General features: G+C 69.3%; 43 protein-coding genes and 6 pseudogenes (1 of these 49 running past the window's edge). 29 read left to right on the forward strand and 20 right to left on the reverse strand.

What is annotated here, in order from left to right; translation table 11 throughout:
- Positions 1 to 86: 86 nt before the first annotated feature.
- Positions 87 to 1,379, reverse strand: a pseudogene (locus ACFWV2_RS30065) (NF041680 family putative transposase); the annotation flags it as partial.
- 566 nt (positions 1,380 to 1,945) lie between these two features.
- Here ACFWV2_RS30065 and ACFWV2_RS30070 point away from each other — a divergent pair.
- Both ACFWV2_RS30070 and ACFWV2_RS30075 read left to right on the forward strand, forming a co-directional pair.
- Complete coding sequence (locus tag ACFWV2_RS30070) at positions 1,946 to 2,356, forward strand: VOC family protein (protein ID WP_384409719.1); 411 nt, start codon at positions 1,946 to 1,948, stop codon at positions 2,354 to 2,356.
- A gap of 1,589 nt (positions 2,357 to 3,945) precedes the next feature.
- A pseudogene (locus ACFWV2_RS30075) lies at positions 3,946 to 4,734 on the forward strand (FG-GAP repeat domain-containing protein); the annotation flags it as partial.
- Positions 4,735 to 4,914: 180 nt separating this feature from the next.
- Here ACFWV2_RS30075 and ACFWV2_RS30080 read toward each other — a convergent pair.
- The 3 genes from ACFWV2_RS30080 to ACFWV2_RS30090 form a co-directional block, all read right to left on the reverse strand.
- A complete protein-coding gene (locus ACFWV2_RS30080) occupies positions 4,915 to 5,166 on the reverse strand; it encodes a hypothetical protein (RefSeq protein ID WP_384409721.1) in 252 nt (83 codons plus the stop codon).
- Between the two features lie 217 nt (positions 5,167 to 5,383).
- A complete protein-coding gene (locus tag ACFWV2_RS30085) occupies positions 5,384 to 5,626 on the reverse strand; it encodes a DUF6411 family protein (protein WP_073814571.1) in 243 nt (80 codons plus the stop codon).
- 1,074 nt (positions 5,627 to 6,700) lie between these two features.
- On the reverse strand, positions 6,701 to 7,180 hold the full coding sequence (locus tag ACFWV2_RS30090) for an FG-GAP repeat domain-containing protein (RefSeq protein WP_384409723.1): 480 nt from the start codon (positions 7,178 to 7,180) through the stop codon (positions 6,701 to 6,703).
- A gap of 1,029 nt (positions 7,181 to 8,209) precedes the next feature.
- Between ACFWV2_RS30090 and ACFWV2_RS30095 the strand changes: the two genes are divergently transcribed.
- From ACFWV2_RS30095 to ACFWV2_RS30105, 3 genes and pseudogenes are all read left to right on the forward strand, one after another.
- Complete coding sequence (locus tag ACFWV2_RS30095; protein WP_384409725.1) at positions 8,210 to 10,702, forward strand: polysaccharide lyase 8 family protein; 2,493 nt, start codon at positions 8,210 to 8,212, stop codon at positions 10,700 to 10,702.
- 279 nt (positions 10,703 to 10,981) lie between these two features.
- Positions 10,982 to 11,436: pseudogene (locus ACFWV2_RS30100) on the forward strand (transposase family protein); the annotation flags it as partial.
- Positions 11,437 to 11,896: 460 nt separating this feature from the next.
- Positions 11,897 to 12,169: a DUF6296 family protein gene (locus tag ACFWV2_RS30105; RefSeq protein WP_384409727.1), complete on the forward strand. Its 273-nt coding sequence runs from the start codon at positions 11,897 to 11,899 to the stop codon at positions 12,167 to 12,169.
- Between the two features lie 199 nt (positions 12,170 to 12,368).
- On the opposite strand, the gene ACFWV2_RS30110 is transcribed toward ACFWV2_RS30105, so the two are convergent.
- A complete protein-coding gene (locus ACFWV2_RS30110; protein WP_384409729.1) occupies positions 12,369 to 13,109 on the reverse strand; it encodes an FAD-dependent oxidoreductase in 741 nt (246 codons plus the stop codon).
- A gap of 803 nt (positions 13,110 to 13,912) precedes the next feature.
- On the opposite strand from ACFWV2_RS30110, the gene ACFWV2_RS30115 reads away from it, so the two are divergent.
- Positions 13,913 to 14,179 (forward strand): ATP-binding protein, encoded by a 267-nt coding sequence (locus ACFWV2_RS30115; protein ID WP_384409731.1) that lies wholly within the window; start codon positions 13,913 to 13,915, stop codon positions 14,177 to 14,179.
- Positions 14,179 to 14,385: a hypothetical protein gene (locus ACFWV2_RS30120; RefSeq protein WP_384409733.1), complete on the forward strand. Its 207-nt coding sequence runs from the start codon at positions 14,179 to 14,181 to the stop codon at positions 14,383 to 14,385. The genes ACFWV2_RS30115 and ACFWV2_RS30120 overlap by 1 nt, the downstream gene beginning before the upstream one ends.
- A 728-nt stretch (positions 14,386 to 15,113) precedes the next feature.
- On the opposite strand, the gene ACFWV2_RS30125 is transcribed toward ACFWV2_RS30120, so the two are convergent.
- Complete coding sequence (locus ACFWV2_RS30125; RefSeq protein WP_384409735.1) at positions 15,114 to 15,920, reverse strand: hypothetical protein; 807 nt, start codon at positions 15,918 to 15,920, stop codon at positions 15,114 to 15,116.
- 622 nt (positions 15,921 to 16,542) lie between these two features.
- Here ACFWV2_RS30125 and ACFWV2_RS30130 point away from each other — a divergent pair.
- The gene (locus ACFWV2_RS30130) at positions 16,543 to 17,181 is read left to right on the forward strand and encodes a hypothetical protein (RefSeq protein ID WP_384409737.1); all 639 of its coding nucleotides are present in this window, start codon (positions 16,543 to 16,545) and stop codon (positions 17,179 to 17,181) included.
- Here the strand turns inward: ACFWV2_RS30130 and ACFWV2_RS30135 are convergent.
- Positions 17,178 to 17,777 (reverse strand): TetR/AcrR family transcriptional regulator, encoded by a 600-nt coding sequence (locus ACFWV2_RS30135; protein WP_384409739.1) that lies wholly within the window; start codon positions 17,775 to 17,777, stop codon positions 17,178 to 17,180. The two genes, ACFWV2_RS30130 and ACFWV2_RS30135, sit on opposite strands and share 4 nt — an antisense overlap.
- A 118-nt stretch (positions 17,778 to 17,895) precedes the next feature.
- On the opposite strand from ACFWV2_RS30135, the gene ACFWV2_RS30140 reads away from it, so the two are divergent.
- The 5 genes from ACFWV2_RS30140 to ACFWV2_RS30160 all read left to right on the forward strand — a co-directional run bounded on the left by ACFWV2_RS30140 (position 17,896) and on the right by ACFWV2_RS30160 (position 21,056).
- Positions 17,896 to 18,510: an NAD(P)H-dependent oxidoreductase gene (locus ACFWV2_RS30140; protein ID WP_384409741.1), complete on the forward strand. Its 615-nt coding sequence runs from the start codon at positions 17,896 to 17,898 to the stop codon at positions 18,508 to 18,510.
- Positions 18,507 to 19,610, forward strand: a complete 1,104-nt coding sequence (locus ACFWV2_RS30145; protein ID WP_384409743.1) for an NAD(P)H-dependent flavin oxidoreductase — start codon at positions 18,507 to 18,509, stop codon at positions 19,608 to 19,610. The genes ACFWV2_RS30140 and ACFWV2_RS30145 overlap by 4 nt, the downstream gene beginning before the upstream one ends.
- Positions 19,611 to 19,813: 203 nt before the next feature.
- Positions 19,814 to 19,978, forward strand: coding sequence for a hypothetical protein (locus ACFWV2_RS30150; RefSeq protein WP_384409745.1), 165 nt, complete (start codon positions 19,814 to 19,816; stop codon positions 19,976 to 19,978).
- A 283-nt stretch (positions 19,979 to 20,261) separates the two neighbouring features.
- Positions 20,262 to 20,615: a hypothetical protein gene (locus ACFWV2_RS30155; RefSeq protein ID WP_384409747.1), complete on the forward strand. Its 354-nt coding sequence runs from the start codon at positions 20,262 to 20,264 to the stop codon at positions 20,613 to 20,615.
- A 93-nt stretch (positions 20,616 to 20,708) separates the two neighbouring features.
- A complete protein-coding gene (locus ACFWV2_RS30160; RefSeq protein ID WP_384409749.1) occupies positions 20,709 to 21,056 on the forward strand; it encodes a hypothetical protein in 348 nt (115 codons plus the stop codon).
- A 259-nt stretch (positions 21,057 to 21,315) separates the two neighbouring features.
- Here ACFWV2_RS30160 and ACFWV2_RS30165 read toward each other — a convergent pair whose 3' ends face one another.
- Positions 21,316 to 22,116, reverse strand: a complete 801-nt coding sequence (locus ACFWV2_RS30165; protein ID WP_384409751.1) for a transposase family protein — start codon at positions 22,114 to 22,116, stop codon at positions 21,316 to 21,318.
- Positions 22,117 to 22,171: 55 nt separating this feature from the next.
- On the opposite strand from ACFWV2_RS30165, the gene ACFWV2_RS30170 reads away from it, so the two are divergent.
- Positions 22,172 to 22,825, forward strand: coding sequence for an NAD(P)-dependent alcohol dehydrogenase (locus tag ACFWV2_RS30170; protein ID WP_384409753.1), 654 nt, complete (start codon positions 22,172 to 22,174; stop codon positions 22,823 to 22,825).
- 163 nt (positions 22,826 to 22,988) lie between these two features.
- Here ACFWV2_RS30170 and ACFWV2_RS30175 read toward each other — a convergent pair.
- Both ACFWV2_RS30175 and ACFWV2_RS30180 read right to left on the reverse strand, forming a co-directional pair.
- Positions 22,989 to 23,482, reverse strand: a pseudogene (locus ACFWV2_RS30175) (nucleotidyltransferase domain-containing protein).
- 573 nt (positions 23,483 to 24,055) lie between these two features.
- Positions 24,056 to 24,634, reverse strand: a complete 579-nt coding sequence (locus tag ACFWV2_RS30180) for an O-methyltransferase (protein WP_384409755.1) — start codon at positions 24,632 to 24,634, stop codon at positions 24,056 to 24,058.
- A 923-nt stretch (positions 24,635 to 25,557) separates the two neighbouring features.
- Between ACFWV2_RS30180 and ACFWV2_RS30185 the strand changes: the two genes are divergently transcribed.
- Positions 25,558 to 25,878, forward strand: coding sequence for a DUF6191 domain-containing protein (locus ACFWV2_RS30185; RefSeq protein WP_384409757.1), 321 nt, complete (start codon positions 25,558 to 25,560; stop codon positions 25,876 to 25,878).
- A gap of 138 nt (positions 25,879 to 26,016) precedes the next feature.
- Here ACFWV2_RS30185 and ACFWV2_RS30190 read toward each other — a convergent pair whose 3' ends face one another.
- A complete protein-coding gene (locus ACFWV2_RS30190) occupies positions 26,017 to 26,385 on the reverse strand; it encodes a hypothetical protein (protein WP_384409759.1) in 369 nt (122 codons plus the stop codon).
- A 279-nt stretch (positions 26,386 to 26,664) separates the two neighbouring features.
- Here ACFWV2_RS30190 and ACFWV2_RS30195 point away from each other — a divergent pair, with 279 nt between their 5' ends.
- The 4 genes and pseudogenes from ACFWV2_RS30195 (at position 26,665) to ACFWV2_RS30210 (ending at position 30,251) form a co-directional block, all read left to right on the forward strand.
- Positions 26,665 to 27,279: a hypothetical protein gene (locus tag ACFWV2_RS30195; protein ID WP_384409762.1), complete on the forward strand. Its 615-nt coding sequence runs from the start codon at positions 26,665 to 26,667 to the stop codon at positions 27,277 to 27,279.
- A gap of 692 nt (positions 27,280 to 27,971) precedes the next feature.
- Positions 27,972 to 28,199 (forward strand): hypothetical protein, encoded by a 228-nt coding sequence (locus ACFWV2_RS30200; RefSeq protein WP_384409764.1) that lies wholly within the window; start codon positions 27,972 to 27,974, stop codon positions 28,197 to 28,199.
- 987 nt (positions 28,200 to 29,186) lie between these two features.
- Positions 29,187 to 29,474, forward strand: a pseudogene (locus ACFWV2_RS30205) (chaplin).
- A 582-nt stretch (positions 29,475 to 30,056) separates the two neighbouring features.
- Positions 30,057 to 30,251: a hypothetical protein gene (locus ACFWV2_RS30210; RefSeq protein ID WP_384409766.1), complete on the forward strand. Its 195-nt coding sequence runs from the start codon at positions 30,057 to 30,059 to the stop codon at positions 30,249 to 30,251.
- 1,157 nt (positions 30,252 to 31,408) lie between these two features.
- On the opposite strand, the gene ACFWV2_RS30215 is transcribed toward ACFWV2_RS30210, so the two are convergent.
- Positions 31,409 to 32,962, reverse strand: coding sequence for an ABC transporter substrate-binding protein (locus tag ACFWV2_RS30215; protein ID WP_384409768.1), 1,554 nt, complete (start codon positions 32,960 to 32,962; stop codon positions 31,409 to 31,411).
- A gap of 1,378 nt (positions 32,963 to 34,340) precedes the next feature.
- Here ACFWV2_RS30215 and ACFWV2_RS30220 point away from each other — a divergent pair.
- Entirely contained in the window at positions 34,341 to 37,106 is a 2,766-nt protein-coding gene (locus ACFWV2_RS30220; protein ID WP_384409770.1) for a LuxR C-terminal-related transcriptional regulator, read from the forward strand.
- Positions 37,107 to 37,167: 61 nt separating this feature from the next.
- On the opposite strand, the gene ACFWV2_RS30225 is transcribed toward ACFWV2_RS30220, so the two are convergent.
- Entirely contained in the window at positions 37,168 to 37,491 is a 324-nt protein-coding gene (locus tag ACFWV2_RS30225; RefSeq protein WP_384409772.1) for a hypothetical protein, read from the reverse strand.
- A gap of 892 nt (positions 37,492 to 38,383) precedes the next feature.
- Here ACFWV2_RS30225 and ACFWV2_RS30230 point away from each other — a divergent pair.
- Positions 38,384 to 39,589, forward strand: a complete 1,206-nt coding sequence (locus ACFWV2_RS30230; RefSeq protein WP_384409774.1) for a S1 family peptidase — start codon at positions 38,384 to 38,386, stop codon at positions 39,587 to 39,589.
- Positions 39,590 to 39,700: 111 nt separating this feature from the next.
- Complete coding sequence (locus ACFWV2_RS30235; RefSeq protein WP_384409776.1) at positions 39,701 to 40,612, forward strand: hypothetical protein; 912 nt, start codon at positions 39,701 to 39,703, stop codon at positions 40,610 to 40,612.
- A 694-nt stretch (positions 40,613 to 41,306) separates the two neighbouring features.
- Here the strand turns inward: ACFWV2_RS30235 and ACFWV2_RS30240 are convergent.
- Positions 41,307 to 42,263 (reverse strand): helix-turn-helix domain-containing protein, encoded by a 957-nt coding sequence (locus ACFWV2_RS30240; RefSeq protein WP_384409778.1) that lies wholly within the window; start codon positions 42,261 to 42,263, stop codon positions 41,307 to 41,309.
- Positions 42,264 to 42,600: 337 nt separating this feature from the next.
- On the opposite strand from ACFWV2_RS30240, the gene ACFWV2_RS30245 reads away from it, so the two are divergent.
- The 3 genes from ACFWV2_RS30245 to ACFWV2_RS30255 all read left to right on the forward strand — a co-directional run bounded on the left by ACFWV2_RS30245 (position 42,601) and on the right by ACFWV2_RS30255 (position 48,140).
- On the forward strand, positions 42,601 to 44,439 hold the full coding sequence (locus ACFWV2_RS30245) for a S8 family serine peptidase (RefSeq protein WP_384409780.1): 1,839 nt from the start codon (positions 42,601 to 42,603) through the stop codon (positions 44,437 to 44,439).
- A 622-nt stretch (positions 44,440 to 45,061) separates the two neighbouring features.
- Entirely contained in the window at positions 45,062 to 46,261 is a 1,200-nt protein-coding gene (locus tag ACFWV2_RS30250; RefSeq protein WP_384409782.1) for a S8 family peptidase, read from the forward strand.
- A gap of 67 nt (positions 46,262 to 46,328) precedes the next feature.
- A complete protein-coding gene (locus ACFWV2_RS30255) occupies positions 46,329 to 48,140 on the forward strand; it encodes a M14 family zinc carboxypeptidase (protein ID WP_384409784.1) in 1,812 nt (603 codons plus the stop codon).
- Between the two features lie 255 nt (positions 48,141 to 48,395).
- On the opposite strand, the pseudogene ACFWV2_RS30260 reads toward ACFWV2_RS30255, so the two are convergent.
- Both ACFWV2_RS30260 and ACFWV2_RS30265 read right to left on the reverse strand, forming a co-directional pair.
- Positions 48,396 to 48,785: pseudogene (locus tag ACFWV2_RS30260) on the reverse strand (transposase); the annotation flags it as partial.
- Positions 48,786 to 49,215: 430 nt separating this feature from the next.
- Positions 49,216 to 50,091, reverse strand: a complete 876-nt coding sequence (locus ACFWV2_RS30265) for a LysR family transcriptional regulator (RefSeq protein WP_384409786.1) — start codon at positions 50,089 to 50,091, stop codon at positions 49,216 to 49,218.
- A gap of 264 nt (positions 50,092 to 50,355) precedes the next feature.
- Between ACFWV2_RS30265 and ACFWV2_RS30270 the strand changes: the two genes are divergently transcribed.
- Positions 50,356 to 50,997 carry a disulfide bond formation protein DsbA gene (locus ACFWV2_RS30270; RefSeq protein WP_384409788.1) on the forward strand — a complete coding sequence of 214 codons (642 nt, stop codon included), beginning with the start codon at positions 50,356 to 50,358 and terminating at the stop codon, positions 50,995 to 50,997.
- A gap of 54 nt (positions 50,998 to 51,051) precedes the next feature.
- Positions 51,052 to 51,975 carry an EamA family transporter gene (locus ACFWV2_RS30275; protein ID WP_384409791.1) on the forward strand — a complete coding sequence of 308 codons (924 nt, stop codon included), beginning with the start codon at positions 51,052 to 51,054 and terminating at the stop codon, positions 51,973 to 51,975.
- A 655-nt stretch (positions 51,976 to 52,630) separates the two neighbouring features.
- Here the strand turns inward: ACFWV2_RS30275 and ACFWV2_RS30280 are convergent.
- The gene (locus ACFWV2_RS30280; protein ID WP_384409793.1) at positions 52,631 to 53,137 is read right to left on the reverse strand and encodes a MarR family winged helix-turn-helix transcriptional regulator; all 507 of its coding nucleotides are present in this window, start codon (positions 53,135 to 53,137) and stop codon (positions 52,631 to 52,633) included.
- 116 nt (positions 53,138 to 53,253) lie between these two features.
- Here ACFWV2_RS30280 and ACFWV2_RS30285 point away from each other — a divergent pair, with 116 nt between their 5' ends.
- Positions 53,254 to 53,847, forward strand: a complete 594-nt coding sequence (locus ACFWV2_RS30285) for a malonic semialdehyde reductase (protein ID WP_384409795.1) — start codon at positions 53,254 to 53,256, stop codon at positions 53,845 to 53,847.
- Between the two features lie 118 nt (positions 53,848 to 53,965).
- A complete protein-coding gene (locus tag ACFWV2_RS30290; protein ID WP_384409797.1) occupies positions 53,966 to 55,192 on the forward strand; it encodes an MFS transporter in 1,227 nt (408 codons plus the stop codon).
- 119 nt (positions 55,193 to 55,311) lie between these two features.
- On the opposite strand, the gene ACFWV2_RS30295 is transcribed toward ACFWV2_RS30290, so the two are convergent.
- The 3 genes from ACFWV2_RS30295 to ACFWV2_RS30305 form a co-directional block, all read right to left on the reverse strand.
- Entirely contained in the window at positions 55,312 to 55,509 is a 198-nt protein-coding gene (locus tag ACFWV2_RS30295; protein ID WP_384409799.1) for a hypothetical protein, read from the reverse strand.
- A 704-nt stretch (positions 55,510 to 56,213) separates the two neighbouring features.
- Positions 56,214 to 57,134 carry a virginiamycin B lyase gene (locus ACFWV2_RS30300; RefSeq protein ID WP_384409801.1) on the reverse strand — a complete coding sequence of 307 codons (921 nt, stop codon included), beginning with the start codon at positions 57,132 to 57,134 and terminating at the stop codon, positions 56,214 to 56,216.
- Between the two features lie 53 nt (positions 57,135 to 57,187).
- Positions 57,188 to 57,671, reverse strand: partial view of an ABC-F family ATP-binding cassette domain-containing protein gene (locus ACFWV2_RS30305; protein ID WP_384409803.1) — the 3' portion only. 1,196 nt of this gene lie beyond the right edge of the window; only the last 484 of its 1,680 coding nucleotides appear in the window; the start codon falls outside the window, past its right edge; its stop codon occupies positions 57,188 to 57,190.

Below are 57,671 nucleotides of genomic sequence, written 5' to 3' on the forward strand. Positions count from 1 at the left end.
GGCTCAAGCCGGGCCCACTGGCCGTTCGTCAGATCCCCACGCCTCACGAGACGTGATCATTCACGATCAAGATCGACTTTCGCAACAGGCCCTAGCCGGCTGGGAATGGTGGGTTGCTCCCAGGGGCAGCGGAGGTCCGCGGCGAGGGGCCGGGCGAGCCGGAGCTGGGTGTAAGCGACGATCAGGATCCAGGTCCAGCGGTCCGCTGCCTCGGGAGTGCGGAGTTTCGGGGTGGTCCATCCGAGGGTCTGCTTCGCGAAGCGGAAGGTGTGCTCCAGGTCGAAGCGGCGGAGAAATGCCTGCCAGAAGCGGTCCACATCGTCGGGGGTGGCTCCGGTCTTGGAGGACCATAACCACACCGGCGGGGCGTCCCGGTCCATCGATAGATGCTCGACCTTCAACCGCATCAACGTACCTTCGACCAACGGAAGTTCACCATCGTGGTCAAGCCAGGAAGAGCGGTGGGTGAGCCTTGGGTGGACCCGGTCCCATGCCTGGGTTTCGGCCTTTCCGTAGTTGGTGGTGTCAGTGACGGTGGTGATGGCGGGCTCGGGCCAGGTCTCCGGCTTGGTGAAGCGGAATTCCGGGCCGTGCTTGGGCGGCCGGCCGTTGACGCCGTGCATCCTCGGTGGTTTCGGCAGACGCATGACGCGGTCGGAGCGGACCCGGCCGACCAGCTCAACGGGGAGGTCGCGCAGGACCCAGGCCAGGCGGGTGACGTCGTAGCCGGCATCGCTGACGATCACGATATGCGGGTCCCCGGCCTGCCACTGGCCCGCGGCGATGAGCCGCTCAATGACCCCCCTCAACTGGGCGGCGGTGACCGCGGTCGCGTCGTCCGCCGGTCCGAGGCGGACCACGTCCAGGATCGCGGTCCAGGAGGTGGCGCCCGGCTCCAGTACGGCGACGAAGGAGTAGGGCCAGCCCGGAATGAACTGCGACGCCGTTCTCGCACGGCCATAGACGTGGCAGAACAGCCGCTCCGCCGAGCACGGCGCGTCCGAACGCAGCCACGGCGACACATCGACCGCCAGGATCAGGCGCCCGCCGTCGAAACGCGGCAGCGGCAGCCCGGCCAGCACCGTCCGCAGCCGGCCAACGTCGATGCGGCCGCGGTTCAAGCCGCCGTACATCGCTCCGTGCCCGCGACGATGCTCGGGCAACAGCGTCAAGTCCACCGGGGACTTCACCGCACCGTCCGCACACAGCACCGCGTCCGCCAGCTCGAACAACTCGTCGCGCCGAGCGGTCAGGCACTCGTAGAAGTCTCCCCGGAAGCGTGACGCTTCCGCGAACGCTTCCCGCCGGACATTGTGGTGCAGCAGACTCACCCTCGCGGCCTTCGTCGTGGTCACGTGTACTCCTTGGTCGGAGCACATGATCAGACGAAGGCCGCCCCCACGTCCGGCGAATCCCCAGGCGAGCGAACTCGTTCGAGACACCGTTCGACCTTGTGGCACCATGTGCGGCATGACGACCAACCGAAAGGTCCATGCCGCGTAGACGGCCAGGACGCATCCGGGCCGGGAGCCCGGACCGGCGGCAGTCACAGCGCTCAAGGCCGGCCATTGACCGCCTCTCCTCGCGAGCGCTGTCCGAGATCGTGCGCCTTGAACACAGCCGGAACTACCTCCAACCGGGCGACATCAGTGCGGCATTGCGCCTGTGGAAGGACTACGTTCACAGGCCCGCGCGCGAGCTCTGGCACGACGACGAGTTCGGCAACGTGCACTGGTACTGCTGCGGCAACCCTCTCGAAGGCCGTGCCCTACTCGACGGCGTGATCCGAGCAATGTCGCCTCGCGGAGCCCGCGAGCTCCGCAAGATCATCAAAGAGCTCGACGCCTTTATGGGCCCGCCCGATCCAGCCGCAGACCGCCGAAGATAAAGACCAAGCTCAGGGCCTGTCTCGAAGTCGGGCGTGAGCTTGTGACAAGATCGCGGGATGCTGCGACTGACCGATTTCATTATCGACTGCCCGGACACGATGAAGCTGGCGGCTTTCTACTCCGAGGTGACGGGCCGTCCGGTCAAGAAGGGCAGCTCCGAGGACTGGGCTGGCATCCAGTTCGGCGAGATCGAGCTGGCATTCATCCGGGTGGACGACTACCGCGCTCCGCAATGGCCCGACAGCGAGCACCCCAAGCAGTTCCACCTTGACTTCGAAGTGGACGAGATCGAGTCCGAGCAGCGTCGCGTCCTCGACCTCGGCGCGACGCTGAGGCAGGACTTCATCGGCCCCAACGGTTATGGCTGGCAGGTGTACACCGACCCGATCGGCCACCCCTTCTGCCTGTGCCGCAACAAGGGCGTGATCTGGACCGACCAGGGCCCGTCCTGGCCCGAGCGCGACTAATTCAGACATGTCAGACCTGCCCTCGCCGAGGAGGTCGAGGCCTCTCGCACGCCTGCCAGCGGTTGGAAGCGTGACCAACTCGCCACCTGGCCTCCGCCCGAGGGGTGGAAGCGCAAGCAGAACGCCGCCCTCGACGCCCGATGCCCCACCGCCCGGCACACCTGCGCGGTCTGGGCGAGGAGGTCCAGGGTGGGCACGGTGAGGAGGAGTCGGCCGCCCGGGAACCATTCCGGCGCGCAAGCTGCGGCCGGGATGGTCTAGCCCGATCCGGTTGGGAACGGGTACGGCGGTGGCACTGGATGGCGCAGGTCTCACCGACATGGATGCGAGAGAACGGGGTGATTCCACTGTCGCGAGGCTGCATTCGTGCAGGGGGGTGGCGCGCTGGCACGAAACCCGGAGATCGCAGCCAGGACGAACGGCGTACGGTCGTCTCCCGGCCTTCCTTTCGCCCGTGCCTCACTTCACCCACCGGGGCAAATAGACCGGTCGGTAGCAGCTGGGGCACAGTCGCCAGTCCTCGGGCTCATCCCGACGGTGCCGGAGGGACCTCGCCTGGGGCGCGGCGGGCAGGACGGACAGGTCCTCCATGGACAGGGGGCACAGAGGCGAACAGCATTGGGGACCTGCGGCGAGAAGTCTCGCCGCAGCCCCCCACGGCATCATGCGACTTTGCGTCTTGATCGACCGCAGCCGCAGCCGCAGCCGCAGCCGCAGCCGCAGCCGCAGCCGCAGCCGCAGCCGCAGCCGCAGCCGCAGCCGCAGCCGCAGCCGCAGCCGCAGGCGTCGCGCACCTGGTCTGTCCCGCGCCGCCGATTCTCGGCGGCGGCCGGGTCCTAGTACGAGCACACGAGGCGGGCGAGTTGCGGCCGGCTGCCAGGAGGGGGCGGGTGCACAGTCTCACGCACGATCTTCCACTCTGGTGTGCCATCGCGGCCGCCCCATGTGATGCGGTGGGCGGCGGGGCTTTCCGCGCGCCGGCCGGTGCTGGTGGGCAGGGATCGAGGTGGGATCGCCAAGTCGTCCCAGACGAGCCCACCCGCGGCATCAGCCTCGGCCTGCACCTGCTGCAGTAGCCGTTCCCAGTTCGACCGGCCGGCCAGCACCGGTGCGCTCGTAGACGGTTTTCCACGGCCCGTAGCGTTCAGGCACATCACGCCACTGCACCCCGGTTCGCCCCGGTGCAGGATGCCGTGGCCCATCTGGCGGTGATCGCGCCACCGCCCGCAGCGGTACTGCCTGTGGGCCAGTGGTTCCAGACGTCGCCACTCCGCCCTCTGCCAGATCCCCCCGACCAGTCACGCAAGAGCCGACGAACCCATAGGCGACATTGGTACGGATCAGCACCTGCGATGCCACCACGCCAACTCCGGCTCCGCCGTCGCATCGTGGTGCTTCGCCCGAGGAGTACCGCGTCCAGGCGCTCGACCTGCACCCGAAGTTCGCTGGCGGCCCTTGGCGGAAGCATGAACAGGGCATCCTGCAGCTTGTCCCGGGCCCAACCCTCGCCACAGCAGAGGCAGGTGAACTCCGCCTCCCGCGGTCTCCGCCGGCGCCTCGTGCCGTGGACGCGCACGGACCACACCCTCAGCGCCACCGCCACGATGCCCGCCGCAGGCTTCGGCGACATGAACGGCGACCGCAGGGCGGACGTCCTCGTCCGTGACCTGGTCGGACGCCTGTGGTTCCTGCCCGGTGACGGCAGTGGCCGGCTGGTCGGCACGGGTGGCTGGAACGCCTTCAACGTTATAGTCCGGCATGGTGACTTCAGCCGGGACAACCGCGAGGACGTGATCGTCCGCGAGGCGTCCACCGGCAGACTGTGGCTCTACCCCGGCACCGGGACCGGCGGCCTCGGCACACGCAAGCTGATCGGCACCGGCGGCTGGAACGCCATGAGCCGGATCGCCGCGTTCGGCGACCTGACCGGCGACGCGCGGGCCGACCTGCTCGCGGTGGAGAAGTCCACCGGCAGGCTGTGGCTGTACCCGGGCACCTCCACGGGCACCCTGGGTGCACGCAGGCTGATCGGCACCGGCGGCTGGAACGGCATGAATGCCCTGGCGGGCGTCGGTGACATGACCGGCGACGGGCGGGCCGACCTCTACGCCCGCGAGGCGTCGACCGGCAAGCTCTGGCTCTATCCGGGCAAGGCCGGCGCGCTTGCTTCGCGTGTGTTGGTCGGTAGCGGCGGCTGGAATGGCATGCCGACGATCATCGGCAACGGCGACTGGTCGGGCGACGGTCGACCGGACCTCGTCGCGACGAAGGCCGGCGACGGCATGCTGTACCGGTACGCGGGTACGGGCAGCGGCGGCCTCGGAGCCGGTGACTGGCTCGGCGGCGGTAACTGGTGGGACCTGAACGGAGCCTTCTGACCCTCGAAAGGGCCTCCGCTTCTGGGCGGGGCCTTTTCACACACCCGGCAAAGACCTCTGCAGTACTAGGCAGTTCGTTTGGATCATCGGGCAGACCAGAGGAAGATGCCCGCGATGTGGAGTCCGGCCAGGTAAAGGTCGCGGTCTTCTCGTAGCGGGTGGCGATGCCTCGCCACTGCTTCAGGGGTTGATGCAGCGCTCGACGGTGTTGCGCTGCTTGTATGCCTCGCGGTCGAAGGCGGGTGGCCTGGCGCCCGGCTGCCGCGTCGCAGACGGCGGCCGTTGATCGGCCGGAACGGGGATGCCGGCGCGGATCCCGCGCTTGCGCAGGTGCTCGCGGATCGCGCGTGAGGAGTACGCCTTGTCAGTCGGGACCACGTCCGGGCTGGTGCGAGGCCATCCTCGCCGTCGAGGGACGCGAAGGCGGGCCATGACGTGAGCGAAGGCGGGTGCGTCACCGGCCTGTCCGGCGGTGAGCACGAAGCCGGAGGTTGGCGATGTGGTGCCCGATCGGCACGGGGTCTCCGTCGACCGGGTCGCGCGGGCCGCCGTCGGACCACGAATCTGTGAGGAGAGTCCGAGCAACCCCAGACACACCGCGGCCCGGCCGCCGACGGGGGTCGGGGGCCGGGCTGATAGGGGCGCGAGGTCAGAAGGGCATGTGGCCCCGAATGCGGCGGCCAGCGGAGCCACTCTTGCCTACCGCCTTCGAACTGCTGCGGAACGGCTTGCTGAAGAGGCGGCCCAGCGGGCCGGGGGCCTTTCCGCCCGCGCGGGAGCCCAGGCCGAGGGTCTTTTGGGTGCCGCGCTCGGGGTGCTTGGAGAGGCGGGGCAGGAAGAACGCCAGAACGGCGAGTACCACGCAGACGGCGATGATTCCAGCGATCATCATGGTTGAACCCCACTTCTTCGGTGGTGCGGTGACGTTTCGTCGTGTGACCGCGCATACCCAGCGAACCTTCGTTCACGCCCCGGCTGTCACGCGCTTTGCGGCGCGGGCGGCGTCCCCGGGCGTGCCTCATTCCTCATACTCCGGGCCCTGCTCCCCGCTTCTCGGCCTCGCTGCTTTGGAGCGCGGGAACGGGAGATGCGTGATGTGTGAGTCGTACGACGAGTACGGGGCAGGCGGGCCAGCTGAAGATGTCGGTGGCAGCCTGGCGGGGGGCCCTCGCATCGAGCCTGGTCCCGGCGGCCGACGCGGGGCCGGGGGAGTGGTGACACCACCACACCCAAGTCCAGGAAGAATCCGCCGGACTGGTACGAGGAGATCTACGAGCGCCAGCGCAAGGCCCACTCCTCACGCGGCATCCGCGTCGAGCACGGCATCGCACACCTCAAGAGCCGGCGAGCACTCGCCCGCCACCACGGCCGCCGCGAGCACATGACCGACACCATCCAAGCCGTCGCCGGACTCCTTTCACGCCAGCAGAACATGACCCGCGGGGCTGGTCAGCCACGGTGACCACCAGGCCGAGCTGGACTTTCCGACGTCTCACCGCCCACCATGCACGAGCTCGTTAGGCAGGTTGGTTTGCATTGGCTGCTCCACCCGGCGGAGAAGGACGAGCCCGTCCACCGGTGCCCGTGCCGGGACTGATGGAGCTACCCGGCAAGGGCCGCACCGGCTGACCGAGCGAAGGTGGTGGTGCGGCCGACATACTGCCTCGGTGCACTGCGACCTGGTGGCCGGTGTCCTCCTGCGGAGGCCAGCGTCACCGCGCCCCCGCCGTAGCTGGCCCTGCAACACTGCGCTGTGACAGTGCAACCCCTTTTTGCGCCCCTGACCTGCTGATTTAGGCTGAACGCTGCTTCCATGACTTGCGTCGCAGCAACGCGTGGTTCGGTCGGCACGTGTCCCTGGTGTAACCGAACCTGGCGTAGCGTGTGTAATCGCCGGGGGCGTACCGGCAACGTCTACGCTCCCGGGGGGAGTGGGGGCGGAGCGCCTGCTGGTCCCCCCGAGGAATCAGAATGTGGAGAGGCCGTTCCAGCTCCAGCCGATCTTGACGCGGCTCTTCAGGCCGCCTGTGCCGTTGCCGTCGTACCGCCACAGGACACCGGCGGCATCGCGGGCGAGGACGTCGGGAATCCCGTCGCCGGTGAGATCGCCGGCGCCGGTCAGGGTCAGGCCGTTCCACCCCCAGCCGATCTTGGTCCTGGCGGTCATTCCTCGGGTGTAGAGGAAGAGGTCCCCATTGCTCTTCTGCGCGAGGACGCTCGGGCTGCCGTGGTCGTCCAGGGAGCCGATACCCGTCAGCCGGTAGTTCTGGTAGGCGTCTCCCCGCAGGTAGCGGGGCTGGAGCCCGCCCGCGCCGTCACCGTGGTAAATCCACAGGGTGCCGGCGGGGTCGACGGCGGTAACGTCCGGAGAGCCGTCGCCGTTCATGTCGCCGGCGCCTGCGAGACGGAGGTCCTTCCACCCCCAACCGATCTGCACCTTGGGCATGAACCCCCAATAAGATCCGTCGAGCCGCCACAGGTCGCCGGAGGCGTCCTGGGCCAGCGCGTCGGCCCAGCCGTCCGCGTTCAGGTCGCCGACCGCCGTGAAGCGGGCCCGGCGCTGTGCGCCGGGCCCCTCCTTTCGTTCCGGCCGACGGCGGCTGCGACCCCCGCGTCCCTAGTGCCGCATGAGAGAACCTTCACCCTGTTTCCCGGTGAGAGGATCCCTGGCAAGCACTGGGACTGAGGGTCTCGGATCGCACGGGTGGGTAGGCGTCGCGCCCTGCGCCGGGGACAACGGTGTGTGCCCCCGCCTTGCCCAGCCCGACACGGACCTGTGCGCCGTCTGCCTCGGGGGTGAACAGCCGACCTGCGCTGCGGATGCGGGCGCGGCGTGGCTCCGGGCATGCTCAGCCTGGCCTGCGTCCAGCCGCCTGTCACCGTGGACGTCGGCCACTGCCGGGTTTCGACGGCAAGGGGTGCGGGCGGGTCCCGCAGACCGCTGATCTCTGCGGTCGATGCAAGATCGAAGCGGAGCCCGTCGAGGCCGCTGCCGCTGCCGCATGGGAGAGGGTTCGGGACGCCGCCATTGCCGCAGCCCAGGCAGCGGAACCCGACCCCGCGCCCTTCTATGCCGCTGACCAGCGATCTCCCGCCTTTCGCCCCTTCCTGGGCCTCCCTCCGAGCGCCTGTACCGGTGACCGCGCCTCAGATCGCCGGACAGCGACCCGACGGGACGTCTGAGCGCACCGTCTCCAACTTCGCGAGATTTCCGAAGTACCACGGCGACCTGCTCCGGAGGTTCCACGCCGTCTGGCCGACAGCTCCGCCTCGCTCGCGCCCGGCGGGATCACCGTTCCGGTAGATCTGCCCACCGCTCTCGGCGGGCTTGGCCCGCCGCTGGCCGACGGCCCTGGCTCGCTCGCGCCCGGCGGGCCCACCGTTCCCGCCGGTCTGCGGAGCGGCTGGCTCCGATTCGGGTCGCGCGCTGCGGAATCCCTTTGTCAGGGGGTAGCAATCGCTTTCTGTGCCGGGCATGCTGACGGCCACAGCGCCGACCGCCGGGCGCTCTTCCCCGGGAGGTCCGCCCGCCTTGCACTCCTCCGTGCCCGCTTCCCTGCTGTCCCGACGCGGTCTGCTGCGTGCCGCCCTGGGCACCGCCGCTGTCGCACCGCTCGCGGTGCCGCTCGCCGCGACGCCCGCGCGCGCCGCCGACGCGTACAACGCGCTGCGCGTGACGTGGCGGCAGCTGATCCTCGGTACGAACGTCACTCCGACCGCCGAGCCCTTCGCCTCGAAGCTCGCCGCGCTCGGTGACACCGCCCGCGGTCTGCGCTCCTCCATGGCCCGGACGAACGGCTCGCTCTGGCCGGACCTGCCCTACGCGGACCCCGAGCCGGACACGGACGCCGAGTCGTACACGTACTCCGGGAACCTCAACACCAGTTACAACCGGCTGCGCACCCTTGCCGAGGCGTACTCCCAGCCCGGCACGGGTCTCACCGGCGACACGGCCCTGCGGGCCGAGATCCTCGCCGGGCTCGACCACCTCCAGGACCAGGCGTACCACGCTACACAGGCCCGTTACGGCAACTGGTACAACTGGCAGATCGGCATTCCGCAGGCGCTGCTCGACATCGACATCCTGCTGTACGACCACCTCGGTGCGACCCGGATCGCCGAACACTGCGCCGCCGTCGACCACTTCGTCCCCGACAGCGCCGTGGCGAACTACACCGGCACGTCCACCGGCGCCAACCGGGTCGACCTGTGCCGGGTCCTCGCGCTGCGGGGCGTCGTCGGCAGATCCGCCGCGAAGCTGACCCTGGCCCGTGACGCGCTCTCGCCGGTCTTCCCCTACGTCACGAGTGGGGACGGGCTCTTCGCCGACGGGAGCTTCATCCAACACACCTACGTCCCCTACGCGGGTTCGTACGGCGCGGTCATGCTCGGCGGTCTGTCGCTGCTGTTCGCGCTGCTCAAGGGTTCGCCTTGGGAGGTCACCGACGGCGGCCGGCAGGTGGTGTTCGATTCGGTGGAGAGGGCGTACGCGCCCTTCCTCTTCAACGGTCTGGCCATGGACGCCGTATCGGGACGGGCGATCAGCCGGGGGATACAGAAGTCGGACACCCGGGGCGTCCGTCAGGACGACCATCTGCGCGGCCACGCGATCATCGCGTGCGTCGCGCTGCTCGCGCAGAGCGCGTCGGCGGCGGAGAAGGCCCGGTGGGAGGGAATGGTGAAGGGCTGGATCGCCCGCGACTACTACAGTCCGCTGCTCGCCAGCCCCGCGCTGGGCGTCGCCGCGCTCGCCCGCCTCAAGACCGTCGACGACGGCGCGGCCGCGGTGAGCCCCGAACCGTCCGGCCACCGCCTCTTCTCCGGTATGGACCGGGCCGTGCACCGGCGCGCCGGTTGGGCGGCCTCGCTCTCCATGGCGTCGAACCGGATCACGTACTACGAGAACGGCAACGGCGAGAACCTGCGCGCCTGGCATAGCGGCTCGGGAATGCTCTACTGGTGGGGCGACACCTTCGCCAACGGCCAGTACAGCGACCACTTCTGGCCGACGGTCGACCCGTACCGGCTGCCCGGCACCACCGCCTCCCGCAAGCCGCTCGCCGACGGTGAAGGCGGCACCTGGGGCGCGGCCCGGCCCGACGTGCGCTGGGTGGGCGGGACGACCGACGGCACGCACGCGGCCGTGGGCCAGTACCTCAAGGGCCTGTCCTCCACGCTGCTGGCCAAGAAGTCCTGGTTCTTCCTCGACGACGCGATCGTCTGCCTGGGCTCCGGGATCCACGGGCGCGACGGCACGGGCGTCGAGTCGGTCGTGGAGAACCGCAACCTCGGTGAGGCCGGCGTACACGCCTTCACCGTCGACGGCACGCTCCAGCCGACCACGCTCGGCTGGAGCGCCACCCTCACCGGCACGCGGTGGGCGCACCTCGCCGGTCACGCCGGGTACGTCTTCCCCGGCGGCGCCCCGGTGTTGAAGGCCCTGCGCCAGGCCCGGACGGGCACGTGGTCGGACATCAACAAGGGCGCCGTGACCGATCCGGTCACCCGCCGGTACCTCACCCTCTGGTTCGACCACGGCACCGATCCGACCTGGGCCGCGTACTCCTACGTCCTGATGCCCGGCGCGAGCCAAGCACAGACGGCCGCCCGCGCGGCCGACACGAACTGGCTCACCGTCCTCGCCAACACCAAGGAACAGCAGGGCGTACGCGTTCCCGCGCAGGGTTTCACCGGCATCAACTTCTGGCTCGGTGGCACGGTCGGCGACGTCACCGCGGGCGCCCCCGCGTCCGTGCTGATCCGGGAGTCCGGCACCATCGCCACGGTGTGCGTCTCCGGCCCCCTGCGCGACGGCGCGACGATCGACCTCACCTGGAACCGCCCCGTGTCGGCGGTACTGTCCAAGGACGCGACGGTCCAGGTGGTGGCCACGGGTTCCGTGCTCCAGCTCCGGATCACTCCGGGAACGCTCGCCGCCACGCACAAAGCGGTGGTCAGGCTCGCGTGAGACCGGCCGCGACGGACCTGCGTGCGCGCGGGGGAGGGCGGCTCGCTCGGGCTCTACGGTGGGCCGATGCGACCTACTCCCGGGAGGGCCCTCCTCGCGTCGCGGCGCGCGCCCGAGTCCTGAAGCCGGGGGCTGGACGATCGCGGCCGTGTTGGAGGGCCCCGGCTACGACCCGTGACGCAGCCGATCAGCGGCCTGGCGGCCTAGGGAGCGGCGGAGCTGGGTGATGGCCGGGGCGCTGTCCGCCCTGGGCATCTGCCGACCGCGGGGGGACTGCGCCGCCTGGGCGATGGACGCGCCGCTTACTCCCACATGCGCCGGCGCAACGGCGTGAGCGTGCAGGTCGTCACCATCCCGAAGCCCAGCTCCTGTGGATCTGGCAACCTTGCCGGGCCGCGCTCACGATCTGACCGCCGCACGCACCCACCGCATCATCCCAATCTGCGAACGCCAGGGCCCCCATCGTTGCCACCCGCGCCTACATCGGCGCCGGCTCCTGGGTCACCACCGCCATCCGCCGCTCGCCCAACGGCGAACTGTCACCGACCGACGGACGCTGAACCGGGCACTCGTCCAGGCACGCGCTCCTGTCGAACGAGGCATCGCCCGCCTGAACTCCTGGCAGATCTTCCGCCGGAGCCGCTGCGGCCCGAACCGTGTGCCGGAGCCGCTGCGGCCCGAACCGTATGACGGACATCGCCGCCGCGGTCCTCACCATGGAGAGGCAACGCTGAAGGGGCTCAGTGAGCCAGCGCGGCACTGGCGGCGAGTGGGGGGATGAGCACGGGGTCGCGGAGGGCGGCGCCGATCGCCTCGAGCGCGGGAAGAGCCGCTGTGGCGGCGCTGACGTTGTGGGCGGGCGGCCGGGGGCGTCGGGCGCGCCAAGCAACGGCCCGCCATCCGGACCAGGCGCGGGCGCCGGTAGCGGGGAAGGGTGGTGATGCCGGTCACGGCCCGAATGGGATCATGCGGAGCGATGCCAGTAGTCATGTGAGGCGGGGTTTCCTGGGCAGGCGGCCGGGGGCTGGACGAAACGGAGGGGGCGTCGAGCCGCCCGGGAACCTGTGTTCCGCAGTCGGCCGGGTCTCGCGCCCGACCATGGTGAAGCGGCGCGGCCTCGCACCGCTTCAACCAGCGACTTTCTCTGCTGGTCGGCCGGGGGCGCAGCCGGGCTTTCGGCGTAAAATGGTGTGAATGAGGCCACTCCGATATGAGCTGGTGTTCTCCGACGACACGGGTACTGCCCAGGACATCGCCATCGTCGAGCGCACCTCTTCCAAGGGGCCCGGCGGCCACCCTGTCTACGCCGATCCCACCGGCATCGTCCGGGCGGAGATCAGTGACCGGGACGAGGTGCGCATCCTCGCCTCAGGCGGGCACCAGGCTCCGACCCAGCACGTCCTGGCCCGCCGTCTCGCCGAAGCCGATCCGAAAGATCCTGCCGACCCCTCCACCTCCGCGGCCTGACTCCCCGTTCCGATACGGCCACCTCCACGATGCCCCTCGGGATCAGTCCATCGGGATCAGTCCAGGGGAAGGGCAGGTGCTGGCGGGACCGGATGCGCTGTCCGCGTTCGCGCTCGTCCCTCCTGCTTCCGGTGCACGGCGCGCGCCTGGTCCAGCAGCTCGGCGCGGCCGGCGCCCCGGCGGGGCCGGCGCGGTGGCATCAGAGCTTGTCGGTGTCCTGCGGTTCCAGGGGGTGGAGGGCGGGGCCTTGGAGGACGTCGCCGTCGATGCCGAAGCGGGAGCCGTGGCAAGGGCATTCCCAGGTGCGTTCCGCGTTGTTGAAGGCGACAAGGCAGCCAAGGTGGGTACACACGGCGGAGACGGCGTGGAGTTCGCCTTGGTCGTCGCGATGGACGGCGCAGGGTTTGCCGTGGGCGCGCACCACGGTGCCCTCGCCGGGGCGCAAGGAGGCGACCGGACCGTTGCTGCCGTCTCCGAGCGTGTCGAGGCGGCCCTTCACGAAGTGCTTGCCGGTGTCCCACTGGGCCTTGAGGAAGGCGGGGGCGGTCCGGACGGCTGGTCCCAGGCGGCGGGGATCGTAGAACTCGGCCCACGGCGCGCGAGGGGCTGCCGTGATGAGCGAGGCGAGGAGCTGTCCGGCCAGTACGCCACCGGTCATTCCCCATCCGGCGAACCCGGTGGCGGTGTAGACGTTCTTGCTTCCGGGATGCAGGGGGCCGATCAGCGGGACGGAGTCCGTGGCACTGTTGTCCTGGGCCGCCCACCGATGGGTGGTCCTGAAGCCGGGGAAGCGCTGCTCGGCCCAGGGCTGTAGCCGGGTGTAGCGGGCCCCGGTGTCCTCCCCGGATCCGGGTGCGAAGGCCTCGCCGGTGATGATCAGCAGCTGCCTGGGGGATGTGGTGCCGTTCGACGATGGGGTCGGGCGCCCGGTCCTCGACATACGAGCAGTCGGGGGTGGCCAACGCGACAAATGCCTCATCTTTTCCGGTGTGCCCCCAGTGTTGGTCAGCCGGCGCCTCACGGTCTACCGCTCCTGCGGAGTCTGTCCCTGCCTGTCCCTGCCAGACGAGCGGCGATCATCTGAACGAGCTGCGAGTTCCCATGGCACGGCACAGCCAGAACGCAGGTTGCAGCGCTGCTGTGGGACTGGCGCGAGCGGCCGCCCGCGACCTCCGCATTTGCCGTCGGCCGGGTTCTCAGAGCGGCTTCGATCCATGGCCCCGGCGGCGTGTCGTCTGTTCGTTCAGTACGAAGCCCCTGCACTCGGCCAGGGGCCGCTATCCCTCTCGCGCCCAGCGCCTCGCCCACGCGGGATCACCGAGCACCCTCCTCTGCCCAACCCTCAGGTGCTGACTCCTGCTCCGGTATCGTTTCGGCCCGCCCCGAGGGATCGGGGTGTGAATCCCTACTTCTCGCGCCGTGACGATCAACGTCCGACCTGGCCCCGCGAGTTTCGCGGTGACCACGGAGGCGCCGGGCTGCGCCGCTCTTGACAGCGGCCTCAAGGGCCCGGGGAAACGGAGCCATCAGCCCGGCGCCCGCGTCATCACCGCGGACCCCGCAATGGACAGCGATGCCGCTCTTTGAGGAGGGCTTGACGGCCAGGGGGGACCCAGGCATTCGCTGTCCTGTGCGACGTGACTGGGGACACGGACGGAGCGCGGCGACCACAAGGAGGCCGGACCACATGGTGCCTTCCGTTCTCATCGGGAGGCACCTGCTTCCGGCTCTGCTCGATTTTTCATGACCTGGTTCGACCTCACCACCAAACTGGTCGGCCTGCTTGCCACCCCGATGCGCCTGGTCGTCGTCGACGAGGCCCAGCGCCTGAACGGCGACTGCATCGAGCTGCTGCGCCACTTCCATGACCACCCCAAGACCCGCTTCGCCCTGCTCTACGTCGGCGGATACGGCTGCTGGGAAGTCCTGTCCAAGGAGGCCGATGCTCCTCCCAAGTCCTCCGCCGCCTGCCCTTCTCCCCCCTGGCCCTGGCGAAGGTCCCGGCCCTGATGCGCCGCTACCACCCGATCTACGCCGACGCCCCTGACGAACTGCTGGTCGAGGTCGACAACTCCTACGGCCACGGCACCATGCGCGACTGGGCCGTCTTCACCCACACCGCCGCCTCCCTGTGCGCCGAGCAGAACCTGGACACCGTCGACGAGACCACGGTCCACAACGCCTACTCCCTTCTCGGCGGCGGCCTGCGGGACTGAGACCCTGCCCGCCGCCGAGCAGACCCAACACCCCGCCGCCCGGCCCGTCGTCCCGCGCCGTACCGTCCGCGTCGTCATCGACGCCGGCGACGACCCCAACCTCAACCGGCGCCTGGCCGTGCTCGAAGCCGCGAGCCGTACCCGTTTGGATGAAGGGCTGGTCGAAACCACATGCCATGCTCTGATGTGAGCCATGGTCCCTTCAGGCAGGAAGAAACCCGGCGAAGGGTACATGTCATGCATATCAGGGGTATCGGAACGGTGCTGGGTGCAGCCGCGCTTACCGTGGTGACCCTTCCGGTCAATGCTCACGCCGCGTCCATCGCCTGTGGCGGGGGCACGTCGACCGGCCGTGTGGCGGTCAACAGCTGCATCAGCGCCCAGAGGCAATGGCTGGGCGACGTCCCTTACCGGGAGGTCACGGCGTATGTCACGCTACGGAACACAGGACCCAGGGCGGTAAATGTTTCCTACGAGGCATATTGGCGGACTCCGGGCCTTGACTGGAAGAAGTTGGGCAGCAGCCGTATCTCGGTCGGGGCGGGTGCGACTGTGGGTCCGGTCGAGGGGGGAAGCAAGGACCGGGCATGCGACAGTGTCAAGGTCGAAATCCGAGTGCACGCCAAGGTCAGCGGCGGTTCCTGGAGCGGCTGGTCCCCGGCATCCACCAAGCAGTGCCAGACCTGATCGCTGAGGCTGCCTGGAGCGTGGGGCGGGGCTTGGCTGCGTCAGTACCCGCCGAAGCTGAGCCCGCCTGTGAAACCGCCTGTTCCGCCGGTGGCCGTGCCACCGCCCCAGTTGCGGGATGGGGGGCTTGGCGGGGGCGATGTGAAGGTGCGGTAGTCCTCGGAGAACAGTTCCCGCCACCAGCTCTCGAAGCTCACGCCTTCCAGCTCACGCTCCGTCTGAGTGATCGCCGTGCTGTCCCACTGCAGCTGGGTCGGCTTCAGGACTTTGAGCGCCTGGCGCAGACCCGGCAAGCCGAGGGGTCCATTCACCTGCGGCGAAGTCAGGGCGAGGCTGTCGCCGGCGGATAGGTCGTGCCGGAAGATGTGGGCAATCGGCTGGCCGTTCGTTGCCGCCGATGACCAGCCCCAGATGGGCCGTTCGGCGAGCTCGGCCCGGCGGTGGCGGGCCTTAGCTGCCTGCCGTGCGTGTTCGGCGGCCTTGTCCTTTTCGGCATCGATCGCTTGCAGGATCTCTTTGCGGACCGGCTTGTAGGCCTCACTGGCCTCCTGGATGACCCGCTCGTAGCGCTTCCGGGTCTGCTCCCAGTTACGCAGGGCGAGGGGCGCGGCGAAGCGCCTCCACTGCGGAACGGAGCTGGCACGACGGTGGGCGGCGATGAGCTCGGCGCAGATGTCGTCCATGGCGGAGGCATAGGCGACGGCGCCTTCGACCCAGCGGCGGCAGGTCTGTGCCGTGCACGGCACAAGGCAGCTCATCACTGTGGCGGTCCGGATTTCGACACCCGCCCTGTCGAACAGGAACTGTCGGGCCGCGTCCTGCCGCTGAGGGGTCCGCACCAGGAACAAGGGGCCTATGTGTACTGCGCGCCATGCGTCGTAGCGCCATGGGTACTCGTGTTCCAGGACATGAACTTTGCCGTCCTTGGGGCCGACCAGTGGGGCGGCTTCCTGCAGGGGCAGCGCTGGCTTGTATGGGGAGAGGGACGGCAGTACTAAGCGACTCATCGGCTCCACCCCCGTGTTCTGGTGCCTCCATGGTGCCGTCCTACCCGCCCGCCAGGCAACGCCTCCACCGCCTGTTGCTCGTATGGCGCGGGATCAGGCGATCCACGCAAGCGGTCATCGATCTTCGGGGCCGCACATGGCGCACCGCGCTGGTCATCGGGCCGCTGCTCCCTCAGACAACTGATGGGACGCAGGAGTCGGTGACACCAACCGCACGTCGCGCGCTGCTGGTGACAAGCAGCGCGCCGATCTATGACAACCGACGCGCTTCACTCGATCGAATCCGCAGGTCAGTGGATGCCGACGGTGACAACTCTCGTGCTTCGGCTCAATCCGGCGGGCCGTCGTACAGTGCGCTGACGACGGCCCGCTTCTGAATCCGCACTACGAATGCGAGGCCGAAGATGACCACCCCCTGGCCCCCCCGCGTACCGCCAGCCGCCCGCTCGCCACGCGCGTCGCCGTGCTCCGGGAGCCGGCCGACCCCGCGCGCATCGGGCGGCGCGTCGTACGGCGCCGGGCGAAGGGGATGGACGTCGGCGCCGTCGCGGCGGTCCTCGAGGACGCCCGCTTCGACGTACGGCAGGACTCCCGCCACGAGGACCTGGTCGACGACCTCCGCGGCCGGGCGGAGCTCGCGGAGTGGGAGCGCCTGGACCAGCTGCTCGCCGCCGCGCCGCTGGGCACCGTCTACGACCCGGAGAGCGACGGCGTCGTCCAGGCCGAGCTCGCCGCCGAAGCCGCGGCCGCCGCCGACCGCGAGGCCGCCGTACGCGAGGCACCGCGGATCGCGGCCCGCGCCGACGAGCTCCAGGCGCTGCGCGAGCTACACGCCTTGGAGCAGACCGAGCCCCGCGACGGGGACGAAGCCGCGCGCGACGAGCTGACCCGGCGAGCCGGCGGGTACGTCCAGGCCGACGTCGACGCCTGGCTCGCTCACGCCCTGGCCGCGCACCTCGGGCACTACCGCGACCCGGGCGCCCGTGAAGCTGCCGCCGACCTTCTGACGCCGCCGGTCCTCGCCCACGCCGCGCTGCTCGCCGAACTCGCCCGGCTGGTCCCCGGCGCCCGCGCCGACGAGCTGGCGTTAACGACTTCTTAGCCTGCGGCTCCGAGCAGCAGCAGTGTGTGCGGCCACAGGTCGTTGAGGACAGTGGGGTCGTTCTTGAGCTTGGCGAACATGATCAGTCCTTCGAGGTGGGCGACCACGGCTCGCGCGGTGGCCGCTGTGGCTCGCTCGCGGGGGACGGTTCCCTCGTCGGCAGCGTCGTTGAGGGTGGCGGCGACGAGTGCGATCTGTTCGTCGAAGATCTCTTCCAGGCGGGTCTGCACGGCGGGCTCCTGGGTGGCCAGCTCCAGTGCGAGGTTGCCGAGGAGGCAGCCGTCGACCGTCCCCGAGGTCTCCTTCATCCGGCGCTGGAGCTGCGTCATGGTGTCCAGGAGTCGCTTCAGGCGGTCGAGGGCGGGGCCGGTGGCGCCCAGCTCGGTGGTCCAGCAGCTGCGTTCGGCGTTCCAGTAGGCGTTGACGGCCTCGACCGTCAGCGCCTGTTTGGATTCGAAGAAGTGGTAGAAGCTGCCCTTCTTCACCTCTGCCTTGGCGCAGATTTCAGCAACGCCGAGGTTGCTGTAGCCGCGGCTCTGCATCAGTTCACCGGTGGCGTCGATGAGGCGTTCGCGTGCCGTGCTGGTGCGTCCCATGAGGCTGAGTATACGTCCGGTCAACTACCCGACTCGCGAGCTAGTAAATAGTTGACCGGTCGTCTAGAGTCAGGTTTGTTGCTCCGCGTACCGCTACACAGAGAACGAAGGGACATCCGTGTCCGCGCCACTTTCCGTCGTTATTGCTCACCACAGCGGCTACGGCCACACAAAGCGCCAGGCCGCCGCCGTCGCGGCCGGCGTCGCTTCGGTCCCCGGCGTGCGCGCCGACCTGCGGGACGTCGCCACTCTGGACGACAGTCTCTGGGCGGCTCTCGAGGAGGCTGACGCGATCATCTTCGGCTCGCCCACCTATATGGGGTCCACCTCTGCTGTCTTCCAGCGGTTCGCCGAGGCCAGCAGCAAGGTATGGGCCGAGCAGGGCTGGCAGGGCAAGCTCGCCGCCGGTTTCACCAACTCCGCCGGCATCAACGGCAACAAGGACAACGTGCTGCTGTCCTTGGCCGTCCTCGCCGCGCAGCACGGCATGACCTGGGTCTCGCTCGGCCTGCTCCCCGGCTGGGCCTACACCTCTACCGGCAGCCCGGACGACCTCAACCGCCTCGGCGGTTTCGTCGGCGCCATGGCCCAGTCCTCCTCCGACCTCGGACCCGACCAAGCCCCCACCGACTCGGACCTACGCACCGCCCACCACCTCGGCGCCCGCGTCGCCCGCACCACCCTGCAGTTCGCCCACGGCCGTGAAGCCGCCGCCCTGGTGGTGACCGCATGAGCGGCCCGGGCCGGCTCGGCGATCTGCTGGGCATCGAGCACCCCATCGTCCAGGGCCCCTTCGGCGGCGGACTTTCCTCCGTCGCCCTCACCGCCGCGGTCAGTGAGGGCGGCGGCCTCGGATCCTACGGCGCGCACATTCTCACCCCCACCGCGATCACCGAGCTCGTCACCACCCTGAAAGCCGCCACGAGTCGGCCGTTCGCCGTGAACCTCTGGGTGCCACTGGAGGGCGAGCGCTCCGCACTGCCGGACAACGCCGTACTCACCGCTCACGTCGAGCGGCTCCGTCCCTACTACAACGAACTCGGCGCCGCAGCCCCCGCCTACGAGGAAGTCCAAGCCCTGCCTGACTTCGACGACCAGATCGACGCACTCCTCGCCGCCGCGCCGCCCGTCATCAGCTTCGTCATGGGCATCCCGCCTCGCCGCGTCGTCGACGAGGCGCGCCGTAAAGGCATCGCCCTGATCGGCACGGCGACGACAGTGGAGGAAGCCGTCGCCCTCGACGACGCGGGCCTCGACGCCATCGTGGCCTCGGGCAGTGACGCGGGCGGGCACCGCGGGGCGTTCCTCGCACCCGTACGGGAGTCGCTGGTCGGCACCTTCTCGCTGGTGCCGCAGATCGCCGACGCCGTGACCGCGCCCGTCATCGCCGCTGGTGGTATCGCCGACAGCCGTGGCATCCGGGCCGCCCTCACCCTCGGCGCCGACGCCGTGCAGATCGGCACCGCGTTCCTCGCCACCCGGGAATCCGGCGCGAGCGACGCCCACAAGCGTCAGCTCGGGACCCCAGCGGCCCGTACGACCGTCCTCACCCGGCTCTTCTCCGGCCGCACCGCCCGCGGCATACCCAACCGGTTCGTCCGCGACATGGCGGCGTACGAGGACGCCGTGCCTCCATATCCCATCCAGAACGCCCTGATGCAGCCCATCCGCCGGGCCGCCGCCGCCCAGGGAAGGCCGGAGTACGTGAATCTGTGGGCCGGACAGGCGGCAGCGCTGGCCGGCGATGACCTGGGTGCAAGGGAGTACCTGGCCCACTTGGTCAAGGAGCTCCCAAGTCAGGGCCTCCCCCTCGGATCACCTCGAGCCCGTTGAGGAAGCCCGCGTAGTGGAGTGCGGCCACGTGCCGCCGTGATCGAGTGCCGGCGCCCTGCACGGGCACTCGATCACGACGTCGGCGCCAGGCGATCTGGTCGACCGGCTAACCGCACCGCGGCTTTTGGGGCCCCAACGTCTCCTCCGCCACCGAATTCCTCGACTGGTAGAACGCCCCGTGTATCGGCATCCCCATCACGAACGTGCAGAACATCGTCGCGCTGACCAGCATCGGAGTGCAGGGCATCCTCAGCGCAGACCAGAATCTGCAGTGTGCCGAGAACGGCGACGCTCAGGGGGACCAGCCACTGTCCCACCTCATCGACCCACTGCCCCTTCTCTCGCAGAACGGCGATAACAACCCCTGACCACCCAGCTGTGGCCGTTGGTCAGCCCGCATTAGCAGTTGATCGACGGCACCGCGGAGGGCACGGATTCAGGTTGAAAGACAGCTACTAACCTTGTTCCCTATCTTCCGTCCGCGTCGTAGGGCGGGGACGGAAGGTCCCAGACGGCGTCTGACCGGCTGACGATCTTTCGAAGCTCGCGGGCACTTCGTGGCGATACGGCCTGCATCACGGTGTCGAGGAGGGCTCGGGCTTCGAGAGGGTTGCCGCAGCAGTACCAGTGCACGTCGCCCCACTCGTAGTCGTGCCACAGATCGCGCTCGGGCTGGTGGGCGTAATCCTTCCACTGGCCTACAGCCGCGCTGACGTCGCCTGGCTGCAGATAGTTGCGGGTGTGCTCAAGACGGATGATCTCGGACAGTGCACGCGAAGACAGGCCGTCGATGACTGGCCTTGCACCTGTTGTCCGGCGGCTGCAAGGGGCGCCGGCACGGATCTGTCCTGGCCGTCTACGCGGCATAGACCTTTCCGTGATGCCGAGACCGACCACCCCGCCGTCGCCCTCAAGAGGCGCCGCGCCGTCGCCACCCGGTACGACAAACTTGCGGTCCGCTACGAGGCGACCGTGCTGGTCGCAGCCATCAACGAATGGCTGTGATCACCACGTGGCCACGTCTCAAGCCCATACCGCTTTGACCACCGCGTGGCCTGCCGAAGCCGCCTGCCCGTAGAACTCTTGGAGGTCCCTGTGATGTTCGAGGTGTTCCTGCTTTGCCCAGCCGAGGGCACTGAACCTTGTCTCGACGACGCTCCACAGCTCGTCGAGATCGACAGCGAGGCGGTCGCCACGCACATCACGACCGGTTCGGACTGGTGCCTGATCGTGGAGTCGTCGGACCTCTTCGCGGGATACGACATGGCGAAGTCAGGCCGCGTCGAGGTGGCGCTGATCAGCGGCAAAGCACCCGTACGCGGTTCACCTCGGCGAGACGGTGATGGCAGTCAGCGAAGAGAGTGTCCGGACAGCGGGCGGATCGCACTGGAGATTGCTCCGGCCTGCTCTTGGACCCCGATGGAGCCGGCGTCGGGCACGGGCTGAGCGCGGACGGTGCAGTGGTCAGGCCGATCTCAGAGGCGAGCCGTTTCGGGCGCTTGAGACGTGGTCGGCCTGGTCCTGGCCAGGTGGCTTGTCGTCGGCGTTCACGGTGCGGCCGCCCAAGTGTCACGCCAGGGCATTGCGGCCTCCTGATCCGTGGTCGCCGCCTACTGCGCGACAACGGCCTTCGCCGCCTGCGCCTTGGCCGCGTCGACCCTAACGAGCCGTGCATGGTTGGCGGTGAGACGTCGAAAGGTGCAGGTCACCGTGGCTGACCGGCCCCGCGGGTTATGTTCTGCTGGTGTGAAAGGAGTCCGGCGACGGCTTGGATGGTGTCGGTCATGTGCTCGCGGCGGCCGTGGTGGTGGGCGAGTGCTCGCCAGTTCTTGAGGTGTGCGATGCCGTGCTCGACGCGGATGCGGCGTGAGGAGTGGCCCTTGCGCTGGCGCTCGTAGATTTCCTCGTACCAGTCCGGCGGATTCTTCTTGAACTTGCGGTGTGGTGGTGTCACGACGCGGTCGCCGGTCTGGGCGCCCAGGCCCTGGTAGCCGGCGTCGGCGAGAATTTCCACAAAGGGGCCGTCTGCTAAGTGCTTGACCAGGCCCAACTGGCGGGCGTGGGTGATGTCGGCACAGCTTGCGGGCTGGGCAGGACTGCAGAACAGGAGCCTGCCGGCAGCATCGGTCAGGACCATGGCCTTGACCGCGTTCTGCTTGTTCTTGCCGGAGATGAACTTCTCCCGGTCCTTGCGGCCGGCGGCGGGCCTACGGACGCGGATCTCGGTGCCGTCGATGATCCCGATGTGCCCGCTGGCTCCGAGATGCTCAATAACCTCGGCGAGCGTGCGGAGCTGGATGCCGGCCGTGATGCTGCAGCCCCGCGTTGCGAGCAGGGGCCGCACCTCACCGATGGCCCGTGTGATCGTGGAGCGGTCGACCCCGAACCAGCAGGCCAACACGTCGTGAGTGGCCCCGTGACGGAGGTGGACGAGCGTGGCCAGGAGCCGGTCGATGAAGACCAGCCGGTGCTTCGCGCCGGCGCCGACTGCCCGCTTCTCGGTCACCGGCGTGCGCGAGGGCGACCGGGTGTGGGGCGTTCAGAGGCTGAAGGCGGGCAGCATGGCCGAGTACGTAGCCATCGATCCCCGGAAGATCGCACCCGCTCCGCACAGCCTCACCATGGTGGAGGCGATCTCCCTGCTGGCCGGCGGAACCACGTCCTTGACCGCTCTGCGCGACTATGCGGCCATCAAGCCCGGCGAGCGGCTGCTGGTACGCGGGGCCAGCGGAGGCGTGGGAAGCGTGGCTGAGATCGGCAAGCTCTTCGGCGCGCACGTCACCGCGCTGGCGGGAGCGAAGAACCTCGACTTCGTCCGCGGCCTGGGCGCCGACAAAGTCCTGGACTACCGGACCACCCCCCTGGCCCAGCTGGGCACCTTCGACGTCATCGTCGACACCGCAGGCGCCCAGCAGTCCCACTTCCGCAGCCTGCTGACACCCGGTGGCCGCATGGTCGCCGTCACCATCGACATCAACAGGCCCCTCGCCGGCCTCGCAACGATCCTTGCCTCGACCATCCACGGCTCCCGGCGCATCCGAGTCTTCAGCGGCAGCCCCGACACGGCGCTGCTCACCGAACTCACCCGTTACGCGGAAAACGGCGACATCGCCCCCGTCGTCGACACCGTCCACTCTCTGGACAACATCGCCGACGCCCACCGCGCCCTCGAAGCAGGCGGCGTCCGCGGCAAACACGTCATCCGGATCGGCTGACCGCTCACGCGGGAACTCCCGCACCGGGCCGGGAGTTCCTGGGCCTACGACCCGGGCCAGGCGCATATCCCGTCCGTCCCGTCCACGGGCACCGACACGACCAGAGACCAGCGCCTCGGAGTGGTGATGCGGGCGAGCCGGGCAGTCGGCAGGCGGGGGGTGTTCAGAAGTGCGTCGTGATGCCGAACGCTTCTCGCAGCTGGGACATGTCGTGGCGGTCCCGGTCGGCGGGGTCGTAGCCCTGATGGAAGTGGACCTGCTGTTCGGCGGACAAGCAGGGAACGCTGCTGTGCCGGATCGTGCCAGTGACGAAGCACTCCGCCGGGGATAGACGAACGGGATCTCCGGTTCCATCGAACCCTGGAGGGCACTTCCATCCGGTGCGAAGACCAGCGGGTGCAGGTCGATCTCGCGACCCGACGCGTCTGCGACGACGAAACGCGTGGGGCGTCAGTCGAGGGTTTCGGCGAAGCCGACGTCAGCGAGGGCCGAGAGGAGAACGGGATCCTCCTCATGGCGGTGCATGAGGTCCAGATCCCGGTGAGGGCGGGTCTGTCTCCCCAGCAGGGCGTCGATGCCCCAGCCTCCTCCGATCCAGACATCCGTGCCGGCCTTCCGAAGCACGTCCAAGATCTCCAGCACATCATCGCCATTCATGGCAGGCATCCCCCCCACGTTCCCTGGAACGAAGCCTATGGAGCTGTCTCCTCCTGGCGCACGGCCTTTTCGGCGGCGGCTGGTGACGTCGTCAGCGACCAGGGCGCCCCGTCATCCGGCTGGCTAATGACGACGCCACCCATGGCGGGGCCGACCCGCCGATGACCCCGCTGGACGGCGCCGGAGGTCGAGCCGGGTGCGGGACGCCGGACGGGTCGCCCTGCTGCTCCGAGACGGTCTGCTCTTGACCCTCCGTCGCCGTAAGTGTCATTTTCTGCCTGATCCGATCTTTGACCTCGTTCCCTCCGCCTCGACACTCGACGTTTCTGTCAGCGATGAAGCCGACGCCGACGCGGCTTTCGATCCCGCCTCACCTGCGTAAGCATGGACGACTCCTTGCGACCGGGAGGCGTGCGTCCGAGGCAGGGGTCGTTCTTCTCAGACGTCCCATCGGGCAGCGGAGGGTTGCCGTGAACCTGCGGCACTGGTTTCGTCTCAGGGCGTCCTCGCAGTTCTGTGCCGTGATGACGAATCGACGGATGCGGGATCGCGGTGACGGTCGGCTCTTGGTCGTCAGACGGTGCGTACCGCCATCAGCAATCCGCTCGACCACGCCAGGCGGATGCATCGGAAGTCCTCGCGCCGGTCCAGCTCGGCCAGCAGGCGCTCGACCGAGGCATCGTGGCCCTCTGGCCAACCGGGCTGTGGGAAGAGGTCGTCGATCAGGTAGGTCCCGCCGGGCGCCACGAGTTCCAGGGCTCGGTCGAGGTGGGTGAATTTGCCCGGCCAGGTGTCCGCGAAGACGAGGTCGAAGGGAGCGCCGTCGAAGCTCTCCAGCCACGTGCCGCCGTCTTCGGACACGAAGGTCACCCGCGGGTCGGTGCCCAGTTGTTCCTGGGCGATGGCTTGGACGGCGGGGTCGAGTTCGACGGTGGTTAGACAGGAGGCCTCGTCCATGCCGCTGAGGAGCCAGGCGGTGCCCTCACCCACTCCGGTACCGAGTTCGAGGATCCGTCCTGCGGGCCGGGTGGCGGCGAGTGCTGCAAGGAAGTTCCCTGTGCGGTCCTCGCTGGACATGATGAAACCCGCGTCGCTTGCCAAGGCACGCAGCGCGGGCAGGGCGGTCGGGAGGCGCTTCGGAGTGTCGTCCATCTGGAGATGATGCGGGACAACGCCTTTGGGAACAAAGGCGATTCTCTCTTCCGCGTCCCAGTGGCAGTTCCGCGGACGTGTCGACGCCGATGTCCGGGCGCTCTGCCGCGTGACTGTGGCGATGTCGTCTCGCCTGCCCGAGCCGGCAGCCGTTCTTCGTTGTGCTGCGGCCGCAGTCCTCGGCCGTCGGTGAGCCTGTGGATGGCGGGAGACGGACGGCCGTCGCGCGCTCGCCGGGGCGTCACCGTACACGCTGTCCGACGGTGAGCGCGGCGCGGGCGGGACACCAGCTGCTTGCCACCTGATCCACCCCGCCCCCAGGGCCGACCCCGCCGCTTCCCGGGCACAGCAACCGGAAGGAGAAGAACGCTGAACGACAACGTCGTGCTCATCGCTGAGAGCAATGCCGCCGGGCCGAGGACGGCTGCCTGCGCTACGACCTTCTGCGTGACCTGGACGACGACCACAGATCATCGTCATCGAGGAGTAGCGTGACCAGGCGTCCCTCGACGCTCACTGCTCGGCGTGGGTCTGTCCGGACCGCCCCAGAGCGCGGCACCGTACCACGCCGGCAAGTTCTTGAGAGGTGCGGTGCGAGGGCCGGGCCCGCGCCGCGGTCAACGTATGGGCCAGGGGAGCGGCGGACGAGGACCGTCCACTCTTCATCCGGATTAGGCCGACCTATGTCTCCCTAGTTAGGCGCAGCCGGGCGTTCGGGTGACCCGTGACGAGCGGGTCTGCGGACCTCCCGTACAGCTGTTCCGCTGCTGGCCGCGCGCTGCCCCCGCGACGACCTCCGGCCCCATCGCCCGCGATGGTGAGGCGACGGTGCTCCGCTCCAGGCCTCGGAGCTTCCCGTCACGCCGCTGGAGCCCAGGAGGGAGCTGAACAGTGAGGGGCGGCCTGGATCCGGATACTGAGGTATGCAATTCATCGCCTTCATGACCTTGCCGGGCCTGGTTATCGTGCTGACCCTGGTGGCCTTCGTCGACCAGCTGCTGTTGCGCGCGGGACGGGCCGGAGTGCTGCCGTGGCGGAACAGTGCGCGTCAGGGACAGATATCGGCGACCGGGTTCGAACAGCTGCATGCGAGCCTTTCACCTGGCAAGCAGAACGAGCTGAAGGAGCGGCAGTCGGCCCTGGTCATGCCGGACAACCAGGATGACAGTGCTCCGCCGAACAGGACGACCGTGGACCTGGCCGCAGGGACGGCGATCGTACGGATGCCCCGTCCCGGGCGGTAAGAATATCGCCCGGCCGGTAGAGGGCGAGAAGGCGCCGGCCTGCACCTCGTCGCCCTCATGCCCGCGTGACCGCATGGAGAGGACGGCGTCTCGCCAGAAGTGGGACGGGTCGGTTCCCCATTCTCGGCGGCGGTCCGGTCAGTAGCCGGAGCGCTCCGTGAAGCACATGGCTCCGATGACGGTCACCACGATGAGGCCCAGCAGTATCCCCGTCAGAGCCGGGACGGGTCCCGTCCACAGCGTGTGCAGAGCCCACACGGCCGCCCCAACGAACAGCCGGGCCATCGAGACGACAATCCCATCCACGATCTTGACGGCGGTGAACGTCTTGGCGACGACGGTGGACACCGAGCCGCCCAGCGCCATCCCGACGAACACGCCGGCCGCCTGAGCGAAGTCCGTCGCTCCGAGGCGGTGCCCGAGCAGGGCGCCCCCGCACGCCCCGGCTCCCGAGAGGACGAGCCCCCAGGCCCCGCGGGCGCCCAGAACCAAGGCTTCTCTGTCCATGCTGCCGGGCGCTGTTCTACGGCGTAGCGAGGGCCTTCCATCAGCAGGAGGAGGCCCCTCAGTAGATCCGCCGCGGCGAAGCGCCCCACGAAGGCGCCGATGACCGCGCCGGTTCCCCCGTCCAGAAGCACGCCTCCCACGGCTCCCAGGGCGATGAGCTCACCCGGCTCCGCACCTTCCGCCACACGGATGCGGCAGGTAACGTCAAGCGCACACCGTGTGCCCGCGAGGGCCGTGCGGTCACCACTTGAGCTGCTCACGCCTCGACGAGGAGGAGCGATGGGCTGGCGATCGCTCAACGGCGAACGACGGACAGTCACCAGCAGCGTCCAACGCGGCGATCACGCGATTGCCCGCGGCCAGTGGGCCCTTGCCCTGCGCCACTACCAGAAGGCCAACCGTCATGCGGTCACGGTCGCGCAGGCCGGACAAGGCGACCAGGACCAGGCGGTACTGGGCTCGGTCTACTACAACCTGGCCGAACTTCACGTGAAGGCCGGCAACATCTCAATGGCCTGGCTGGCCGCCCTCAACGCCTGTCAGGTGTACAGCCCGCTGGACCCCGCAGCCGCCCAGCCCACCGCCGTAGCCTCCTGCCTCACAGGCGGGCGCCTGGCCGAGGAACGGATCGCCCAGAGCACTGACGCCCGCTCCCGCTACGTCCTGCTGAGCGCGGGCCTGGGACGCGAGTTCGGACCTCAGGCACTGCACGTGAACGTCGGCGGCGGTGCGCTCGATGGCATCACCGACGCCTCCGAAGCAGTCGAACGGATCGGTGACCCCGCCATACGCACCTACCAAGAACTGGTGAGACACGGCCACTGCTACACCGACGCCGACATCACCCGCACCCGGCGGCGCATCACCCAAGCACGCACCATCCTCGGCGCCTGACCGCTGAGGTTGAACTCGCAGGAATTGTGTGTCCTTGAGTGACGGCCACCCAAGGCAAGCTCCGCCCCTCCTCAGGTCCTGGCCAGAGCGCGGTTCGCCGTAGGACGGTCTCGCGGGCGATGGTGACGGGGGTGTGGAAGTAGGTGGCGGTGACCAGGTCCCAGGCGCCGTCGGGGAACGTCTGGGAGAGGTCGTGCTGCTGGGGGTAGATCTGGTCGGTGAGGCCGGTGGCCGCGGCACCTGCCGCGACGCGGTCGAGGGCGGCAGTCGCCCCCTACTGCTGCTGACCGTCCATCACCGCGCGGACGGTGTCTTCGTCGGCGGCGGTGACGTCCAGGACCATCCGCCCGGGTTCGGCGATGTTGTCGTCTGCCACGGAAGTGTCATGTGGTGCCACATGATGTGCAGTCGCCCGAAACGACCAGCCGCCCCCGGCACGGCCTGCCCCGGGCTTGGGCTGTGTGACCGAGTCGCGGCGAGGCGCGGGCTCGTCTTTACGTGATGTTTAATCCTCCGTTTCGGGGTAGTCGCCTCCTGTGGGACGCGTCGATCTTGGCGTGATCTCGACCCTTGGAGCGCATTGTGTGCTTCGCGCAACGGATTGGACACCTGTCATGAGCACTGCGAACCCGGTGGGTACCCCTGGTCACCGTGGGAGCGGCACGGACGTTTCCGGTCACGGAACGCGGCGGTTGTCGACGGAGACGAAGTCCGCTCTGAAGACGACGGAGTTCTTCGTCTACGTCGCCTCCGTCGTCGCGGTGCTGATCGCTTCCATGGTGGTGGGTACCGAAGACGGGCACGGTGACTACTTCCGTGCCGCCCAGGCGTGGCTGTATGTCGTGATCCTGACCGTCGGCTACATGATCAGCCGGGGTCTGGCCAAGTCCGGCAGCCGCGACCACTACGACGGCTCCTGACACGCGCCCACGCACGCAGGACGGGCTCGCCGCGGCGGCTGTAGGGCACACGTCCTGAGTGAGTACCGCCGACGCAGCGGGTGATCCCACAACCGCCGCGGCCGCTCGTCCGCCTGTACCCAGCGAACGCGTCTGCCGGGCAGCCTCCAGGCTGCCCGGCAGACGCGTTTCGCCGTGTACAGGGGCGGCGGCTCCCGGTAGGCCGGGGCCGGCCGGTCAGCCCTTGGCGATGGCCATGCCGAGGAAGATCCCGACCAGCAGCGCGACACTGCCGGTAGCCATCACCGCCCACGTCCCGGTCTGCGTCGCGGCGAAGGGTGGAGTAGCCGAGCAGGAACCGCATCACGATCACCGTTGGACACCCTGCCTCCCGAGCGGCCACGGCGGCAGCATCTACACGACCGTGCCGCTGCCGCTTGGGCGTGCTGAGTTCATCGGGTTGGCGCTGCGCCTGGCAGTGGGCCGGAGTTACCCGGGCGCGAGCCTCACAGCCTCGACAGCCGTGAAGGCCCGCGCCTGGGCAATGTCGGCTCTCTGCCAAGGGGTAGCGCCAAGCCCATGAACAACGAGGTGGCGGCTGCGGCGGAGGCGCAGCCGGGAGGAGTTGGCGAAGGTCACGCTCGACATGTCGAGGATGATGCGCCGGACAGCGCTGAGTGGCTCCCCTGCCTGGACGGGTACGGCGGGGAGAGGGAAGGTGCAGGACGCGCAGCGCCGGGCCTGCGCCGGGACAGGGCTGAGGCATTCGGGGCAGTCCCTTGGGGGGGCATGGACATCGTGGTGCGGAGCGAGGCGATCGTGCAGCTTGTTGATCGGTAACACGACCACAGCGGCCGAGTGTCCGGGGCTGGATCGGCCGATGGGGTTGTCGTTGGCTTTAGGGTCACTGATCCGGCCGACTGCCCGTGACAGTGGGGCGGCTGGGGCCGTTGTGGGGGGTGTCCATGCCGTATTTCTTGCGGCAGTTGCGAGTTGAAGGGGATTTCGATGTCGCGTTTCGCCAAGGCCGTAGCCGTTACCGCAGCCGCTGGTGCTGTCCTGGCAGGCGGGGCCGGCATGGCTGCCGCCGACGCCGTGGCCTAGGGCGCTGCCGTCGGCTCCCCGGGCGTCCTGTCCGGCAACGTCGTCCAGGTGCCGATCCACGTCCCGGTCAACATCTGCGGCAACACCGTCAACGTCGTGGGCCTCCTCAACCCCGCCTTCGGCAACACCTGCATCAACGACGGCGGCGACTTCAAGGGCGACCACAAGACCAACCAGCACGACAAGTACTGACAGCACCAAGTCCTGGACCCGGCGCGCTCATCACGCCGTCACAGGCAGCACGGCATGTGTTCCAGCCGCACGCACAGCCCGTTTCAGACTGGCCTCCCCTATCCTCCGGGGGAGGCCAGTCTCATGCCGAAAGAGTCCCGGCAGCAGGCGATGTTGAAGCGGACGCCTGGGCCGATCGCCCCGCCCTGGCCACGCTGTTCGCCGCGCCCCTCGGCCCGCTCCCGGGTGTCTTACCGGGCTGAGGCGCCTGAACCACGTCCGCGCGGCCGCAGGAGGTCCCTCGTCTGCTGCCTCGCTGTAACTCACGCGCGCATCCGGGGAAGCCACGACTGGGTGATCGAGGTTGTGGTGCTCGACGTTGCTGCGCCACCACTGCTCCCCAGGGCTGATTCAAAGTCCCGGTGATCACGCGTGGCCGCCGGACAGAGTGTCGTAAAGCCGCCACAGGGACCGGGCCCCATCGCTCTGCGGCAAGGGGCCGGCCACGCCCGCCGCAAAGCCCGTCACCCGTACGGCCGGTGGTCGTTTCCGGTGTGGATCAACACACCGGATGCGGAGGAGGCCCAAATGGGCCCGTCATTTGTGATCGAGCGCCTCGAGTTCCAGCGGGGCGATGTCTGGTTCGCCCGCCATTTCAAGGGGTGGGTGACCTTCCTCGTAGGCCACTCCAAGGCAGGAAAGTCCACCGCTATCGAGGCGCTGCTATACCCGTTGGGTCTACTGACGGCACTGGAAAGCACGAGGGCCGCCGAGTCGGCGGCCCTCGTTGAGGTCTGAACCCTGGGGTATGGCCTGCCTTGCGGGCTACCAGGAACTGTTCCAGGGTCTTCCCCCCACCGTACCCGCCAACTCATAGGGACCGGCGGCGGCCATCTAGCACTAATCGGGCGAGTTCCTCGGTCCGCGTGGCGGCTGCCTTACGGTGGGCCCGCTGCCGCGCCCTGCCCGCTTGTAGTGAGACGGGCGCAGACAGTGAGGACACAGAGCGTGGGAGGAAGGGCAGGATGGCGGAGGCCACGGCGAGCGAGCTGGATGAGTGGGTGCTGGGGCGCCGGTGGACGGTGCGTCTGGACGCCGCCGGTCGGGGCAGTGTCGCGGTGCGCGTCTCGTGCAGTCGGTCTTCCTGTGCTGAGCAGCGGTCGTCCTCCGACCCGTTCGGGCCTTCCCCGGGCAGCGTCTCGAAGTGGCCGAAGGGGAAGGGGAAGGTCTCCTGGATGGTCATCGAATGCGATGTCGACGGCGAGGCCCACCTTGAACCGTCGGGTCTCAAGGCCTCCTGAGATCCCCTTGTTGCGGTGCGTGAACGTCCCCAGGACGAACTCCGACCCGTCGAGCCTGACCTCCGTCGTGCCACCTGGAGCTCGTAGCCGCTCAGAGCGTCGTCGTAGTTGCCGCACTCACGTACTTGGTGCCCAGGTCACGGACGTTGTTGCCGTCCGCCTCATGGACTGCCGGCCACGTACCGGATGTCATGATCGCGCATCTCTCTTGTGATGCCGGGCCGCCGGTACGGGCCGCCATGAGATCAGCACGTACCGGTACGGCGGCCCTGTCGACCTGGGCTGACCCTGTGGATAGCGCACCCCACCGCCCCGGGCACCGCGCCCTGGACGGACTTCACCCACCCAGCGGGCATCGTTCACTGCGGAAACGAGCCCCGCCCTCATCCGCGCCCCCTGCCCCTGCCTCCCACCCCCGCGCCCGCAAGGGCTCGCTCCTGGGTCCTCAAGCTGCACCCCTCCGACGTGAACGAGCTCGATAGGCTCCCTGACGCCGCCGACTACAAGGCAGCAATCGGGAATGACCCTAGACTTCGGGGCGGACCGCGAGGCGCTCAGGTGGTACGCCGCCCCGCGCGGCTCCTCCCGGCCTGACCCCCACCGCGCTGTCGCGCGATCCCGCCGAAGCGTCCGCCCCAGGCAGGGGGGAGACGATCACTCCCGCTTCAGTTCCCACAGGCGCCAAACGCCGCTGTGGTCGGCGACCAGATAGTGGCTTCCGGTGATCGCGGGACGGGCTACGACGTAGCTCTTCTTCTGCCAGAGAGGCACCAACGGGACCTCCTTCGCCACCACCCTCTGGATCGCCTGGAACTGAGGGATGCTCCTGTTCCTGTCGGCGAACTTCTCCGTCTCCTCGATCAAGCGGTCGATCTCGGCCGAGGAGTAGCCGTTATGGAGGGTGTTGCCGTTTCCCACCAGTGGCTGGACGAACGTGTCGGGGCCCGGGAAGTCGGGCGTCCACTGGAGGATGTAGGCGTCGAATTCGCCGCTCTTCTGCCGTTCCTGGTACCTGCCCCAGTCGGACTCTTCGATCAGCTCGACCCTGAACAGACCCTCTCTCTCGAGTTGCGCCTTCAGCGCGCGCGCTTCGGCGGCGGCGCTGCCGACCTGGTGGCCCAGCTTGATGCGCACCGGGGTGGAGATGCCGGCAGCGCGCAGACGCTGCGCTGCCCACCGTGGATCCGATTCGGGGTAGAGGTCGTAGAAGTCCGTGCTGTGCGCCGTGACGCCTCGTGGGACGAGTGAGTAGAGCGGTGACACGGTGTCTTCGAACACGTCTGCCGCCAGGCGCCCCCGGTCGACCAGAGCGGCAATGGCTTTGCGGGCCTCGATGTCCGCCAGAGGGTGCTGCGGCGAGCGCATGTTCAGGACGAGGTAGCGTCCCACTCCGCCTTCTCCGCTGGAGAGGCGGAGATTCGGGTCGTTGCTGTTCTCGATGGTTGCCAGTGTCGGGGCGGTGAGCCCGGAGTAGGCCACCTCGATGCGTTTCGCCTTCCACGCTTTCTCCACGTCCTGGGACGTCTCGTAGTAGTGGATCTCGACCGGTCTGCCTCTCCTGGGTATGGCTCCCTTGTACCTCGGGTTCGGGGTGAGATCGATCCGGACACCTTCCTTGTAGGAGGAGACCGTGTAAGGGCCTGATCCTGATGCGGTCCACTGCGGCCGAAGTTTACGGTGCGGAAACTCGGACGGATCGACGATGGACCCTGCCGGTGTGGCGATCTTGGAAGGCCAAGTGGCGTCCGCTGTCGCGAGGTGAAAGGTCACCTCGGACTCGTCCGCCTCAACGGAGCGGAGATTCGCGAACAGCGGCACAGGTCCGAGGGGGTCTCGAATATGGAGGATGCGTTCGAACGAATGCTTCACGGCAGCGGCGGTGAGCGGACGGCCGTTGGAGAATGTGAGACCCTCGCGCATTTTGCAGCGATAGGTGGTGAGGGACACGGTGAACGCGCATGATTCGGCCGCGTCGGGCCGAGGTGCAGTCGCCCCCGGGTCGAAGGCGAGCAGCCCCTGGTAGATGTTGCTGTAAATCGCCCAGGATCCCGCGTCATAACCCCCTGCGGGGTCGATGCGAACCGGCCTGTTGGCGGTTCCAATGATGATGGGAGCTTCCGCTGACCGTGGGAACGGCATGAGCTGGTAACCGCAGGCAGCCGATAAGACACAAGCTCCTGCAGCGATTCCGAATCGTTTGAACTTCACGAGGTGGTTTTCCTTTCCTGGACTCGCGGACTGTCGGCCGGCCGCGAGCGCGTGGGCGGGACGCCGGACGGCCCCGGCGCGGAGAGCTGCCGGGGCCGTGGAGATTCACTGCGCGGGCGCGGGCCGAAGTCGATGGGGGCGTATGAGCCCTTGGGGAGGACGGCGCCGACGGCCTTCACTGCGGGGGGAGTGGCCGCGGTCGTGACGGACGCCCGCAGGGAGGCGAAACCACGCATCTCGTTCCTTTGGATCCGATCGGGCAAAGGCGGCTTTACCAGATCGGATATGTGCAGCGGCGAAGTCCCGGCACATGTCCGCGTAAGCACGCTCGCGTGCCTGGCAAAAACGCGTATCCCCACTGGCCCCTTGCCCCTGGGTGAGGGTGAGGGAAGGGGACAGTGGGCGCACCGCGAAGAGCGCAAGGTCGGTACGCCTACGGCCTGTCGCGGCACGGCCGATCGTCATGGGTGGCGGACGATCGGTCAGTGGCGAAACCTACGGACACAGGCACCGGCAGAACTATCCAGGGACCCGAATGTACGGACACCTATTTATCCCAACCCCCGTTCTCACCTGGCGGATTCGCCCTGAAGCGGCACAGGAGAAGGCCCGCTGCCTGAGGGGCGCCCCGGCGTCCGGGCGACCTAGCGTCCGGCGCCCCGGTCGTCTGTCATGCCGCAGAGCTGGCTGCGCGGCCGCGCGCCGCGCTGCCTTGCGCGTCCGGACGGTTGTTTGCGTATCAGGGGAACCGACCTCCGGATGTTCCGGGGCAAGGAGAGGGGCGTAGCTTGAGGAGTCGGCCAACCGGACTTGCCGGGCTGCTGCGACAAAGGCGCGAGCTCCGTGTCGCCTCGGTTGGCCGACGTTGTGCACGGACGGGCGGAACGAGCTGTGCGCGCCGCCATCGGGCAGTCCCGGCCCGATGGCACCGCGCCCTGCCTTTCGGTAGTCGGCCGGGCGTGCTCCGCGGTGCGCCTCGGACGCCGAAAGCTCTTCCGCCCGTCCGGTCACCCGGGTCCGCTGAATACCCAGGATGTATACGTGTAACCACCATCGAATATGTGCCGAACGGTCGATGATTCGCGCGGCGGCGCTCCGTGTTTCGAAAAGGGCGGTCATTCCGAATGGCGAAAACACCGGAATTCTGTTCCTGGGCCCGCGCGCTCATAGCGACGCCCTGATGCGGTGTGACAATCTACTCACGCGGGCCGGTGATCCGGGTGCAGGAGCAGGAGCATGTTTTCCGGGAGTCCTGCCACCGAGGCGGCGCCGACTCCGCGCCCACCCGACCCACCGTCGGCGAAGCCGAGAGGCTCTGGCGAGCTGTCGGGCGCGGTGGGTCCGGACCGTCTGGGAGAAGGAGAGCGGGGATGACGGCGTGATCGAGGCGCGGGATTCCGCTCTGCGGCCTCTGGCGCGCGCCTTGGGCGATGAGCGTGCCGAGCCGGTGCTGCTGTTCGTCGAAGGTGCCGCCGGCCGGGGAAAGAGTCACCTGCTCCACGAACTGGCCGACCTGCCCGGGACGGCGGACGCGACCCGTGTGTGGTGGAGGTGCGGAGACGATGGCGGGCCCGAAGAGGATGGGCACCAGCGGCAAGCGACCCTATGGCTGGTGGACGACGTCCAGCGGGCAGACGACACCGAGGTCCGGCGGCTGCGCCGGGTGCTGGAGGGAATGCAGTCGGGCTCGGCGGCTGTGGTGACCTACCGCCCCGAGGAGGTTCCGGTCCCAGGTCTGCCGCTGGGCAGCCCGCCGGTGACCTACCCTCCCCGGCTCACGGTGCTGCGGCACCGGCTGGCGCCGTGGGACGAGGAGCGCGTCCGCCGGGCCGTCGGGGAGACGCTGGGCGACAGCTGCACGGCCGAGGCGGTACGGACGCTGCACGAGCGCACCGGCGGAGAACCCCAGGTGGTCGTCGACCTCCTCGCCGTACTGAAGGACCGACAGCCCGCGTTCACCGGCACGGCCGCCGAGGTGGAGGCGGCCGGCGTGCCGACCCGGCTGGCGGAGCTGGTGCTGAGCCGTACGCACGCTCTCTCCCCGGCGCACCGGCCGGTGGTCTGGGCGGCCGCCGTCCTCGACGGTCCCACCGGCCGCGACGAGCTGATCGCGGTGTCGGGGCTCGGAGCCGTTACGGGGAGGGACGCACTGCTGCGGGCTCTGGAGGGTGCGGTCCTCACGGAGCTGGGAGAAAGCCGGTACGGCTTCGCCGTCCCGCTGGCCGCATCGGCCGTACGGGCCTGCGTGCCGGGACCCGTCCGCCAGGACCTGCACGAGAGGGCGGCGAACGTGCTGGGCCGCAGACAACCCGTGGCGTGGGACGCCGTGGCAGAACACCACAGGGCAGCCGGCGAGACACACAGATGGCTCAGAGCGGTGGAGAAGGCGGCCGAGTCCGCGGCCGCCGTCGGCCGGCACCAACAGGCCATCGCACTGCTGGAGCGGACGCTAGCCACGCCTGGTCTCCCGCCGCAGGCCCGAGCCCGGTTGGCACCGCTCCTGGCCCGCAGCGCGGTGACGGGACTGCGCTCGGACCAGACCGTGGAGGTGCTCGCGCAGATCGTGCAGGACACGTCCCTCCCTCCGGCCGTGCGCGGAGAGCTGCGACTCGACCTGGGGCTGATGCTGTGCAACCAGATGGGCCGGTTCCCCGAGGGGTGGCGGATGCTGGAGACCGCCGGCGCCGAACTGAACGAGGCCCGGCCCGACCTGGCCGCACGTGCCATGGCAGCGCTGGTCACCCCCTACTGGCCGGGCAACTCCATCGACGTCCACCGCGGATGGCTGATCAAGGCCATGGCCGCCGCGGACGCCAGCGGAGACGACGCCATGCGCACGGCCGTCCTGGCCAACCGGGTGGGACTCGCCATGAGCTGCGCCGACCCGGACGCGTGGGAACTGGTGGGGCGCCTGCCCGTAGAGACCGCGGATCCCGCCTGTGCCCGGCAGGCGGCACGCGGCCTGTGCAACGCCGCGGACTCCGCGGTCTGGCTCGGCTTCTACGACCGAGCCGAAGACCTGCTCGCGGAGGGGCGCGACCTGTCCGCACGGAGCGGCGCGCCCTACACCAAGTGCAGCGCGCTGGGAACACGACTGCTCCAGGAGTGGTGGACGGGTCAGTGGCAGGGCCTGGCCAAACGGTGCGAGGACTTCATCACTGCGACCGCCGACATGCCGTTCATCGCCGCCGACGCCTACCTCGTGCGAGGCATGCTCGCCGTCGCCCAGGGGGACTGGGGAGAGGCGACCTCCTGGCTGGCCCAACGCGGCACATTCGGCACCGAGGACTTGCCCGTGCCCGTGACCGCGACCGCTTCCGGCGCCGTGATCCGCCTGGCCCTGGCCCGCCAGGAGATGACGGCTGCGGCGGAGCGAGCCCGCGCCGCGTGGAGCGTGGTCGCCGGGAAGGGAGTGTGGCCGTGGGCAGCGGAACTCGCGCCCTGGGCCGTGGAAGCCCTGTCGCGTACGGGTGACAGGACCGCGGCCCACACCATCGTCCGGGACTTCGCCCAGGGCCTCGACCGGCGCGACGCGCCCGCCGCCAGAGCCGCGTTGGTCTGGAGCCGAGCCGTACTCGCCGAGATGGAAGCACCGGCTCGGGAGCAGCGGAACGGGCTGCTGCGGGCCGCGGAGCTGTACCGGGAGGCCGCGGCTGCCTACGCGGAGCTGCCCCGCCCGTACGCCCATGCCCTGACCGGGGAGGGTGCCGCACGCTGCGTGCTCGCGGCGGACACCGAAGAGGATGCCGACCCGGCCGCCATGGCCAGGGATTCCACAGCGCCGCTGTGTCCGGTGCCCGGTCCTTCCACCGCCACGTGGGCGATCAGCGAGCTGGAGTCCTGCGCCCAGCGCTTCACCGAGCTGGGGGCCGTCTGGGACGCGGCGCGGGCCAGGGCCTTGCTGCGCACGCGTCAGCCGGCGAAGAAGGGCCGCCCTCCCGGCCGCCCCTCGCACGCCAACGAACTGTCCCCCCGGGAGGCGGAGGTAGCCCAGCTCGCGATCTCCGGTCTGACCAACCGGGAGATCGCCGCGACCTTGCACCTCTCTCCCCGGACGGTGGAGCAGCACATCGCGCGCGCCATGCGGAAGACCGGGGCGCTCTCCCGCCGTGACCTCGCCCACGGGCTGGGGCAGCCCTCCTGAGACGGGAGCCCGCGGACCGGTGCGCCCACGGACGGACGAACCCCGCGCGTCAGCGCCGCGGTTACCAGGGGCGCCCTTCCCATCGGGAGGGGGGAGGGCCTTCAGGCCGGAACATCCTGTCGTGCTCCCAGGCGTCCACGGTTGCGGCCGGCCAGTCGAGGACCCAACCGGGGCGCAGGCCGCGTGCTCCCCAGCCGTCCGGTCGCCGGCGAGGGACAGGGACGCCTGCCTCCTGGGCGGCGACCGCCGTGTCACAGGTCTCGCGCGCGATGCGGAGGGCTTCCAACCAGGTGTCGGCCGGACCGGTGAAGACGTGCAGCCCGCACTGCTCGGGCTGTACGGAATTCCGTATGGGGACATTGACCTGGAAGTAGACCTTGGCCATGACGCCGTCTCCTTGGCTCTGCGCATTCCCGCTCTGCCGGCGCGGACCGCACCGCGGTTCACCGAGCGGGCTCGTCCCACCCCGGCTGCTCGACGCCTGATCGGATAGCGCCAACCTAGGGGCTGGCCCGAGCCCTGAATATTCGGAAAATGGCCAACTACCTATACGTATTCCGCTCGCCCAAGGGCGGGTGTCGCTCCGGGACACGAACGCGGGGCTGCGTCGGCGTCGGCAACCGGTGACCCTCGCGGCTGGGACACTCGGCTCACTGCGGAAAGGACGGCGCGGGACGCCGGGAGACGATGACACACGCGAATGGCCGACGTCCGGCGGCTTCGATCCCGGAGTGGTTCCGGCGAGCGAGCGCGGAACATTCCGAATGGCCGGCGTCCGGCGGCCTTGTTGGGTTCTTTGCGTATCCGTGGATTCGCTCGCCCTATACAACGACGGACACGGTGCCTCTAGGGTGCCGATGAGGCCGGACGCCTCGGCGGGACCGGTCGGCGTTCCCGTCGAACGGACCCCTCCCTGCGCTGAAGCACTGATGCTCGGGCAGCGGACGAGGCGGGCGCATTCCGAAGGATAGCGAGCGCGCCGGAGATGCAGGCCAAGCGCCTGAAACGAGGCGCGGCAAGAGCGGTGACCGATACCATCCACGCCGGCTGACGTTCCATAAGGTGCCGTTCCAATCAACAGAGAACTCGGTGTTTCTGTTAAAAGATTCTCTCCTCCTATACCTCTTGAAGTTCATTCGAGCGTTACGCAATAGTTCGGGTCGCGGCGAGTTGCCAACTCTCCGTCAGACAGGAACCACCCTGCGCCGGTGCTTTGTTGGCGTATTTCGGCGATACGCCCCCATAGGGTTCCTGGCTGCCATCCGGAAGGAATCAACGTGCGTAACTCTCGTAAGTGCCGCCTGGTCGCGGTGGGCATCGCTCTCTCGGCCTCTGCGGTCCTGGGGACCCAGTCCATGGCGCAGGCGCAGGACACGGCCTCCACCCCTCGCTACCAGCCTGAGATGGTACGGGCATTGGCCGCATCGCTCGGTGTGAGCGAAGCCGCCGCGGTCGAGCGTCTGGACCGGCAGGACGCCCAGCAGGCCAAGCTGGCTCAGCTGAAGAAGAGCGGGATAGTCGGCGACGGAGCGTTCTTCGACGCCTCTGGAAAGCTGACCGTGAACGCCGACGACGCCACCGAGGCGGCGAGAATCGAGAAGGCCGGGCTCGCCGCCCGGGTGCCCGCCCGCGGTCAGGCCGAGCTCGACAAGGTCAAGGCCGAACTGGATGCCCTCGCGGCGAAGAAGGTCCCCTCCGGGGTCGTCGCCTGGTCCGTTGACCTGGCCTCCGACAAGGTGACCGTCAAGGTCGCCGACGACCGGGGCGCCGCCGCCAAGGCGTTCCTCGCCCGGGCGGCCAAGCACGGCGCCGCCGTCCAGATCGTGCGGGGCCAGGAGAAGCTCGAGGCCAAGGCCGCGATCTACCCCGGCAGCAAGATGACGTTCAACAACACCTCCCAGTGGTGTTCCGTCGGTTACGGAGCCCGCGACAGCGCCGGCCGGCAGTACCTGGTGACCGCCGGGCACTGCGTCACCAACACCCTGCGCTACGACGGAACGGCCCTCGCCCAGGGGTACAAGACCCGCTACGCGCTCGGCACCCGCAGCGTCGACATGGGCCTCCTGACCGTCAACTCCGGCCACTCGATCGTCACTGCCGTCGGCACCTGGGGCCAGGGCAGCACCAGCACGGTCGCCGTCAAGGGCGTCAGTCGCGCCGCGTCCGGCGCCGCGCTCTGCAAGTCCGGCGCCACCACTGGCTGGACCTGCGGCACGGTCGGCTCCTACAACAACACCGTCACCTACATCGACCGCAACGGCGGCCCCGACACGGTTGTCAGCGGCCTGGCCTCCTCCACGGTCTGTGTCGAGGGCGGTGACAGCGGCGGCGCGTACATCTCCGGCAACCTGGCGCAGGGGATGACCTCCGGCGGCCCGGTCGACCAGCAGTGCACCAGCGGCGTCTACTCCCGCGGCACCTCGTACTTCCAGCCGCTCGACGACGCCCTGCGCTACTACGGGCTGACGCTCAACACCAACTGAGCACGTCCACTGCAGGACCGGCCGGGGGGGCTCGCGGGACAAGGCGAGCGGCCCCCGGCCGCTCTCCGACGGAGCCGTGCGTCCCCCCCGCCCCGCCCGCTGGAAGACGCCATGCTCAACGCCCCCCACACCGACGATCCGGACGCGATGTTCGCGGCCGTGTTCAAAGAGGCCCTGCGGCGGCGGGGCCTGCCGCTGGACCTTGTGCGCGATCACCTCCAGTCCCATGGGGTCACTCTCAGCCTTGCCACCCTCAGCTACTGGCGGAGCGGCCGCAGCCAGCCGGAGAAGCCCCAGTCCTTGCGCGCGCTCGACATCCTGGAACCCTTCCTCGGCCTTCCGTGCGGCGCCCTGCGCTCGCTGGTGAGGCGCCGGCCACGCGGCTGGGTTCCGCCGTACGATCCCGCCGCCGTCCGCGGCGTCTACGGCGAAAACTCCGACGTCGAGCAGGTCCTCGGCGACGCCTTCCCGCACTTCGATGCCGATCTGCGGCGACTGGTCGTCCACGAAACGGTGAGCGTGAACGAGCACCGCCTCGTCGGGGAGTTCCACGTCACCGTCGCCGTCAGGGCCGTCCGCGACAACGCACGACACCTGACCGTCATCCACACCCTGGACGGGCTGAACGCTGACGAGGTCGACTTCACCGTCCCCCACGGGCCGCCTCCGAGCACCCGGTACCGGCCGGAACTGAACTGCGTGGTCGCCGAGGTCCCCCTCGGCCGCCGGCTGGCCAGGAACGAGACCGCGGTCGTCGAGTACACCCTGCGCTCCGCCTCCACCGCGGGCATCTCTCGCTGTCACGAGCGCCGCCTCACCACACCCCTGCAGTCCTACCTGCTCCAGGTGCGCTTCCACCCCCGGGCCGTGCCGTCGACGTGCTGGCACTACTACCGCAGCCACATCGATGCCGAGCCCCGGAGCCGGCACACCGCGCCCCTGGACGGCTTCCATACGACGCACCTGCTACCGATGAAATGCAGACCTGGTGTGTACGGCATCGAATGGCAGTGGGCGGATTGAGACTCACACGCCCTCGACGGGGCCGGGCAGAGGAACCTGCGGACCCGCAGGCAGAGGACGACCCGTCTGCCACCGCTGGGCACATCAGCGGGAAACCGCAGGTAGGAGTTGTGAATCCGCCCTGACCAGCTTCCCCAGCCAGGGCAATCGGACCCGGCCACCGTCCTCTGGGCCTGAATGCGTACCGCTTCGTCGGTCACGTCGACCGACAGCACAGCCACGTCCGAGATCGACGGGAACAGTAACTCCTCCAGCCGGAGCACTACTTCTTCCACGGGCCGAACTGTCAGCCACACCGCATTTGGGGACGAATCATTTTCAGGCAGCTTCCCGAGGTCTCGCCCGCCCGACAAGCGTCACTCCGCGTGGTGATTCACGGAAAGTGAGTCAGAACCGTTTCTCGTGAGCATCCGCGAGCCGGCTGATTACCAATCGCTGCCGAAACTCATCGACAAACGCTGCTGCTGAAGGCGAACAAAGCCAACTGGGGCACCGCCGACGAGGAGCGCGCCGGATACGAGCGCCTGGCCTGGACCGTGAGCGAGGCCGGCGCCGACCTCGTGACCATCTCGACGGCCTCGCCTCCTGCTGCGCGAAGCCCCACTGCTCACCGACCGCGCCGGGCAGCGCCCGCAGTGGGCCCCCGCGCTGCGCCGACCACGCCGCCGGTCCCCGTGTCCGCCTTGCCGAACGGTCAGAGCCAGCCTCTGCGGGCCGCCTGGACGCCGGCCTGGAAGCGTGTCTCCACGCCCAGTTCGGTCATCAGCTCGGTGAGTCTGCGGCCCACTGTACGCTCGGTCACGCCGAGGGTGCGGGCGATGGTGCGGTCCTTCATGCCGGACGCCATCAGCGACAGCAGCTCGCGGTCCTTGGCGGACAGGCCGCACTGCGCCGTGTCCGCGCCGAGGGGAGTGGCGCGGGCCCAGAGGCTCTCGAAACAGCAGACGAGGGCGTCGACGAGTGCCGACTCGTGGACCAGCAGCCGAACGCCCGGGTCCTGGTCGGTGTAGGAGACGGGCAGCAGCGCGGTGGTCCGGTCGACGACGACCATCTTCAGGGTGGCATTGGGCAGGATCCGGGCCTGTTCGCCGGCGTCGATGCAGCGGCGCATGGCCGCTATGTGCTCGGGCGACGCCAGTGCCTCGCGGGCGTAGATGAACCGGTAGGCGATGCCGTCCTCGAGTCGGCGCAGTTCGAGGTCGTTCGGGTTGCTCTGGCCGCCGATGTACGGCGGGGCGTCGACCGCGACGATCTCCTCGCGCGCCTCCAGCTGGAGCCGCGACACTGCCGCCAGGACGGCGTCCTCGCCCTCCAGCAGCTCGACGACCGGCGTATCCCGGTGCGGTCGGGCACGCAGCCGGTCGGCCAGTTCCTCCACCTGCATCTGCATCTGGGCGAGGTCGCCGCGTCGGCGGCTGATCAGCGCGGGCAGGGCTTCGTCGGGTGCGATGAGGGCGTACAGCGGGGGAGTGAAGCCGATCTGCTGGACCAGGCCGTGGTCCAGGAGACGGCGGACGGCGGGGCGCAGTTCGGCCGGGGAACAGCCGGTGCTCTCCGCGAGCGCTTCTGTCGTGGCCCGCTTCAGGTCGAGCAGGGCGAGGTAGGCGTCGTTCTCGAGCTGGCCGAGACCGACGGGCTCCAGCGAGAACACGTGGACCTCCCATGCCAACGGTGGGGTCGTTGGGGTGGTGGGGACTGTAGGTCGCCCTCTGGTGGACGTCAAGGTTTCATGCCGACGCAGAGGAAGAGGACGTTCCGCGTCGTATGTGGTTTCTGTCGCGTTTCATCCCACCCATCCCTGCTGAACAGGACATTGTCCGGAACCGGAAGCGCACAGTCATGTACAGGCGGCTGCCGGCGCCCCAATCCTTGTCCCATCCCGCCGCGGCTGTTCAGCCTTCGGCGTCGCGCGGCGGAGCTTCCTCTGCCGTCACCCCCCACGGGCCACCCCCGGCCACGGGGACGGCATGCCTGGACAAGGAGCAACGATGCACCACAGATCTGCATTGCCTGCACGGAAGATATTCGGGACGGCGATCGCCGCCGGGCTGGCCGCCACCATGCTGGCGGTCGTGCCGGGGACGGCGGACGCCGTCGAGGGAAGCGTCCCGGGAGCACCGCGGACGGACACCGCGGCGCCGGCGACCGACGGGCCCGTCGAGCGCCTCATAGTCGGCTACAAGTCCCATGCCACAGAGGCCAAGTCCGACGACGCAGCGGCCAAGGACGCCGAGGCCAAGGGCAGGAAGGCCGGCGAGTCCCTCGACTTCGAGCGCCGCCTGGGCACCGGAGCCGCGCTGGTCGACCTCGGCGCCGAGCTCGGACAGAAGGACGCGACCGACGTCATGGCCGCCTTCCGTGCCGACCCGGACGTCGCGTACGCCGTCCCGGACCGTCGTGTGTACGCCACGGCCGCCGCGCCGAACGACACTTACTACGACCGCCAGTGGGACCTGTTCGAGGCCGCCGCCGGCATGAACGTCCCCGGCGCGTGGGACAAGGCGACCGGTGTAGGCGTCAAGGTCGCCGTCATCGACACCGGCTACGTCGCCCACTCCGATCTCGCGCCCAACGTGATCGCCGGGTACGACTTCATCTCCGACACGCGGATGTCCCGCGACGGCGACGGCCGCGACAACAACGCCGCTGACAACGGCGACTGGATGAACAGGGGCGACTGCGGCGTCGACGAGTTCGGCCGGCCGGTCCCCGACAGCGACAGGAACAACTCCTGGCACGGCACACACGTCGCCGGAACCATCGCCGCCACTGCCGGCAACAGCAAGGGCATCGCCGGCATCGCGTACAACGCGACCATCCAGCCCGTCCGGGTACTCGGGTGGTGCGGCGGCACGGACGCCGACATCATCGACGCCATCACCTGGGCGTCCGGCGGTTCGGTGCAGGGTGTGCCCGCCAACCCGAGGCCGGCCGACGTGATCAACATGAGCCTCGGCGGTGGAGGCGTCTGCAACCCCGGCACCCAGAACGCCATCAACGGCGCGGTGGCCCGCGGCACGACCGTCGTCGTGGCTGCCGGCAACGACAACGTCAACGTGGCCGACTTCCAACCGGCCAACTGCAACAGCGTCATCACCGTCGCCGCTTCCGACCGCCAGGGCAACCGTGCCGCCTACTCCAACTACGGCAACCTCATCGACGTCACCGCTCCCGGCGGTGAGACCGCCCTGGGCTCCGCGAACGGCATCTATTCCACGCTGAACACCGGCATCCGCAGCCTCGGCAACGACACGTACGCGGCATACCAGGGCACCAGCATGGCCGCCCCGCACATCGCGGGCCTCGCGGCGCTGATGAACCAGACGAGCCCGTCGATGACGCCCGCCCAGATCGAGTCCGCGATCAAGGCCAACGTCCGAACGCTGCCCGGCACCTGCTCCGGCGGCTGCGGCACGGGCCTCGCGGACGCGGCCCGGACGCTCGGCGCGTCCGGCGGCACCGACCCGCAGCCTCCCACCGGCAAGCTGTTCACCAACGCCGTCGACGTGACCATCCCGGACACCAACACCCCGGTCACGTCCTCCCTCGCGGTGACGGGCATCAGCGGCAACGCCCCGACAGCTCTCAAGGTCGGCGTCGACATCAAGCACCCCTACCGCGGTGACCTGCGTATCGAGCTGGTGGCCCCGAACGGCGGCGTCACGCAGCTCAAGGCCAACAGCTCCAGCGACGGCGCGGCCAACGTCATCACCACCTACACCGTCAACGCCTCCAGCGCGACCGCCAGCGGCACCTGGAAGCTGCGGGTCACCGATGTCTACAGCGGTGACACCGGCTACATCGACTCCTGGAGCCTGACCTTCTGACAGATCCACCCCTCCAGTCCGAACCAGGGGCCTGCCGATGTCGAGGATGACATCGGCAGGCCCCATGCCCTCTTCACGATCGCTACAGGTTTCAGCAGCAGCCAGGCCCCGTCGTCGTGGCAGACGGCCCGCAGCCGATCGTCCCCGAGGCGTAGCCTCCAGCGCCCGCAGCCGGTGCGCACAATGCGGGAAGCGCATACCCGGCACCATCCGGTCCCCCACACCGGATCCAGCAGCGGGTCACCGGGGTCGTACGCCCCGGCTGGGCTCGGCTACGTCGCGGACAGGGGTCGCGAAGGTCTGCACGGAGGCACTCGGGCCTCCGTGCCGCCAGGTGGTGCTCCGGTGTCAGGGCCCGCTTGACGGCACGCAGGAATCCACCGGTTCGAGGGACATGTGTCATTTGTTGCAGTTCATCCCGCTCGCCCGTGCTGAACAGGACATTGTCCGGAACCGGAAGTGCACAGTGATTTACAGGCGGTTGCAGGCGACCCAATGCTTGTCCCAACGCCCCCAGCGGCTGTTCCTCCCTCAGCGTTGCGCGGCGGAGCTTCCAATGCCGTCAGATCCCAGCGTGGCTACCCCCGGCCTCGGGGACGGCATGCCCGGACAAGGAGCATCGATGCACCAGAGAACCGCACTGCCCGCACGGAAGATACTCGGGGTGGCGCTCGCCGCAGGTCTGGCCGCCACCGCGCTGGCGGTCGTGCCGGGGATGGCTGCCGCCACCGAGGGAAGCATTTTGGGAGCCGGCGCGCCCAACACCATCAAGGACAGTTACCTCGTCGTCCTCAAGGACGGCACGACGACTGCGCAGGGTGTCGAGCAGCGTAAGGCCGCCCTGACCAAGCGCTACGGCGGCAAGGTCGGGCACACCTACACCTCCGCGCTCAAGGGCTTCTCGGTCAGGATGACCGAGAAGCAGGCCAAGCGGCTCGCCGCGGACCCGGCGGTCACCTACGTCGAGCAGGACACCAAGGGCTCGTTGCAGGCGGTCTCCTCCTGGGGTCTGGACCGTGTCGACCAGGGGGCTCTGCCGCTCAACGGCGCTTACACGGCGCCCAACACCGGCGCGGGCGTCACCGCGTACGTCATCGACTCGGGCATCCGCACCTCGCACAACGACTTCGGTGGCCGGGCGTCCTGGGGCACGAACACCATCGACAGCAACAACACTGACTGCCACGGGCACGGCACCCATGTGGCGGGCACCCTCGGCGGCGCGTCCTATGGTGTGGCCAAGGGCGTCAAGCTGGTCGGGGTCAAGGTCGCCGACTGCGCCGGCGACCTGAGTGCGACAAGTGTCACCGCCGGCATCGACTGGGTCACGCGCAATGCCGTGAAGCCCGCGGTGGCCAACATGAGCTTGGAGTACTCCAGCCGGTCCGTTGCGACGGCCGTGCAGAACTCCGTCGCCTCCGGCATCATCAACGTCGCCGCGGCCGGCAACGACTACGGCTACAACGCCTGCAACATCACGCCCGCCAAGGTGCCCGAGGCCATCACCGTCGGTGCGAGCACCCGCACCGACAGCGGGTGGATCGGCTCCAACATCGGCACCTGCATCGACATCTTCGCGCCCGGTGATGCCATCGTCTCCGCCGGCATCACGAGCGACACCGCCGCCGCGACGATGTCCGGCACATCGATGGCCGCCCCGCACGTGGCGGGCGCCGCCGCGCTCTACCTCTCGGCCGACCGGACGGCCGCACCCGCCCAGGTGCAGTCCGCCCTCAAGGACAACGCCACCAAGGGCAAGCTGACCGGCATCGGAGCGGGCTCACCCAACAACCTTCTCTACACCGGCTTCCTCGGCCGGTGATGCCCTGACTCCTGCGACGGCCTGTCCGGCCGGTATCCCCGGTTTCCACCCCCCGGCCGGACAGGCCATGGACCCGATCACCACCTTCCCCACGCCGAACGAGGTGCCCGTGCAAGCGAAATTCACCTACTGGCTCGCGGTGGCCGTCACCGCCGCGGCGGTCGCGGCCGGCGCCGGCCACGGCATAGCCGCACCGGCTGCTCCGAGCGCGGCCGACGACGACCGTGCCTACGTGTACCGCATCCCCGACGGCGCCCACCTGCCGCCGAACAAGCTCGCCGGTTTCGACCTGATCGAGGACCGCGACGGCGACGACCTGTTCGTCCTCGGCGACGCGGCCACCGCCACGCGACTCAAGGTCGCCGGCCTGCGTCCCAAGGTGGAGCAGAGGCTGGCCCCGGCCGCCTGGGAGCCGCCCAAGCGAAGCGGCCAAGCGCCCGCACTCACCCAGGCCGTCGCCGAGGAGACGTACTACGGCGGCTACCGCACCGTGAACGCCCAGTACGCCCACCTCGACCAGGTCGCCTCCGACCACGCGCCGCTCGCCACCGTCGTCGACATCGGCGACTCCTGGCGTAAATCCACCGGCAGGCCCGGCGGCTACGACCTCAAGGCCATCTGCCTCACCAAGAAGTCAAGCGACAGCTGCCAGCTGACGCCCAACTCCACCAAACCGCGCTTCCTCCTCCAGGCGCAGGTCCACGCCCGTGAACTGAGCACCGGCGAGATGGCCTACCGCTGGATCGACTACCTCACCGACGGCTACGGTACCGACGCCACAGCCACGAAAATCCTGGACACCCGCGAGATCTGGGTGATCCCGATCGGCAACCCCGACGGCGTCGACATGGTCCAACAGGGCTTCATGGGCGGTCCTACGGGTCAGCAGTGGCATCGCAAGAACGCCAACCACACCCACTCCACCACTACCTGCACCGAGGGTCCCAACTCCGGCAGCGGCATCGACCTCAATCGCAACAACAGCAGCCACTGGGGTGGCGCGAGCACCAGCTCCCAGCCGTGCGACCAGCTTTTCAAGGGCCCGTCGGCTGACTCCGAGTCCGAGAACAAGGCACTCCAGGGCTTCTACCGCAAGCTGTTCCCCGACACCCGCGCCACTGGAGACACCGCGGCCGCCACTGCCGCCACCAAGGGCATGTTCGTCACCCTGCACAGCTACTCCAACATGATCCTGTTCCCCTGGGGCTTCGACGGCAACACGGAGAGCGGCAACGACACCGCACTGCGCGCCATGGGCAAGGAGATGGCCCGGCTGGCCGGCGGATGGCAGTACGGCCAGCCCGGCGAAATCCTCTACGACGCCAGCGGCGGTCACGACGACTGGGCCTACGACCAGCTCGGAGTCCCCAGCTTCACCTGGGAGGTCGGACCCAGCAGCGGCACCTGCGGCGGCTTCCACCCTCCCTACTCCTGCCAGAACACCTTCTGGAACCAGGTCAAACCCATGCTCACCTACACGGCGGACAAAGCGGCCAACCCCTACGGGAGCAACACCACACCCACCCCGGCCGGCTGCCACGGCACCAACGCGGCCGACGTCGCGATCCCCGACGCCGGGAACGCCGTCACCAGTAGCATCAACATCACTGGCTGTACCGGAACCGCCTCCGCCACCAGCACGGCCGAGGTCCACATCGACCACACCTACCGCGGCGATCTCACGCTGGACCTCGTGGCTCCTGACGGCACGGCCTACCGGCTGAAGAACGCGTCCGCCAGCGACGGCACCGCCAACCTCGACCAGACGTTTACCGTGAACGTCTCGACCGAGACCCGCAACGGCACCTGGCAGCTCAGGGTTCAGGACACCGCTCCTCAGGACAGCGGCATCCTCGACACCTGGACCCTCACTCTCTGACCGAAGCCCACAACGCCGAGGGGAGGACCGAACACGTCCGGGCCTCCTCGGAAGGCGAGGTCCCCACCCGCGCCCAGCGTCTTGTGCCGTTCCGCCGAGGGCAGGTCGGCCTGTGCAGGACTTCGGCGTCCGTTCGCATCAGCTCACGCGCGTCCTGCAGCTGCTGCTCCAGCGCGCCGCGCGCCTCCCGGACGGCTGCCGGATCCGCCTCGCCGTCGACAGGATCGGCTTGGAGGCAGACGACGCAGTGACCCTCCGGGGGCTGCCGCGGCCGTAGGTGTGGCAGAACCAGCGGTCCGGCACGGTCCCGGGGTCCGGCCGAAGCCACGGCGAGAGGTCCACCGCCAGGACCAGCCGACCGTCCGCGGCCCTCGGCAGCGGCACCCCGGCCAGGACCCGCCGCAGCCGGGCGACATCCACCCGGCCCCGGTTGAGACCGGCGTACAACGCGCCGTGCCCACGGCGGTGCTCTGGTGCCAGCGCGAGATCCACGAGTGACCGCACCGGCCCGTCCGTGCACAGCACCGCGTCCGTCAGCTCGAACAACGCGTCCGCGCGGGCGGTCCGGCAGTCGTAGAAGTCGGTCCGGAACCGCGACAACACGGTCAGGGACTCGACGCGGACAGCGTCGTGCAGCAGACTCACCCTCGCGGCCTTGGCATGATCAACAGCGTCTCGACAACGCACATGATCACACCAAGGCCGCACCGCTGTCGCATCGCCTACCAGCGATCAACTGGCTCTTCAGGCGCGGACGTTAAACAACAAGCTCAAGCTCGCAACGGGGAGGCGCATGGGGGCATGTGGCCGTCGGCGCGTTCACCTGCTGGTTCCACGCGAGCGGTCTCCAACCCCCCTCTATGGTGGCGGCCTTCACGCGAGCGGTTGACCACCGGCTTGGCGCCGGAGTCGTGGACCATTTCAGCAGGCTGGATGAGGAAGCCGCACGGGGTAAGACGCCCCTGGATACGGCCTCAGGGCTACCAGCCGTACTGGCGACAACGGTCACGCACGAGCCGTGGGCACCCCCACCCGCATCGGATGGGGGCCCCGGCTCGTCCGCGCGCACCTGCGTTCATTCCGCCTCGACGCCCAACAGCTCCAGGAAGGCCGCGGCCGCCGGAGTGCGGCTCTCCCGACCCCAGACCACGAACTCGGCGCGTGCTGGTGCGTCCGTGACCTCGATCGTGACCATCCCGGTCATGCCCGCGACATACGCGGGCGGCAGTAGGGCCACGCCCAGGCCTGCGCCGACCAGACGGGCCAGGTAGTCCGCGTTGGTCACCTCGAAGGCGACCTCGCGAGTGAGGCCGGCGGCGGTGAAGGCCAGATCGGACTGGGCCCTGCCGGCGGTCTTCGCCGGGAGGTCCACGAACACCTCGGAGGACAAACGACGGAGGTCGACCGAGGTCTCGCCGGCGAGCGGGTGGTCCGGGGCGACCACGGCGACCAGCCGCTCCCGGGCCAGTTCCCGGGCCATGACGCCCCGAGGGCGGGTCGTGACCGGGATGCCGAGAAAGGCCACCTCGATCTCGCCCTGCCTGACCCGCTCGACGAGCTCGTCGCTCGCTCCCACACTGAGACTGATCCGGGCCTTCGGATGACGCTGGTGGAAGTCCTTCAGGACGGCGGGAATGTCCACGGCGGCGACAGTGGGGATCAGTCCCACCGCGAGGCGTCCGCGCACCTCCCCGACGGACGCCGCGACTTCGGCGGCGGCCCGCTCCGCCGCATCCAGGCACTGGTGGGCGGAGGGCAGGAAGGCCGCGCCCGCCGGGGTCAACCGGACTCGGCGGCTGGTGCGTTCGAAGAGCCGCGCACCCAGTTCCTTCTCCAGGCGCGCGATCTGGTGGCTGAGCGCGGACTGGACCACGAGGCAGCGTTGGGCAGCCCTCGTAAAGCTGTTCGTCTCGGCCACGGCGATCACGTACCGCATCTGCTGGAGCTCCATGGATCCATCGTGATTCGAGATCGATCACGTGACAAGCATGTGTTGGACTCATTAGTACCCCCGGCGCGAGACTTGTGAGGACCGCACACAGCAGGAACGTTTTCGGAGCACCTCTGCCGAGCGGGCCCGCGATCGGGCCCCTCCCGCATGCCCTAAGCCGCTCCTGCGCTGCCCTCTTCCCTACCTCCGCACCTGGGCGCACGCCGCCGAGGCATGCCTGCGCGCGGCCTCGCGCCCGTGACACCGAAAGGACGAGCGACCGCCATGAGCACCACGCCACCGCGTTCCGAGACAACCGTCGCCGACATCTGGGTGGACCCCCGCTGCCCCTGGGCGTGGATCACCTCACGCTGGATGCTGGAGGTGGAGCAGGTCAGACCGCTGGAAGCTCGTTTCCACATCATGAGCCTGTCGGTCCTCAACGAGGGCCGCGAGGTCCCGGAGAAGTACCGCCAGGGCATGATCGACGGCTGGGCATGCGTGCGCGTGTGTGTCGCGGCACAGCAGCGGCACGGCAACGAGATGCTGCGCCCCCTCTCCAACGCCGTGGGACGTCTGATCCACCACGAGAAGGTCGGGATCGGCCACGACATGATCCGCGCCGCCCTGGAGGAGGCGGTTCTACCCGCCGACCTGATCGAGGCCGCGGAGGACGCCTCCTGGGGCGAGCCGCTGCGGGCCGAGCACCACGAGGGGATGGACCCTGTCGGTTCCGAGGTCGGCACCCCCGTGATCCACGTGCCCGGATCGGAGCGGAAGCCGCTCGCGTTCTTTGGCCCCGTCCTCACCCCCGCCCCCCGTGGCGAGGCCGCCGGAACGTTCTGGGACGGTGTGCTGGCCGTGGCGAGCATCGACGGCTTCTTCGAGCTGAAGCGCGGCCGCGACCGCGCCCCGATCTTCGACTGAGCCGGCCGGACGGATGTCGCGAACCACATTGCTTCCCGCGGGATTTGAGGCAAGATGAAGAACAGACAGAATGTACTGGCGGCGGCCCTGACTGGCCTGGCTCCGGCGGTCTGGGGCAGCACCTACCTGGTGACCACCGAGCTGCTGCCCCCGGACCGGCCGCTTCTGGCGACAACCATGCGGGCCTTGCCCGGCGGCCTGGTCCTGCTGGCCCTCGGCCTGAAGCTTCCCGTCGGCGTCTGGTGGTGGCGCGCGCTGGTGCTGGGCATTCTGAACATCGGCGCCTTCAACTTCCTGCTCTTCTTCGCCGCCTACCGGCTGCCGGGCGGCATCGCCGCCATGATCATGTCGGCGCAGCCCATGTTCGTCGTGATCCTCGCCGCCCTCTTCCTCGCTGAGAGGATCAGAGCCATCCACGCCCTGGCCTGCGTAATGGGCACCGGGGGCGTGGTGTTGCTTGTCTTCAGGGGCACGGCGTCGCTCGACACCATCGGAGTCCTCGCCGCACTCGGCGGAGCGCTGTGCATGGCCTCGGGCATCACACTGACCAAGCGGTGGGGCCGGCCGGAGGGCGTGGGTCTGCTCACGTTCACCGGGTGGCAACTCACGGCGGGCGGTCTGGTCCTGCTGCCGTTCTGGCTGTGGCTGGAAGACCTGCCAAACGGTCTCACCGGCTCCAACGTCATCGGGTTCGCCTATCTCATCATCCTGGGCGCGGTCCTGAGCTACATCGTCTGGTTCCGAGGCATCGAACGCCTGCCAGCCGTGGCGGTCTCCTTCCTGGCGCTGGGCAGCCCGGTCGTGGCGACCCTGCTGGGTTACCTCTTCAAGGACCAGACGCTGTCCGCCCTCCAAATTGTCGGCATGGTCGTCATCTTCCTGGCGGTTGTGCTCGGCCAGCCGCGCCCGGCTCCACCCCGCACCCTCGTCTCGCACCTCCCCGACCAACCCGCTTTGGAACAGGAACGCAGCGGATAACGGCGGGGCAGCGGGTCCTGTGGTCACTGACTGCTGCCCCGAACTGTGGGTGTTGGCCTTGTACATGTCTCTTGTCGTGGCTTCGAGCTCGTTGACGAGCTTCGCGGCCGGGGCTCGGCGGACGATACGGCCCCTTTCCCGGCCGCGGCGGCGCTCCCACGTCGAAGGGCCTGGGGGCACGAACGCCCAGCGCCCCGAACTAAAGCGGCCCGGGGCGCGCCCTTGGTGCACAGGCCGGATGCGGTCGTACGGCGGCGTGTGCAGGGCCGCTTCGAGGAGCCCGGTGGCGAAGGTGCGGCGCTCGCGGCGGTCGACGCGGAGCATGACGGGTGCGAGGGAGGCTAGTTCCTCGGGGGTGAGGTTGGGAAGGCCGCTCTGCACGTGCTTTGGGGCACGGTTCTGTACGGGGGTGACCCAGGTCGCGCACCGGATCACGATCAGCGGGAGCAGGGTGGAGCCTTCCGGGACTTGGGCGAGGGCGTCTCGCAGACGTGGCCGGCGCGATCACGGAGGCGATGGGCAGCCCCTGGGCGAGCTTGTGCGCCGCCTGCTCTACGGCCGAGTTGTCGCTGGTCATAGGGGTCCCTGCTGCTCGACGGTGTCGCCGATCGTACGCCCGAGGCTCGGCGGCCGCCCCAAATGCCCATCCATGCCTTCATTCGATGTCGGTGTCGCCGAGGGTCTCCAGTACCTGGCGCAGACCGTCGCCCGTCTTCGTGATCAGGTCGCGGTCCATTTCGGCGAGAAGCCCGGCGTAGTTGGCCAGGTGGTCGGCGAAGGCGGCTCGGGTGACCTCGTGGCCGTGGTCGGTGAGGCGGATCTTGATGGTGCGCCGGTCCTGCCCGTCGCGCATCCGCTCGACCAGGTTCTTGGCCTCCATCCGGTCGATGCGGTTGGTGATCGCACCGGAGGTCACCATGGACGCTTTAAGGAGGGCGCCGGCGGTGAGGGCGTAGGGCGGGCCCGAGCGCTGGAGCGTGGTGAGCACGTCGAACTCCCCGTACTCCACGCCGTGCGCGGCGGCCGCGGCCTTGGCGGACTTCTCGACCACCCGGGCCAGTCGCTGGATCCGCGCGAAGAGCTGCACGGGCCACAGGTCCTGGGCCACGTCGGGGCGCTCCTTGACCCACTGACCGACGATCGCGTCCACAGCATCGCTCATTGCCGCACACCTCTCAATGGAAATTATCTCAACGTTAAGATACTTGACGCTGAGAGACCCGAGCTGCTTTTATCTCAACGCTGAGATTATCAAGACTGAACGACAGGAGCACCCCCATGTCCCCGCTCGTCCTCCACCCCCTCGCCCAGGACCTCCTCTTCCGTGAGGCCCGCACCGCCAACACCTTCACCGCCGAGCCGGTGACCGAGGAGCAGGTTCAGGCGATCTACGACCTCGTCAAGTACGCTCCCACCGCCTACAACCAGTCGCCGCTGCGGATCGTCCTGATCCGTTCGGACGAGGCCCGCGAGCGGCTCCTGCGGCACATGGCCGAGGGCAACCGGCCGAAGACCGCTGCCGCCCCGCTCGTCGCGATCCTTGCCGCCGACAACGAGTTCCACGAGGAACTCCCCGTGCTGCTCCCGCACTTCCCGCAGGCCAAGGACCTCTTGTTCGCCGAACGCCCGGTCCGTGAGGAGTCCGCCCTGCTCAACGCGACCCTCCAGGCGGCCTACTTCATCCTTGGCGTGCGTGCGGCCGGCCTGGCCGCAGGGCCGATGACCGGCTTCGACTTCCCCGGCGTGCGGAAGGAGTTCCTGGACGACGACCACACTCCACTGATGGTCGTCAACATCGGCCGCTCCGGCGAAAACCCTTGGTTCCCGCGCTCGCCGCGACTCGCCTACGACGAGGTCGTCACCACCGCCTGAGCGGCTCGCCGCCCACCGTCACACACACCCGACGTCCTGCCTACGCCCTCGCCTTGCCCCGGGTGTGTCCCAGCGCGCCCAGCCCCGCTCTCGCCCCTCCCCGACCCCGGAGTCCGCCGTGTCCCTGCTCGACCGCGCCCGCCCTCTCCACGCCACCGCTCCGGGACCGGGGCGACGCCACGTACCCGCCGTCTGGCTCGCGTTACTGGCCACCCCGCTCGCCGCGAGTGCCAATAGCCCGGTCCTGATCCTCCCCGACATGGCCGAGTCGTTCGGCGTCCGCACCGCTACCGCGACCTGGCTCGTCACAGTTTTCGCCTGGGCCGTCGCCGTGGGCACCCCCTTGATGGCGGGGCTGTTGCGCCGCCGCGGCCTGCGCGCCACGCTCCGGCTGGGCGCGGTCCTGGTCGCGGCCGGCACGGCAGTCGTCGCCGTGGCGCCCTGGCTTCCGCTGGTCATGGCTGGCCGGGCGGCGCAGGCGATGGGCGGTGCCGGTCTGGTCACCGCGGCGATGAGTCTGGCGGGCTCGGTCCGACGGATGGGTGTGATCACGGGGGGCTTCGGGGTGCTCGGAGCGGTCGGGCCCCTGCTCGGCTCAGTGATCGCGGGAACAGTCTCCTGGCGGGTCTCCCTCACAGTCGGAGCGGTCGCGCTCATCGCCCTGCCGGTGGTCGCGCGCCGCGCCGACCTGTCCGCGCCACGGCAGAGCACCCCGTTCGACGGCCGGGGCGCCACCCTCTTGGTCCTGCTTGCCACGGCCCTCGTCCTCGTCCCGCGCTTCCCGCTCCCGGCGATAACCGCCTCCCTGGTGGCGGCCGCGCTGCTCGCCCTGCACATCCGGTCCCACCCCGCCGGCTTCGTCCCCTTGTCCCTGCTACGCAGCAGGGTCTTCGTCCTCTCCACCCTGCTCGCCTGCACCTTCGCGACCTCGTACTTCACACTCCTCTTCACCGTCCCGCAGCTGCTGCACGACCGCACCGACTGGTCGACCTCCACGATCGGCACCGGCCAGCTAGTCGCCCTCCTCACCGGCTCCGTGCTCTCCATGACGCTGGCCGTGGCCTCGGCCCGGCTGGGCCGCCCGCGTGTCCTGGCGATCCTGCTCGCCGTCGGAGCCCTGGCGCCGCTCACCGCCGTGCTGACCCCCTGGCCGCCGCTGATCCTGCCCGTCGCGACGCTGGCCGTGTTCACGACGAGCGCCGGCCAGGCCGCACTGGCTGTGCACGCGAGCCAGGCTGCGCCCGCCTCGCAGCGCCCCACGGCGATCGGCCTGTTCAACCTGGGCTACCAGTTGGGCGGCGCCTTTGGCCCGGCGATCGCATCCCTGGTTGTCCTCGGGGGCTGACCCCGCCAGTTCCCTTGCCCCGCCCGCCCGGCCGGTACGGCCACTCCCGTACCGCATGCCGCCCCGCCGAGGGCGACCCGTACGCTCCCGCACCACACGCCGCCCCGGCCAGGCGGGCGTCAGCGGGTGGCGGATCCGCTCGTCACGGTCGCCCAGTTGCCGTCGTTCACCGTGCACACCGTCAGACGGCGGTCGGTCGTGTCGCCGTTCCCGTCGAAGGCGACGCGGCCCGTGACACCGTCGAAGCCCAGCCCCGCCCCGGCCTGCGGCAGATTCACCCGTGCGTCGGAGGGAAGGGTGCCGCCGTTGGCCGTCACGACGGCCTTCACCGCCTCGAGCCGTACATCGCATGACTGACGTTCAGGCCAGCAGGCACGGCAAGCTCATACCGCTCCTTGTACAGTTCATGGCACTGAAACTATTCGTCAGGATGTGCGCGGGCTAGCCGAATTTCGCGGCGATAACCGTCGAGCTCCAGTCCGTCTACGACGCGCTCCAGGCGTACGACCCCAGGTTTGCGCGGTAGGAGGTCTTCTGAACTCCCGCCGCTCCTCCAGGCCCTGGCCTTCGGCGGTGCGATCGTCCTGATCCCGGACGGTGCGATCGTGCTGATCCCGCTCACCTTTATGTACGACATGCGCAAGCTGCCCATCCAGCTCCTCTTCGTAACCTCCGTGTCTGCCTTCATCGGCTTCAGCCTGCTCCTGCTATTCGTCCTCGATTGCCCCTTCGCGGACGAACTCAGTGTGATCCCGGCCCGGTACAAGGAGTGGGGCGCTCGCTCAATACTGGAACGGGTGAGCCGCCCCGGGCCAGGCGCGACGCGGACCGGAGGCCTGCTGTGCTGCGGGAGACGTCGGCGGTGCGGCACAGCAGACCTCATGCATGCAGCCGACGCACAGGAGCTGCGGCGGGCGACTCCGGTTCCTCGGCTGCGCGGGCTGGGGCAGGGGTTGTGCGGCCTGCCGCCACGCCTGCCGAGGCATGGGCGGTAAAGGGCCGTGGTCAGCGGGCTGCCGGGTCACCGCCCGGTGCGGCGCACCTCCCACCGTGAGACGCCGCCGCGTTCCTCGGCGACGTACAGCGTGCCGTCCGGGCCGAAGACCAGGCCGTGGGGCTCGCGGTCGGGGGCTGCGAGCGGGTGCTCGGTGATCTTGCCGTCCGGAGTGACGGAGCCGATCCGGCCGGTGCCCCACTCGGTGAACCAGCAGGTCCCGTCTGGGGCGACCGCGACGGCGTGGGGGCGGCAGTCGGCCTCGGGCAGCGGGAACTGCGTGATCTCCACGCCTGCCTCGCCCGTAGTGAGCCGCCCGATCCGGCCGGCGCCGATCTCGGCGAACCACAGGCTCCCGTCCGGGCCGGCCGCGAGCCCGACCGGGGCGACGCCGGGGGTGGGCAAAGGGTGGAGCCGGACCTTGCCGGAGACGGTGATCCGGCCGATCGCGTTCGCCTGGTTGAGGGTGAACCACAGGGCTCCGTCGTGTCCCGCCGTGAGGAACGACGGGAATCCCCCCTCGCACGGCAGCGGGAACTCGCGGACCTCGCCGTCCGTGCCGATGCGGCCGATGCCGTCGGTGTTCGTCAGGGTGAACCACAGGGCCCCGTCGGGCCCGGCCGCGATCCCGTACGGTCCGCCCGCGCCGCCGGGAAGCGCGTACGAGCGGGCTTCGCCGGCCACCGTGATCCGGCCGATCCGGTGGTCGCCGTACCGGGTGAACCACAGCGCGCCGTCCGGTCCGGCGGTGATCAGGGTGGGGCCGCAGTCGGAGGAGTCCAGCGCGAACTCCTCGACGCGGCCCGTCGACGGGGTGAGGCGGGCGATGCGGCCGCAGTGGACGAGAGTGCACCACAGGTGGCCGTCCGGTCCGACGGCCAGCGCGTACGGGCCGGAGCCGGCGGTGGGGAGGGCGAGGGTGCCGAGCGGGCTTACGGAGGTGGTCAAGCGAGGCGTCCTCTCGACGGCAGGGGGAGGAGGGGCGGAGCGGCTGTCGGTCGTCACGGACCGATGCCGGCCGCGGCGGCCACCGGGGCGCGCAGCGCGAGCCGGTCACCCGACCAGCAGGCGCACAGCCGCCGGTCGTGGCTGACGACGACCACCGCGCCCGCGAATTGGGCCAGCGCCTCCTCCAGCTCGTCCGCCAGCGCGGGGGAGAGGTGATTCGTGGGCTCGTCCAGCAGCAGGACGTCGGCCGGTTCGGTGACCAGGCGGGCCAGGGCCAGCCTCTGCCGCTGTCCGACGGACAGGGAGCCGACCGGAGCGGACAGCCGGTCGCGGGTGAACAGGCCCAGCGACAGGAGCCGTTCGGCGTGCTCATCGGGAGTTCCGGGGCGGCCCTCGGCGTAGGCCGCGAGCAGTGTCCCGCGGCCTGCTCCCACGTCGGCCTGCTGGGCCAGCAGGCCGACCCGGCCGTGCCGTCGAACGACCTGCCCGAGTTCGGGGGCCAGGACGCCGGCCAGAACCTGCAGCAGGGTGCTCTTG

The sequence above is a fragment of the Streptomyces sp. NPDC058671 genome (genome assembly GCF_042716475.1).
Lineage (GTDB): Bacteria > Actinomycetota > Actinomycetes > Streptomycetales > Streptomycetaceae > Streptomyces.

Bases quoted from the DNA above. Each gene is read 5' to 3' on its own strand.
- ACFWV2_RS30070 (WP_384409719.1), top strand. From the start codon at position 1,946: ATGCTGCGACTGACCGATTTCATTATCGACTGCCCGGACACGATGAAG.
- ACFWV2_RS30080 (WP_384409721.1), bottom strand. From the start codon at position 5,166: ATGGCCCGCCTTCGCGTCCCTCGACGGCGAGGATGGCCTCGCACCAGC.
- ACFWV2_RS30085 (WP_073814571.1), bottom strand. From the start codon at position 5,626: ATGATGATCGCTGGAATCATCGCCGTCTGCGTGGTACTCGCCGTTCTG.
- ACFWV2_RS30090 (WP_384409723.1), bottom strand. From the start codon at position 7,180: ATGCCCAAGGTGCAGATCGGTTGGGGGTGGAAGGACCTCCGTCTCGCA.
- ACFWV2_RS30095 (WP_384409725.1), top strand. From the start codon at position 8,210: ATGCTGACGGCCACAGCGCCGACCGCCGGGCGCTCTTCCCCGGGAGGT.
- ACFWV2_RS30105 (WP_384409727.1), top strand. From the start codon at position 11,897: ATGAGGCCACTCCGATATGAGCTGGTGTTCTCCGACGACACGGGTACT.
- ACFWV2_RS30110 (WP_384409729.1), bottom strand. From the start codon at position 13,109: ATGTCGAGGACCGGGCGCCCGACCCCATCGTCGAACGGCACCACATCC.
- ACFWV2_RS30115 (WP_384409731.1), top strand. From the start codon at position 13,913: ATGACCTGGTTCGACCTCACCACCAAACTGGTCGGCCTGCTTGCCACC.
- ACFWV2_RS30120 (WP_384409733.1), top strand. From the start codon at position 14,179: ATGCGCCGCTACCACCCGATCTACGCCGACGCCCCTGACGAACTGCTG.
- ACFWV2_RS30135 (WP_384409739.1), bottom strand. From the start codon at position 17,777: ATGGGACGCACCAGCACGGCACGCGAACGCCTCATCGACGCCACCGGT.
- ACFWV2_RS30145 (WP_384409743.1), top strand. From the start codon at position 18,507: ATGAGCGGCCCGGGCCGGCTCGGCGATCTGCTGGGCATCGAGCACCCC.
- ACFWV2_RS30160 (WP_384409749.1), top strand. From the start codon at position 20,709: ATGTTCGAGGTGTTCCTGCTTTGCCCAGCCGAGGGCACTGAACCTTGT.
- ACFWV2_RS30170 (WP_384409753.1), top strand. From the start codon at position 22,172: ATGGCCGAGTACGTAGCCATCGATCCCCGGAAGATCGCACCCGCTCCG.
- ACFWV2_RS30180 (WP_384409755.1), bottom strand. From the start codon at position 24,634: ATGGACGACACTCCGAAGCGCCTCCCGACCGCCCTGCCCGCGCTGCGT.
- ACFWV2_RS30185 (WP_384409757.1), top strand. From the start codon at position 25,558: ATGCAATTCATCGCCTTCATGACCTTGCCGGGCCTGGTTATCGTGCTG.
- ACFWV2_RS30190 (WP_384409759.1), bottom strand. From the start codon at position 26,385: ATGGACAGAGAAGCCTTGGTTCTGGGCGCCCGCGGGGCCTGGGGGCTC.
- ACFWV2_RS30195 (WP_384409762.1), top strand. From the start codon at position 26,665: ATGGGCTGGCGATCGCTCAACGGCGAACGACGGACAGTCACCAGCAGC.
- ACFWV2_RS30225 (WP_384409772.1), bottom strand. From the start codon at position 37,491: ATGGCCAAGGTCTACTTCCAGGTCAATGTCCCCATACGGAATTCCGTA.
- ACFWV2_RS30235 (WP_384409776.1), top strand. From the start codon at position 39,701: ATGCTCAACGCCCCCCACACCGACGATCCGGACGCGATGTTCGCGGCC.
- ACFWV2_RS30245 (WP_384409780.1), top strand. From the start codon at position 42,601: ATGCACCACAGATCTGCATTGCCTGCACGGAAGATATTCGGGACGGCG.
- ACFWV2_RS30250 (WP_384409782.1), top strand. From the start codon at position 45,062: ATGCACCAGAGAACCGCACTGCCCGCACGGAAGATACTCGGGGTGGCG.
- ACFWV2_RS30255 (WP_384409784.1), top strand. From the start codon at position 46,329: ATGGACCCGATCACCACCTTCCCCACGCCGAACGAGGTGCCCGTGCAA.
- ACFWV2_RS30265 (WP_384409786.1), bottom strand. From the start codon at position 50,091: ATGGAGCTCCAGCAGATGCGGTACGTGATCGCCGTGGCCGAGACGAAC.
- ACFWV2_RS30270 (WP_384409788.1), top strand. From the start codon at position 50,356: ATGAGCACCACGCCACCGCGTTCCGAGACAACCGTCGCCGACATCTGG.
- ACFWV2_RS30275 (WP_384409791.1), top strand. From the start codon at position 51,052: ATGAAGAACAGACAGAATGTACTGGCGGCGGCCCTGACTGGCCTGGCT.
- ACFWV2_RS30280 (WP_384409793.1), bottom strand. From the start codon at position 53,137: ATGAGCGATGCTGTGGACGCGATCGTCGGTCAGTGGGTCAAGGAGCGC.
- ACFWV2_RS30285 (WP_384409795.1), top strand. From the start codon at position 53,254: ATGTCCCCGCTCGTCCTCCACCCCCTCGCCCAGGACCTCCTCTTCCGT.